This window comes from Gordonia otitidis (assembly GCF_020735545.1).
GTDB lineage: Bacteria > Actinomycetota > Actinomycetes > Mycobacteriales > Mycobacteriaceae > Gordonia > Gordonia otitidis.
In genome coordinates this window covers 4,492,166-4,549,836 of record NZ_CP085974.1, presented here as the reverse complement: position 1 = coordinate 4,549,836, position 57,671 = coordinate 4,492,166, and the positions used below count along the sequence as shown (strand labels likewise).

Annotated in this window: 50 protein-coding genes (2 of these 50 running past the window's edge); 24 read left to right on the top strand and 26 right to left on the bottom strand. The window is 65.8% G+C overall.

Translation table 11 applies throughout. From position 1 onward, the window contains the following. A protein-coding gene (locus tag LK459_RS20770) for a cupin domain-containing protein (RefSeq protein ID WP_227924028.1) crosses the window boundary here: on the top strand, positions 1 to 36 show its end. Its footprint begins 450 nt before the window's first position; only the last 36 of its 486 coding nucleotides appear in the window; its start codon lies beyond the left edge, outside the window; its stop codon occupies positions 34 to 36. On the opposite strand, the gene LK459_RS20765 is transcribed toward LK459_RS20770, so the two are convergent. The 6 genes from LK459_RS20765 to LK459_RS20745 all read right to left on the bottom strand — a co-directional run. Next, positions 1 to 258, bottom strand: the 5' portion of a protein-coding gene (locus LK459_RS20765; RefSeq protein ID WP_227920477.1) for a type II toxin-antitoxin system PemK/MazF family toxin. It extends 75 nt beyond the left edge of the window; only the first 258 of its 333 coding nucleotides appear in the window; it begins with the start codon at positions 256 to 258; its stop codon lies beyond the left edge, outside the window. The genes LK459_RS20770 and LK459_RS20765 overlap by 111 nt on opposite strands. Beyond that, positions 255 to 461 (bottom strand): antitoxin MazE-like protein, encoded by a 207-nt coding sequence (locus tag LK459_RS20760; RefSeq protein ID WP_039994032.1) that lies wholly within the window; start codon positions 459 to 461, stop codon positions 255 to 257. Before LK459_RS20760 ends, LK459_RS20765 begins: the two co-directional genes overlap by 4 nt. Positions 462 to 538: 77 nt before the next feature. Continuing rightward, complete coding sequence (locus LK459_RS23370) at positions 539 to 718, bottom strand: RCC1-like domain-containing protein (protein ID WP_407648657.1); 180 nt, start codon at positions 716 to 718, stop codon at positions 539 to 541. 31 nt (positions 719 to 749) lie between these two features. After that, on the bottom strand, positions 750 to 1,823 hold the full coding sequence (gene arsB / locus LK459_RS20755) for an ACR3 family arsenite efflux transporter (protein ID WP_227920474.1): 1,074 nt from the start codon (positions 1,821 to 1,823) through the stop codon (positions 750 to 752). Then, on the bottom strand, positions 1,820 to 2,182 hold the full coding sequence (locus tag LK459_RS20750) for an ArsR/SmtB family transcription factor (RefSeq protein WP_227920472.1): 363 nt from the start codon (positions 2,180 to 2,182) through the stop codon (positions 1,820 to 1,822). The genes arsB and LK459_RS20750 overlap by 4 nt, the downstream gene beginning before the upstream one ends. A 129-nt stretch (positions 2,183 to 2,311) precedes the next feature. After that, positions 2,312 to 3,574: a DUF2235 domain-containing protein gene (locus tag LK459_RS20745; protein WP_227920471.1), complete on the bottom strand. Its 1,263-nt coding sequence runs from the start codon at positions 3,572 to 3,574 to the stop codon at positions 2,312 to 2,314. Positions 3,575 to 3,791: 217 nt separating this feature from the next. Between LK459_RS20745 and LK459_RS20740 the strand changes: the two genes are divergently transcribed. The 4 genes from LK459_RS20740 to LK459_RS20725 all read left to right on the top strand — a co-directional run bounded on the left by LK459_RS20740 (position 3,792) and on the right by LK459_RS20725 (position 7,714). Next, a complete protein-coding gene (locus LK459_RS20740; protein WP_227920468.1) occupies positions 3,792 to 5,297 on the top strand; it encodes an MFS transporter in 1,506 nt (501 codons plus the stop codon). Between the two features lie 143 nt (positions 5,298 to 5,440). Continuing rightward, positions 5,441 to 5,971, top strand: a complete 531-nt coding sequence (locus tag LK459_RS20735) for an alpha/beta hydrolase (RefSeq protein ID WP_227920467.1) — start codon at positions 5,441 to 5,443, stop codon at positions 5,969 to 5,971. A gap of 121 nt (positions 5,972 to 6,092) precedes the next feature. Then, on the top strand, positions 6,093 to 6,512 hold the full coding sequence (locus LK459_RS20730; protein ID WP_007238907.1) for a YciI family protein: 420 nt from the start codon (positions 6,093 to 6,095) through the stop codon (positions 6,510 to 6,512). Further along, the gene (locus tag LK459_RS20725) at positions 6,509 to 7,714 is read left to right on the top strand and encodes an RNA polymerase sigma factor (protein ID WP_227920465.1); all 1,206 of its coding nucleotides are present in this window, start codon (positions 6,509 to 6,511) and stop codon (positions 7,712 to 7,714) included. Before LK459_RS20730 ends, LK459_RS20725 begins: the two co-directional genes overlap by 4 nt. 23 nt (positions 7,715 to 7,737) lie before the next feature. Here LK459_RS20725 and LK459_RS20720 read toward each other — a convergent pair whose 3' ends face one another. Next, positions 7,738 to 8,169 (bottom strand): PPOX class F420-dependent oxidoreductase, encoded by a 432-nt coding sequence (locus LK459_RS20720; protein ID WP_227920464.1) that lies wholly within the window; start codon positions 8,167 to 8,169, stop codon positions 7,738 to 7,740. A gap of 179 nt (positions 8,170 to 8,348) precedes the next feature. Here LK459_RS20720 and LK459_RS20715 point away from each other — a divergent pair, with 179 nt between their 5' ends. From LK459_RS20715 to LK459_RS20705, 3 genes are all read left to right on the top strand, one after another. Continuing rightward, the gene (locus LK459_RS20715) at positions 8,349 to 9,257 is read left to right on the top strand and encodes an MBL fold metallo-hydrolase (protein ID WP_007238904.1); all 909 of its coding nucleotides are present in this window, start codon (positions 8,349 to 8,351) and stop codon (positions 9,255 to 9,257) included. Further along, the gene (locus LK459_RS20710; protein WP_227920463.1) at positions 9,254 to 9,946 is read left to right on the top strand and encodes a M24 family metallopeptidase; all 693 of its coding nucleotides are present in this window, start codon (positions 9,254 to 9,256) and stop codon (positions 9,944 to 9,946) included. Before LK459_RS20715 ends, LK459_RS20710 begins: the two co-directional genes overlap by 4 nt. Before the next feature lie 1,064 nt (positions 9,947 to 11,010). Then, complete coding sequence (locus tag LK459_RS20705; protein WP_227920462.1) at positions 11,011 to 12,363, top strand: HNH endonuclease; 1,353 nt, start codon at positions 11,011 to 11,013, stop codon at positions 12,361 to 12,363. A gap of 87 nt (positions 12,364 to 12,450) precedes the next feature. Here the strand turns inward: LK459_RS20705 and LK459_RS20700 are convergent, their stop codons facing one another. Beyond that, entirely contained in the window at positions 12,451 to 13,359 is a 909-nt protein-coding gene (locus tag LK459_RS20700) for a hypothetical protein (protein ID WP_227920461.1), read from the bottom strand. A gap of 9 nt (positions 13,360 to 13,368) precedes the next feature. Then, positions 13,369 to 14,139, bottom strand: coding sequence for a GNAT family N-acetyltransferase (locus tag LK459_RS20695; protein ID WP_227920460.1), 771 nt, complete (start codon positions 14,137 to 14,139; stop codon positions 13,369 to 13,371). Positions 14,140 to 14,234: 95 nt separating this feature from the next. Between LK459_RS20695 and LK459_RS20690 the strand changes: the two genes are divergently transcribed. The 3 genes from LK459_RS20690 to LK459_RS20680 all read left to right on the top strand — a co-directional run bounded on the left by LK459_RS20690 (position 14,235) and on the right by LK459_RS20680 (position 22,851). Next, entirely contained in the window at positions 14,235 to 14,678 is a 444-nt protein-coding gene (locus LK459_RS20690; RefSeq protein ID WP_085949825.1) for a Fur family transcriptional regulator, read from the top strand. A gap of 37 nt (positions 14,679 to 14,715) precedes the next feature. Beyond that, positions 14,716 to 16,947: a catalase/peroxidase HPI gene (gene katG, locus LK459_RS20685; protein ID WP_007241245.1), complete on the top strand. Its 2,232-nt coding sequence runs from the start codon at positions 14,716 to 14,718 to the stop codon at positions 16,945 to 16,947. 372 nt (positions 16,948 to 17,319) lie between these two features. Continuing rightward, entirely contained in the window at positions 17,320 to 22,851 is a 5,532-nt protein-coding gene (locus tag LK459_RS20680; protein ID WP_227920458.1) for an ATP-binding protein, read from the top strand. 129 nt (positions 22,852 to 22,980) lie between these two features. On the opposite strand, the gene LK459_RS20675 is transcribed toward LK459_RS20680, so the two are convergent. Next, complete coding sequence (locus tag LK459_RS20675) at positions 22,981 to 23,547, bottom strand: FBP domain-containing protein (RefSeq protein WP_227920455.1); 567 nt, start codon at positions 23,545 to 23,547, stop codon at positions 22,981 to 22,983. A gap of 422 nt (positions 23,548 to 23,969) precedes the next feature. Between LK459_RS20675 and LK459_RS20670 the strand changes: the two genes are divergently transcribed. Genes LK459_RS20670 through LK459_RS20655 form a run of 4 tightly spaced genes read left to right on the top strand, consistent with a single transcriptional unit; the run spans position 23,970 to position 28,155 of the window. After that, the gene (locus LK459_RS20670) at positions 23,970 to 25,253 is read left to right on the top strand and encodes a GTP cyclohydrolase II (protein WP_007241248.1); all 1,284 of its coding nucleotides are present in this window, start codon (positions 23,970 to 23,972) and stop codon (positions 25,251 to 25,253) included. After that, positions 25,250 to 26,506, top strand: a complete 1,257-nt coding sequence (locus tag LK459_RS20665; RefSeq protein WP_227920446.1) for a URC4/urg3 family protein — start codon at positions 25,250 to 25,252, stop codon at positions 26,504 to 26,506. Before LK459_RS20670 ends, LK459_RS20665 begins: the two co-directional genes overlap by 4 nt. Before the next feature lie 26 nt (positions 26,507 to 26,532). Beyond that, positions 26,533 to 27,165 carry a uracil phosphoribosyltransferase gene (gene upp / locus LK459_RS20660; protein WP_007241250.1) on the top strand — a complete coding sequence of 211 codons (633 nt, stop codon included), beginning with the start codon at positions 26,533 to 26,535 and terminating at the stop codon, positions 27,163 to 27,165. A 36-nt stretch (positions 27,166 to 27,201) separates the two neighbouring features. Continuing rightward, a complete protein-coding gene (locus LK459_RS20655; protein ID WP_227920444.1) occupies positions 27,202 to 28,155 on the top strand; it encodes an arsenic resistance protein in 954 nt (317 codons plus the stop codon). 48 nt (positions 28,156 to 28,203) lie between these two features. Here the strand turns inward: LK459_RS20655 and LK459_RS20650 are convergent, their stop codons facing one another. Continuing rightward, positions 28,204 to 28,938 carry a glucose 1-dehydrogenase gene (locus LK459_RS20650; protein ID WP_007241253.1) on the bottom strand — a complete coding sequence of 245 codons (735 nt, stop codon included), beginning with the start codon at positions 28,936 to 28,938 and terminating at the stop codon, positions 28,204 to 28,206. 128 nt (positions 28,939 to 29,066) lie between these two features. Here LK459_RS20650 and LK459_RS20645 point away from each other — a divergent pair, with 128 nt between their 5' ends. Then, the gene (locus LK459_RS20645; protein ID WP_227920443.1) at positions 29,067 to 30,173 is read left to right on the top strand and encodes an NAD(P)H-dependent amine dehydrogenase family protein; all 1,107 of its coding nucleotides are present in this window, start codon (positions 29,067 to 29,069) and stop codon (positions 30,171 to 30,173) included. A 10-nt stretch (positions 30,174 to 30,183) separates the two neighbouring features. Then, positions 30,184 to 31,026: a crotonase/enoyl-CoA hydratase family protein gene (locus tag LK459_RS20640; RefSeq protein WP_227920441.1), complete on the top strand. Its 843-nt coding sequence runs from the start codon at positions 30,184 to 30,186 to the stop codon at positions 31,024 to 31,026. Positions 31,027 to 31,057: 31 nt separating this feature from the next. Here LK459_RS20640 and LK459_RS20635 read toward each other — a convergent pair whose 3' ends face one another. After that, positions 31,058 to 31,558: a nitroreductase family deazaflavin-dependent oxidoreductase gene (locus tag LK459_RS20635; protein WP_227920439.1), complete on the bottom strand. Its 501-nt coding sequence runs from the start codon at positions 31,556 to 31,558 to the stop codon at positions 31,058 to 31,060. Between the two features lie 155 nt (positions 31,559 to 31,713). Between LK459_RS20635 and LK459_RS20630 the strand changes: the two genes are divergently transcribed. Both LK459_RS20630 and LK459_RS20625 read left to right on the top strand, forming a co-directional pair. Further along, positions 31,714 to 32,214: a hypothetical protein gene (locus LK459_RS20630; RefSeq protein ID WP_227920437.1), complete on the top strand. Its 501-nt coding sequence runs from the start codon at positions 31,714 to 31,716 to the stop codon at positions 32,212 to 32,214. Between the two features lie 29 nt (positions 32,215 to 32,243). Beyond that, positions 32,244 to 33,179, top strand: a complete 936-nt coding sequence (locus tag LK459_RS20625) for a BadF/BadG/BcrA/BcrD ATPase family protein (protein WP_227920435.1) — start codon at positions 32,244 to 32,246, stop codon at positions 33,177 to 33,179. A 68-nt stretch (positions 33,180 to 33,247) separates the two neighbouring features. Here the strand turns inward: LK459_RS20625 and LK459_RS20620 are convergent, their stop codons facing one another. Both LK459_RS20620 and htpG read right to left on the bottom strand, forming a co-directional pair. After that, on the bottom strand, positions 33,248 to 34,615 hold the full coding sequence (locus LK459_RS20620; protein ID WP_039993846.1) for a hypothetical protein: 1,368 nt from the start codon (positions 34,613 to 34,615) through the stop codon (positions 33,248 to 33,250). A 136-nt stretch (positions 34,616 to 34,751) separates the two neighbouring features. Beyond that, entirely contained in the window at positions 34,752 to 36,734 is a 1,983-nt protein-coding gene (gene htpG / locus LK459_RS20615) for a molecular chaperone HtpG (RefSeq protein WP_138985241.1), read from the bottom strand. Positions 36,735 to 36,932: 198 nt separating this feature from the next. Here htpG and LK459_RS20610 point away from each other — a divergent pair, with 198 nt between their 5' ends. Beyond that, complete coding sequence (locus LK459_RS20610; protein WP_007238356.1) at positions 36,933 to 37,685, top strand: PIG-L family deacetylase; 753 nt, start codon at positions 36,933 to 36,935, stop codon at positions 37,683 to 37,685. 64 nt (positions 37,686 to 37,749) lie between these two features. Here LK459_RS20610 and recD read toward each other — a convergent pair whose 3' ends face one another. Genes recD through LK459_RS20590 form a run of 4 tightly spaced genes read right to left on the bottom strand, consistent with a single transcriptional unit; the run spans position 37,750 to position 47,057 of the window. Beyond that, the gene (gene recD, locus LK459_RS20605) at positions 37,750 to 39,609 is read right to left on the bottom strand and encodes an exodeoxyribonuclease V subunit alpha (RefSeq protein WP_227920432.1); all 1,860 of its coding nucleotides are present in this window, start codon (positions 39,607 to 39,609) and stop codon (positions 37,750 to 37,752) included. Then, positions 39,606 to 43,094, bottom strand: coding sequence for a UvrD-helicase domain-containing protein (locus LK459_RS20600; protein WP_227920429.1), 3,489 nt, complete (start codon positions 43,092 to 43,094; stop codon positions 39,606 to 39,608). The genes recD and LK459_RS20600 overlap by 4 nt, the downstream gene beginning before the upstream one ends. A gap of 17 nt (positions 43,095 to 43,111) precedes the next feature. Continuing rightward, positions 43,112 to 46,546 (bottom strand): exodeoxyribonuclease V subunit gamma, encoded by a 3,435-nt coding sequence (gene recC / locus LK459_RS20595; protein ID WP_227920428.1) that lies wholly within the window; start codon positions 46,544 to 46,546, stop codon positions 43,112 to 43,114. Positions 46,547 to 46,568: 22 nt separating this feature from the next. Continuing rightward, positions 46,569 to 47,057 (bottom strand): acyl-CoA thioesterase, encoded by a 489-nt coding sequence (locus LK459_RS20590; RefSeq protein ID WP_227920427.1) that lies wholly within the window; start codon positions 47,055 to 47,057, stop codon positions 46,569 to 46,571. Between the two features lie 187 nt (positions 47,058 to 47,244). On the opposite strand from LK459_RS20590, the gene LK459_RS20585 reads away from it, so the two are divergent. Together LK459_RS20585 and LK459_RS20580 are read left to right on the top strand one after the other, a co-directional pair. Next, positions 47,245 to 47,847, top strand: coding sequence for a GNAT family N-acetyltransferase (locus LK459_RS20585; protein WP_007239563.1), 603 nt, complete (start codon positions 47,245 to 47,247; stop codon positions 47,845 to 47,847). 150 nt (positions 47,848 to 47,997) lie between these two features. Continuing rightward, on the top strand, positions 47,998 to 49,461 hold the full coding sequence (locus LK459_RS20580; protein ID WP_227920425.1) for an NAD(P)/FAD-dependent oxidoreductase: 1,464 nt from the start codon (positions 47,998 to 48,000) through the stop codon (positions 49,459 to 49,461). Positions 49,462 to 49,486: 25 nt separating this feature from the next. On the opposite strand, the gene LK459_RS20575 is transcribed toward LK459_RS20580, so the two are convergent. The 8 genes from LK459_RS20575 to LK459_RS20540 all read right to left on the bottom strand — a co-directional run bounded on the left by LK459_RS20575 (position 49,487) and on the right by LK459_RS20540 (position 55,885). Beyond that, positions 49,487 to 50,194, bottom strand: coding sequence for an urease accessory protein UreD (locus tag LK459_RS20575; protein ID WP_227920423.1), 708 nt, complete (start codon positions 50,192 to 50,194; stop codon positions 49,487 to 49,489). Continuing rightward, positions 50,194 to 50,880 carry an urease accessory protein UreG gene (gene ureG, locus LK459_RS20570; RefSeq protein WP_007239566.1) on the bottom strand — a complete coding sequence of 229 codons (687 nt, stop codon included), beginning with the start codon at positions 50,878 to 50,880 and terminating at the stop codon, positions 50,194 to 50,196. The genes LK459_RS20575 and ureG overlap by 1 nt, the downstream gene beginning before the upstream one ends. Before the next feature lie 63 nt (positions 50,881 to 50,943). After that, positions 50,944 to 51,615 carry an urease accessory protein UreF gene (locus LK459_RS20565; protein ID WP_007239567.1) on the bottom strand — a complete coding sequence of 224 codons (672 nt, stop codon included), beginning with the start codon at positions 51,613 to 51,615 and terminating at the stop codon, positions 50,944 to 50,946. Between the two features lie 11 nt (positions 51,616 to 51,626). Beyond that, positions 51,627 to 53,345 (bottom strand): urease subunit alpha, encoded by a 1,719-nt coding sequence (locus LK459_RS20560; protein WP_227920421.1) that lies wholly within the window; start codon positions 53,343 to 53,345, stop codon positions 51,627 to 51,629. Position 53,346: 1 nt separating this feature from the next. Then, a complete protein-coding gene (locus LK459_RS20555) occupies positions 53,347 to 53,676 on the bottom strand; it encodes an urease subunit beta (RefSeq protein ID WP_007239569.1) in 330 nt (109 codons plus the stop codon). Between the two features lie 109 nt (positions 53,677 to 53,785). After that, positions 53,786 to 54,088: an urease subunit gamma gene (locus LK459_RS20550; protein WP_007239570.1), complete on the bottom strand. Its 303-nt coding sequence runs from the start codon at positions 54,086 to 54,088 to the stop codon at positions 53,786 to 53,788. A gap of 94 nt (positions 54,089 to 54,182) precedes the next feature. Beyond that, the gene (locus LK459_RS20545) at positions 54,183 to 55,430 is read right to left on the bottom strand and encodes a DUF6986 family protein (protein WP_227920419.1); all 1,248 of its coding nucleotides are present in this window, start codon (positions 55,428 to 55,430) and stop codon (positions 54,183 to 54,185) included. Next, complete coding sequence (locus LK459_RS20540; protein ID WP_227920417.1) at positions 55,427 to 55,885, bottom strand: PaaI family thioesterase; 459 nt, start codon at positions 55,883 to 55,885, stop codon at positions 55,427 to 55,429. Before LK459_RS20540 ends, LK459_RS20545 begins: the two co-directional genes overlap by 4 nt. Before the next feature lie 298 nt (positions 55,886 to 56,183). Here LK459_RS20540 and LK459_RS20535 point away from each other — a divergent pair, with 298 nt between their 5' ends. Both LK459_RS20535 and LK459_RS20530 read left to right on the top strand, forming a co-directional pair. Continuing rightward, positions 56,184 to 56,582, top strand: coding sequence for a BlaI/MecI/CopY family transcriptional regulator (locus LK459_RS20535; protein ID WP_005206837.1), 399 nt, complete (start codon positions 56,184 to 56,186; stop codon positions 56,580 to 56,582). A 59-nt stretch (positions 56,583 to 56,641) separates the two neighbouring features. After that, positions 56,642 to 57,592, top strand: a complete 951-nt coding sequence (locus tag LK459_RS20530) for a M56 family metallopeptidase (RefSeq protein ID WP_227920415.1) — start codon at positions 56,642 to 56,644, stop codon at positions 57,590 to 57,592. The last annotated feature ends 79 nt before the right edge of the window (positions 57,593 to 57,671 follow it).

Genomic DNA, 57,671 nt, shown 5'->3' with positions numbered 1-57,671 from the left:
ACGCGTCTGAACATTCGACCGCCGTACCGCGGTTAGTTTGTCAACCATTACGTCACTGTCTCGGTCGAGGCCCGACATCGCACCGCGATCACCCGGTATACGAATCCGCAACAAGGGCGCATCGACGAGGTGGCTCGTCATCGGCGCAACTACCACTGACAGAGTTGAATCGAAAAGATCATCCTGCACGATGACGGCCGGCCGCGGGTTGGATGCATACACACCACCCGCAACGGTCCAGATTTCGCCGCGGATCACGCATCGTCCCAAGGCGCGGCGACAGCCTCGACGAACTCCTGCTCATCCCCATCGGCGTCGGCTTCCGCCAGAAGAACCGACTGCTTGTGCGCTTGCACGGCGAACTCTGGCGTCCGTACGTCAGGAACCCAGACCTGCAACGGTCGCAAACCACGCTCACGCATCCGGCGCCTATGCTCGCGAACCCTGTCCCTTACCGCCATGCCCACATGTTACATGTAACGGTTCGAGCTGCCCAGGGTGTTCAACCTGACCCCGTCGATTCGTTCCCCGCAGCGAACTACGCGGCCGTCGGAGCGAAGTCCGACCGAGTGCCGATCCAGCGGCCGACGCGAGTCTCCGGGTCCTGCGGGATACCCGCTGCAACGCATCGTCCATCCTCGGTGACGCCGACGGAGTGCCGTCGTCCAGCAGCAATGAGGCTGCTCGCATTGCGTTGTCGTGCTGCAGAATTTCGCACTACCTGCCTCTTCCTCGGCACGTCATCGCTCTCACGCGGCCAGGCTCTGATCCGTGGTCGTGAATCGACGACGCAGGGCCAGCGATACGTACACAAGGCCGACGAGTACTGGCACTTCGATCAGTGGGCCGATAACGCCGGCGAGTGCCTGCCCCGACGCCACCCCATAGGTGGCGATCGCCACTGCGATCGCGAGCTCGAAGTTGTTGCCGGCCGCAGTGAATGCCAGCGTCGTGGTACGTGCGTACCCGAGTCCCAGACCAGCGCCGAGAGCAAACCCGCCGCCCCACATGACGGCGAAGTAGATGAGCAACGGGATCGCAATGCGCACGACGTCCCAGGGCCGAGAAGTGATCTGTTCACCCTGCAACGCGAACAGCATCACGATGGTGAACAGCAACCCGTACAGCGCCCACGGACCCAGCCGCGGGAGCAGCACGCTCTCGTACCAGGCGCGGCCCTTGGCACGCTCACCCAGTCGCCGCGTCGCATACCCCGCAAGGAGCGGGATGCCGAGAAAGACCAGCACCGACTTCGCGATCTGCCACGCCGAGGTATCGATGGTGGTCTTCTCCAGCCCGAGCCACCCCGGTAGCACAGACAGATAAAACCAACCGAGCACGCCGAACATGACGACCTGGAAGATCGAGTTGAGCGCCACCAACACTGCAGCGGCCTCGCGGTCACCGCACGCTAGGTCATTCCAGATGACCACCATCGCGATGCACCTCGCCAGTCCGACGATGATCAACCCGGTCCGATACTCCGGCAGGTCCGGCAGCAATAACCACGCCAAGGCAAACATCAATGCCGGTCCCACAACCCAATTCAGGATGAGCGAGCCAACCAACATCCTGCGATCGCCGGTCACCGAGTCGAGGCGGTCATACCGGACCTTAGCGAGAACCGGATACATCATGATGAGGAGCCCGAGGGCAATCGGCAGCGAAATCCCGTCAACCTCAACTGTCGCCAGCGCGTCCCCGAGGCCGGGCACGCCACGCCCTAGGAGCAGGCCAACGACCATCGCGATGCCTATCCACACGGGAAGGAAACGATCCAGAGTCGACATCCGACCTGCAACGCGCGCCTGCGCACCACTCATTCGACGACCCCGCAGTCGCGCGGCTCCCCCGTCGTCTCGGACAAAGCGCTCAGCACCTCTGAAAGTCGCTCTAATACTTCAGAGTTGACCCGGTAGTAGACCCACGTCGCCCTTCGCTCGCTGGACACCAGACCGGCCTCCCGCAGCACTTTCAGATGATGCGAGATGGTCGGCTGCGCCAGTTCGAATGGGCCCGAGATGTCGCACACGCATGCCTCGCCGCCCGGCGAGCGAGATACTTCGCTGAGCAGTCGCAACCGAACCGGATCGCCAAGAGCCCTCAAAGCGCCTGCCCACCGCGCCGCGTCTTCAGCGTCCACAGCTCGGTCTGTGCCCGCCGACGTCTCCTGAATAGACATACATCAATATTGACGAACATCGAATCAAGAAGTCAATTACGCCCACAGCCGGAGTCGCCGACTCTCAATGCCCCGGCATCTGCACGCTGACACGAGCAACCGGGTACCGGTCCGCGCACGCTCTCGACGCTACATCGGTGCAGTTCTTCTCCGACGTGGGCCGACACCGCTCGAGCACGTCGTCAGAGAACCCGTCGGCTTCGGAGGCGCCCACTGCGCCGAGGGCAGACCCGGTATCGCGACGACGAACCTCTCCCGCTCGGCCTTTGATCCTCCAAGGCCACTGAACCACGGTTCCATGTTCGGGTTCTCGGCCCGCTTCAGCGCCGATCTCTCCAGTCGCACATCGCAGGCCGGCGCGTACCCGACGCCCGGGACGGCGACGGTCGGTGCGAAATTGCGCCATCCGCCGGCGAACAGCGGAACATACGGCTTGACCGTTCGACGCACCGAGTCGCGTAAGGCACTGAACACATTGGTGATTCGGTACAGCGGAGTGAGCGAGTTGTGCTCGGCGACGCTTTCGTCGTCGCGGCACAGCGTGGCGGCCAGTCGCTGCCAGTCGATGGCCATACCGATCCGCCCGCCATCCGCGCGCGACGTCGCTTCGGCAGCCATCCACAGGAGCGACTTGTCGGAGTAGTAGCAGTTCTCATAACCTCCCCCGACATCACTGTGCACGCCGTCGAACCACACCTGCCGGATGTCGTCATGCGTGCCTCCCCACAAGCACGGCGCAAAGACCCGTCGACGCTCCGAAATGGCAAGGGCCTGTCTCGCACACCTCACCATCGACGACAGCGTGACGTCGTGGAACTTGTACTTGGAGCGCGCGATTCCGGGAATGCCGAGTGCGCCGACGGTGTCGAACACTCCGAGAAACTCAACTGCGACCTCGCTACGTCCGTGGCTGTGCTCGTCAAGTCGTCTCAACGCCTCCTCGTGCGCTGGGTCCTCAGGCGGCAACTGAGTGGGATTCTTCGCCTGTGGGCGATTGCGGTAGAGATCCATTGCCGCGGGCAACTGACCCATCGCAACACCCATCGGGGTGAGCAGCCCGACATGGGCGATCATCCCGCACAGACTTCTCGCCGTGTACGCGCCGCGACTGAATCCGAAGACGAATACATGGTCACCGGGCTCGTAGTTCAACGCGAGAAACCTGTAGCAGTCGATGATCGCGTCGTCGAGTCCGAACCCGAAGGCGCCCGCGAGGATTCGCTCGATCCGACTGCCCGTTGATCCCACACCGCGGGTGTAGTGGACGATCTGGGTCTCGCCGTCGAATCCCACCGGCGCCACCGATCGCGCGAGCTTCTCGACGTTGGACACGTACTTGTCGTCGGCGTTCTTCCACGTCCCGTCACAACACACCACGAGGTTTTTGGTCATGTCGTCGACGGTATGAATCCGCGTCGCGTCGCACACGCGTAGTCAAGTACGTGTTCGTGATGACTTCATGATCGACGCCCCGCGTAGTCGTGTGCGGCGCTGCTTCCGGGACCGAATCACACGGGTTGCATCCGACCCGTCAACGAGGACGGGGGTTGTCCCCTATCCCCCATAGCGTCGTCGATGTCAGACAACCCCACATCCTCTGGAGCACCTGATGACCACAGCATCCCTCGGCTCGTCCGACGATGGCGCCCTCGGCACCTCGAACGCGGTCCGACTCGAAACCGATTCATCGACCACTGGCGGACCTTCCATCGGCGGAAGGGCTCGCACGATCGCGCTGATCTGCCTGCTGGCGGCGTCGTTCATGGAGTTGATGGACGCCACCGTCGTGAATGTCGCGCTCCGCACCATGCAGGTCGACCTGGGCGCGTCATCGGTCAGCATTCAGTGGATCGTTGCCGGTTATCCGTTGACCTACGCCGTCGGACTGATCCTGGGTGCCCGTCTCGGAGACAACGTCGGCCGACGCAAGGTATTTGTCCTCGGTCTCGCAGCATTCGGGCTCGCCTCGTTGGCCTGCGGAGTGGCATCAGGTCCCGGCGCGCTCGTCGCCTTCCGTCTGGTTCAGGGCGTCGCGGCTGCGCTCATGGTCCCGCAGGTCCTCAGCAACATCCAGGTGCTCTATCCGCCCGCCGAGCGAGGGAAGGCGATGGGGATGTTCACGTCGGTCATCGGTCTGGCCGCGGTGACGGGGCCGATTCTCGGTGCCGTGATCACCACCGGCGACTGGTTCGGTCTGGCGTGGAGGCCCGTGTTCCTGATCAATGTGCCCCTTGCGGTGATCGCGATCTGTGCCGCGATCGCGTTCATCCCCGAATCGCGGGCGGCGTCGAAGACTCCCATCACGCTCGGGTCAGCAGCACTTCTCGGCGGCTCCCTCGGGGCGATCATGCTCCCGATCACGCTCGGTCCCGAGAATGACTGGCCCGCGTGGGGTTTCGTGCTGATCGCCGCCGGCGTCGCCGGGCTGTGGGTGTTCGGATTCAACCAGCGTCGCACTCTCCGACGAGGAATCGAGCCGATGGTGCCGCCCACCCTCTTCGCCACGCGGTCCTTCACGATCGGCTTAGCGGCATTCACGGCGCTGATGATTCCCACCGGCGGCTACTTCCTGGTGCAATCGCTGCATGTTCAGCTCGCGTTGGGCTGGTCGGTGCTGCACGCGGGCCTGATGTGGATTCCGTTCTCGGTGGCCGTTCCGGTGTCAGCGGGGCTGGCGGCCACGGTATTCGCGGAACGCTTCGGCAAGCGGGTGTTGCAGGCCGGCGGCGCAGTCTTCATCCTCGGCATGCTGCTCATGGACGTCGCCGAAAAGTCGGCGCATCCCGCACTCTGGTTCGCGGTGGCGCTGGTCGTCGCGGGACTCGGCTTCGGCGCCATCGTCGGTTCCGCGGGGCTGCTGGTGCTCAACGATGTGCCCGTTCGGCTCGCCGGTGCGGCGTCGGGAGTGTTCAACACAGCTCAAGCTCTCGCTGTCGCGTTCGGCGCCGCGGTTGTCGGCACGGTGTACAGCTCGGTCGGCGAAAACAGCGGGCTCGAGGTTGGTTACCGCACTTCGCTGTTCGTGATGATGGGATTCATTGCGGCGGGATGCGTCATCGCGCAGACGATGAGGCCCGTGGGGGCGCGTACTCCCGCCGCCGTGCCAGCGCACTGATCTGACCGAGGATTCGACGATGAGTTTCGCGGGTACAGCGTGTCTGTACCTGCGAAACTCTGAGGTCGATGACAGGCACGCCGAGAACACGGGATGCCGAGAACGGGGACACGGTGACAACCGGTGCAACGCGAGATGACCCGATGACGAACACGGTGCTGTTCATCCACGGCGCGGCTGGGTACCTCGACGACCGACCGCTTGCCGCGGCGATCTCCGAGGCGCTCGGCGCCGAGTTGATCATGCCGAGACTGCCCGATGACGACATGTCGGCGTCCTCGTGGACGTCGTCGATCAGGATGCACGTCGACGAGCTGTCGCCAGCCGACATGATCGTCGCCCACTCATTCGGGGCATCGATGCTGGTGACGTTGTTGCGGGCGATGTCGACACCACCGCGTCACGCGACACTCCTCGCGATGCCCAATTGGGGCCCGGACGGTTGGAACATCGCGGAGTACGATTTCGGCGGCGCCGAGCCGGCCACGTCGCTGACGATGCATCACTGCCGCGACGACGACGTCGTCCCCTACTCCCACCTAATGCTCAACTCCAAGGCTCTCCCACGTGCACGTGTCCATCTGCACGACTCCGGTGGTCACCAGTGCATCGGTCTGGCCGGGGTGATCGCGGCAGGTGTTCGTGGGCAGCACAGGGCCGGCGAATCCGAGTGAGAACGTTCCCGCAACGATGTCGAGAACCGGTACCCCGCTCCGCTCAGCAGGTGAGGACGACGAAAAGCGTGGTCCCCCGAGCCGGCACACACGAACCGGCGCGATACACGAGGAGTCGATGATGCCGAAGTACCTGATTCTCAAGCACTACCGCGGCGGCCCAGAACCGCACCATCCGTTCCCGACGATGGACAAGTGGGCACCAGAAGACGTGGAAGCGCACATCGCTTTTCAACATCACGTGAACGACATGCTGAGCGAGAGCGGCGAGTTCGTCGATGCTCAGGGACTCGCCCCCACCCGGACATGGGTGCGATACGGCGGACCGGACGCTGCACCGGTGACAACCGACGGACCGCATCCCGAGACGAGCGACCTGATCGCAGGCTATTTCATGGTCGACGTCGATTCGTACGAGCGCGTGCTCGAGATCGCGGCCTACATATCGTCGGAGCCCGGTCCGGGCGGTGCACCCCTGTACGAATGGCTCGACATCCGTGAGGTGATGTCGGCGGCACCATCCGACCTCGAGAACACATGAGCCATGCCGCCCGGGATGAGGAGGTCTTGCGGTCCCTCGTCCCGGTGGCACTGGCAAAGCTGATCAGGCGCGGCGAGGACTTCGACGCCGCCGAGGACGCGATTCAGGACGCTGTGATCGACGCTCTTCGGGTCTGGCCCGACAGTCCGCCGCGAGACCCGACGGCCTGGCTGGTCAGTGTTGCGACGCGTCGCCTGATCGACGCGCGACGTGCCGACGCCGCACGACGTCGACGACAACTGGCCACCGTCGACGGCGCCGAGTCCGAGCCACCCATCACCGAGCAGGGCGACGACACCCTTCTGCTGCTGTTCCGCTGCTGCCACCCCGACCTCGCGCCCGCATCGCAGATCGCACTGACCCTCCGCGCAGTCGGCGGATTGACGACGCGGGAGATCGCCGCCGCGTTCTATGTCCCCGAATCGACGATGGCTCAGCGGATCAGTCGTGCCAAACGCCAACTGCGCGGGCGCACCTTCGATCGCCTTGGCGATGTAGCGGTCGTCCTGCGTGTCCTCTACCTGATCTACACCACCGGTCACGGCGGCCGCGTCGATCTCGCGGTCGAGGCCATCAGGCTCACCAGGCAACTCACGCTGCACACGGACGAACCGGAGGTACGTGGACTGCTTGCACTGATGCTGCTCAACCATGCCCGCCTGCCCGCACGGCACGCCGCCGACGGCTCGATCATCACCCTCGACCGTCAGGACCGGACGCTCTGGGACCGCGGACAGATAGCCCGTGGAGTACACATTTTGCAGTCCGCGCTCGCCGATCAGACCGAGGATCGCCCACCGGGGCGGTATCAGATCGAAGCCGCGATCGCGGCACTGCACGACGACGCTGCCAGTGCCGCGGAAACCGACTGGGAGCAGATTCTCTCCTGGTACGACGACCTCGTCGCGTTGAGCGACAACCCTGTTCGTAACGACCCAGCGGCGGTACTCGGCAGAATCGTCGCCGTCGGACATGCTCGCGGGCCCTCTGTCGGGCTAACTGAAATAGACGAGCTTGCAACGGTTCTCGACGATCACTATCGCTGGCATGCGGTCCGTGGCCACCTGTACGAGCTCGCCGACGACCGAGGTGCAGCAGCAGATGCGTACACCGAGGCGGCACGGCGCGCCACCAGCGTCGCCGAGCACGACCACCTGATCCGCACCGCGGCGTCGCTGCGATACAGCGACCCCACCCGCTGACGGGTCCGGGGCTTGTTCGTCAGCTAGCGCAGTTTCGCGCCGTACACATGCGTGACGTGGAGTCGCAGAAGTACCCGACGGTCGGTGACCATGACTTCTCGATACTCTGCCCAGTCAGGATGCTCCCCTGCTCCGAGCCGGTAGTAGTCGACAAGTGCATCCACTTCCGGTGAATCGACGTCGGTTGACGGCCCGATGAGTTCGACATCGCCCTCAGCGGTCGCCCAGGTGTATCCGTCCGGGCTGGTGAACTCGATCGCAGCGCGCGGGTCCCGGCGCAGATTGGCTGTCTTGGCACGGCCGTCGGTCATCGACACGAGGATGGTGTCGGACTCACGGTCGTACACGGACGTGACAGGTGACAGCTGAGGAACTCCATTGGCCTTGATCGTGGCGAGGATGCCGATACTGGTGTCCGCTATGAGATCCCGTGGGTCATACGACGCGTCAGTCATGTCAGTGGCAACCCGAATGGCCAGGACGGCATTCCCGCGCGAGCACCTTCAGCGCGCCCGACAGGTCTGTGGATCGCTCGACGACCCGGTGGGTAGGCACTCGGATACGAGCACGCCCAGGTGACTAAGCTGACCGACATGCGCGCAGCACGATCCTGGCTCCTGACAGGTCACGCGCGATGACGACACTCGACGCCGCGTCACCGTATGGGCCCGTCACCGTGCTGGAGTCAGCGCACGGCGGCGCCTACCCCTACGGCAACACCGTGGTAGTGAACGGCTCCGAGGCCACCCTGGTGATCGATCCATCGCTCGAAGTCACGCACGATCCAGTCGGCGCCGATGCGGTGATGATCAGTCACGCGCACGAAGACCACATCGCCGGACTCAAGCATTTCGGGTGTCCGGTCCACGTGCACACCGAAGATGTCGGGGGCGTCCGCTCACTGGCGGCGATGATCGACGGATTCGGCCAACCCGCGCAGCATCGCGAGGCCGTCGAACAGCACATCCTCGACCAGTTCGACCTGCCGCCGGGGCGGCCGGATGCCATCGCGGTGGAAGGCGATCACAGTTTCGATCTCGGCGACCTCAGCGCGACACTCATCCACCTGCCCGGACACACCGCCGGACACTGCGGAGTCCTGATCGAACCCATCGGATTCTGCTATGTCGCCGACATCGATCTGACCTCCTTCGGTCCGATGTACGGCGACGTCGGCAGCAGCCTCGACGACTACCTTGCGTCCATCGAGACGGTGCGCGGAATCGATGCACGTTGGTACGGCACCTTCCACCAAAAGGGTGTGATCGACGGTGCTGTCGAGTTCCGCCGACGCCTCGACGACTTCGCGGCGGTCATTCACCGCCGGGACGCCCGGCTCCTCGAATTCCTCGCCGAACCACGCACTCTCGACGATATTGCGAGGCACCGGCTCGTCTATCGACCACACGTGTCGATGCCCTTCGTCGACGCGGTCGAGCGGCGCACTGCAACACTTCACATCGAGCGGCAGCTGCGACGACATGATGTGATCGAGATCGAACCCGGACGTTTCGTCCGCGCCGAAGGGAGACACGTCCGATGACATCAACAGAACAGCAGCGCGTCGACAGTTTGCTCGACGCCCAAGCGCATGCGGAAGAACTGTTCGACGCCGTCACGACGCGGGGGCTGATCAGATCCGGAGTGAGCGAACGGGCGCTGTCCGACGAGATTCGCGATCTGGCGAACGAGATGTTCGGGGTGACCAAGCACTGGCACAAACGCATCGTCCGGGCCGGGGAGAACACCCTGGAGACCTTTCGCGCCAATCCGCCCGACCGCATCATCGCCGACGACGACATCCTCTTCCTCGACTTCGGTCCGATCTTCGAGGATTGGGAGGCCGATTTCGGACGGACCTATGTTCTCGGCGAGGATCCGCTCAAACACCGTCTGGCTGCGGCACTTCCCCGCATCTGGGATGCGGGCCGGGAGTACTTCCGCGCGCATCCCGACGTCACGGGAGCCGAACTCTTCGACCACGTCGTCGAAATCAGTGAGAAGGACGGCTGGCACTTCGGGGGCGAGATCGCCGGGCATCTCGTGGGTGAGTTCCCCCATGAGAACATCTCGGGTGACGACATCGAAAGCTACGTTGCGCCCGGTTCCTCTGGTCCGATGCGTCGACGCGACGCCTCCGGACGCGAGTGTCATTGGATTCTCGAGGTGCACCTCGTCGAACCCGATCGTCGATTCGGGGGCTTCTACGAGGAGCTTCTCGACCTGCCGTGACAGGCAGGTGTTGTGTGCGGGGAATGAGACTACTTCCCCACTCTCGGTGACCTTGTGCGTGCTGTATTCCCCGCCGGGGTTTGCAGCGTGTCCACCGCCTCTCGACGGTAGTCACCATGTCCAGTGCCGTTCGTGGCACCACGCGTTACGACGACCGCTTCTCCACCGCTGTCACGTCGAAGAGAGACTGGCCGGTCTCTCCGCTACCGCTACTGGCGCGTGAACACCACTCGGCCTTGCGGGCTCGAGCGATGCCCTGATTCACCTTGCGGCGTCAGGGATTAGGACACTGTCACGATGTCATCGGGAAGAGGCTTTCGCTTTTTGGATGGGAATCCACGCTGGAATCGAACCAGCAACCGGTCATTCGAGAAAATGACTGCTCTACCAATTGAGCTAGTGTGTTCAGTCGACTGAGGATGTGCTCTTCCGTGCGGTTCCGAGCCTTTTGGGATCGGAATGCCGCACACCCTCGACCTTTCGGATGTCGGTCCTGCTTGATCTCTCGCGTCTCGACGAAGCCGCCACGCCCCGCCTCCACGTCCGTGGAACACGCCCTTGACTGAACCATCTCGGACTGACGTTCCTTCCCTCGCCGCAACATTCGTCGCTACTGACGACACCTGGCTGGTGTCGGGTCACCGATCGGCTCTCCCGGCTCACACCGTCAGATCGCTTCGACGTTGCCTCCACCCTGAGGTGAAGGTTCCGGCTCGGAGTGCATGGGGTACCGGGACTGCTCCCGGCGACGGATGTCACCCGCCTTTCACCGAATCACTCCGGCTTATGCGCCATACCGCACAAGTGTTTTCAATTCAGATGTCAAACGTCTTGCGCCAGAGCGGGTATCGGTCGACCCTGAATGGCGCGAGACAAGACTCTAAGGACCGCGGTCGCGCCGCACAACAGGTTTTCGTCGACCATGCGCCGGTAGCGTCGACGCCAACCCAGCCCTCATAGCACCGCCCACCGACAATTTCCGAACCTCAAGGCAGGTTATTCACAGGGCTCTTACCAGCGAAAACAGGCCTTGAATCGAACACACATTCGTGTACTTTGGAGTCATGACCGATTCGGTGATCAGCCCCGCGGCCGCCCCCACGGATGCCGCCCTCGACGCGCCTATTCTCGTTGCTGCGCTGCGTACTGCAACGGCCTTGGTGCGCGAGTTACTCACCGCGCACAGCGAAGACACAACCGTCGTACACGACACGGTGCGCCAGTTGATCGAGCTGCGCAACGTGACCGATCACCAACTCGCCGCTCATACCCACGCACTGGCTCGGCTCGGCGTCGATAAACGTCACGGCCGCACCATGACCGAGGAGTTGGCCGAACTCGGCCTAGCGCCGTCTGAGGCTCACCGTCTGGTTCGCATCGGCCGCGCCATCGGCAGCTTGGGGACTGTCGACGGATACGCTGCCGATGGCGCATTCTCCGCCGCACATGTCGACGCCATCGTGCGGGGGCTGACCCACATCGAACAACGCAGTGCCACTTCCATCGACGTCGACGACCGTCGCGAGTACGCCTCAGCACTTGCCTCCCAAGCATTCTCGGGAGCAAAACCCGCTGACATCATCGACTACGCCCGCACGCTCGGCAATGTGCGCGCCGATTCCACGGGCGGCTTACCGCCTGCCGAAGACCGCTCCATCAACACGCTCACCGCCACCAAGGTCGACGGCCGCCTACGGGTGAAAGCCGATCTCGACACCGTCGCCGGCGAGAAATTGTTGACCGCCATCGACCGGCTCTCCGCACCCACACCCCAACCCGACGGCTCCCGCGATCCGCGTGGGGCCGAACAACGATATGCCGACGCCCTCGAGATCCTCCTCGACCTCGCCACCGGCAACGCGATCCGCGATACATCGCCGAAAACCAGCTGCGACAACGTGATCAGCCCTCAGTTCACCGGTCTGGCCAGCCCCGCCCAAGTCGGTTTGACCATCCCGGCGGCCACCCCCGAACTCTCGACGCTGCCGTTCATGGGCGCGGTTACCCAAGCCACCGCACGACGCCTCGCATGCGACGCCGACGTCACGGTGATGATCACCGACGGCGAAGAAGTCCCACTCGCGGTCAGCCGCACCAAACGCCTGTTCACCCGTCCGCAACGGCGTGCCCTCACCAAGCGCGACCGATGCTGCATCAAATGCGGCGCACCCGCGTCCTGGTGTCGGGCCCACCACATCGTGCACTGGGCCGACGGCGGTGAGACAGATCTCGACAACGGGTGTCTGCTGTGTACCTCCTGCCACGACGACGTCCACCACCGCGGTTGGGATGTGGTCGTCGCTCACGACCGCCATCCCTGGCTCATCCCGCCTGCCGCCGTCGACCCGAACCGAGAGCCGATCATGTCCTACCACCGACGCACCATGAGCCTCGACAGCCTCCCGGCCGCAGCGTGATTCACGCGTAGCGCTGCTGACCACAGCCCAGCACACCCGTCGACGACAACGGGACCGTGCACGATCCTTGAGAACTCCATACAGCACTCAGTGGTCGGTGTCGCTCACCACAGCGTCGAAACGCGCCCGCGCCCGCACCTGCGCGTCGGACGCGGATTCGAGAACGGCGACGGCGTGCTCCCGCTGGGCCACCGCTGAGTCGGAAGCACGCTGCGCGAAGCGTAGTTCCTGTTCGGCACGTGCGAGTTCAGTGCGCAGCCGCGTGACGCGATCCGCGAGGTCGGCGGCGGCGTGTTCGGTGTCGTCTACGCTGCGCTGTGCAGCGTCGAGTTCGACAGTGGCCGACTGCACGTCGGCGGTGCACCGGTCAAGGGCAGACCGAGCTGCGGCGATCTCCTGTTCGCTTGCGACCGGTGCGTTCTCGCTACCCTCGGGTCCGGACGAAAACTCAGGAGAAGTTGGTGAGCCCTCGGTAGTCGGACCGCCGACCGACTCGGCCGAGTCTGCGAGCGCCACCAATCCCGCGGGTCCGAATCCGCTGTATTCCATCGCGGTGACCAGCCTTCCGCGGCGCAGCAGTCCGGCCACCTCTTGGTCGGCGATCGCCGCTCGCAGTGTCTGGACTGTTTCCCGCTCGCTCGTCGAACTCATGGCAACGCCGGTACCAGAAGCGAAGGCACGCACACGCGCTGTGGCGGTGTGCACAACCTCTTGTCGTCGGACGCCCAGTTCGCGCAGGAGGTCGGCCGACGAACGGCGCTGCGCCTCACGGAGTTCGTCGGCGACTGCCAGCACCGGGTCGAGGTCTGACGGTGATCGACGAATCCACTGGTTGAGCAACCAGGCGACCTGGGTCGGCTTTCGCACCCGGGAGATCTCGCGGGCAAGATCGGGATTGCCCGCGCTGCGCGCCGAGCGTGTCAGGTCACGCCGTCTGTCGACGAATTCCGCTCGAGCGCATCCGTACAACTCGTCGAGCGCGTCGTCGAGATCCATGCGGTGTCCTCAGATGCCGAACTCAATGATCGCCCGCTCACCGAATTTCCGGAATCCCATGCGTTGCAGGAGGGGCGAGGAGGTTGCGGTCTCGGCATGGACCAGTCCGAGAGAGGCTCCCCGGTGTCGGGCATCATGCAATCGGGCGACGATCAGCGCTCGGTACACACCGCGACCCCGATGTGCGGGGAGTACAGCGCCACCCCACATCCGAGCGACCTCGCCGTCGAGAGTGTAGCCGCCCGCACCAGCCGGTTCGCTGTGGTCGCTGCGAGCGGCACAGGCGACGAACAATCCGGGCGGCGAGTCACCGCGAGTGGACGGATCGTCGAGGATCGGCGGCGGAAAGCCCCAGGCGTCCAGCGATACCCGCGCGAACTCGGCAACTCCGGCATCCGTGTCGACTCGTCGGGCCACCACACCCGGCGACAACGGGATCTGTGCCACGATCTCCGGCGCCGTTTTCATCGCCACGATGTCGCGGACCGCGATCGTCGTGGCCCCGCGTCGGGCGAGTTCATCGTCGTCGATGCCGCCCAAGAGCCCGGGAGCGCGCGTGAAGCGCAGTCGGCGAGCGTCAAGACTTCTGCCATGGGCAGCGGCTTCGTCAAGCACCACGCTCGGATTGCGTTGTGTGCCGCGGTAGTTGAGTAGGGTTGCGATCCCGTCGATGACGTAGAACTCGTATCCGTCGATCTCCAGATGACGTGAGCCCACCGGATGCCACGACGAGGTCCACCGGATCGACTCCGCGCGCACTCGCTCGGGTGTCCACGTCACCCGAACCAGCGTGCCACATCCGGAACGCACCGAACACATCGTCTCAGTTTGAGAGAAATCCTGAACGATTCCAGAATGCGTTGCATACTGACGAGGTGTCCTCCGCACCGGAGTACGCAGACCAACTGCGTGCAGCCGAACTTCGCGTGACCCGCCCACGGGTCGCGGTGCTGCAGGCTGTCAACACCCACGCGCATGCCGATACGGAGACAATCTTCCTCGCCACGCGCACGATGTTGCCCGACGTCTCGCGTCAGGCGGTCTACGACGTCCTCGGTGCGTTGACCGACGCCGGACTCGTCCGGCGGATTCAGCCCTCCGGCCTCGTCGCACGATACGAGGCTCGCGTCGGCGACAACCATCACCACACCGTGTGCCGTTCGTGCGGCGCGATCGCCGATGTCGATTGCGCCGCGGGAACGACCCCCTGCCTGACGGCGTCCGACGACAACGGTTTCGTGCTCGACGAAGCCGAGGTCATCTATTGGGGTCTGTGCCCAGAGTGCACACCGACGTCCACCGAGGGGTCACATTCGTGATCACAGCCCGAATCACCAATCATCGGAAGGAATAAGAGTGTCTGACGAGAATCCTGGCCAGGAACACCCACCCATCGGCGAGGCCCAGACCGAACCGGCCGAATCGGCGTGTCCGATGCACATCCGCCCACCGGTCGAGGGCGGTGGCAATCAGCAGTGGTGGCCCGAGAAGCTCAATCTTCGAGTCCTCGCCCATAACCCGGAGGTCATCCGTCCCCGCGAACCCGACTTCGACTACGACGCCGCACTGGCAGAACTCGACGTCGACTCTCTTGTCAGCGACCTCAAGGACGTGATGAAGGACTCGAAGTCGTGGTGGCCCGCCGACTTCGGTCACTACGGCCCCTTCTTCATCCGCATGTCGTGGCACGCCGCGGGCACCTACCGCGTCGAGGACGGACGCGGCGGTGCCGGAACGGGTATGCAGCGCTTCGCGCCTCTCAACAGCTGGCCGGACAACGTGAGCCTCGACAAGGCACGACGTCTGTTGTGGCCGGTGAAGAAGAAGTACGGCAAGGCATTGTCGTGGGCCGATCTCCTTGTGCTCGCGGGCAACGTCGCGCTCGAGGACATGGGGCTGCCGACGAAGGGATTCGCGTTCGGCCGACCCGATGAGTGGGAAGCGGACGAGGTCTACTGGGGTGCCGAATCGGTGTGGCTGGGCACCAACCTGCGCTATCAGGGCGGCAAGCGTGAGCTCGAGGAGCCGCTGGGTGCGACCACCATGGGTCTCATCTACGTCAATCCCGAAGGGCCGGAGGGTGTTCCGGACTACATGGCGGCCGCGGCGGACATCCGCGAGACGTTCGGCCGGATGGCCATGAACGACGTCGAGACCGCTGCGCTGATCGTCGGTGGCCACACCTTCGGTAAAACGCACGGAAACGGCGATGCCGAACTCCTCGGACCCGAGCCCGAAGCCTCGCCACTCGAGCAGATGGGTCTCGGTTGGAAGAATCCGCAGGGCACCGGCGTCGGCAACGACGCGATCACCAGCGGCCTCGAGGTGACCTGGACACACACACCGACCAAGTGGGACAACAGCTTCCTCGAGATCCTCTACGGCAACGAGTGGGAGCTCTTCAAGAGTCCCGCCGGCGCGAACCAGTGGCGGCCGAAGGACGGCGGCTGGGCCAACTCGGTGCCCGTGGCGCAGGGCGACGGCAAGACCCATCCGTCGATGCTCACCACCGACCTGACGATGCGTTTCGACCCGGTCTACGGGGAGATCACGCGGCGCTGGCTCGACCATCCTGATGAACTCGCCGAGGAGTTCGCGAAGGCGTGGTTCAAGCTCCTCCACCGCGACATGGGCCCGGCCATCCGCTATCGTGGCCCGCTCGTGCCGTCGGAAACCTACATCTGGCAGGACAACGTTCCCGCCGCCGAGGGACCGCTCATCTCCGACTCCGACGCCGACAGCCTCAAATCGGCAATTCTCGAGACCGGTCTGACCGTGCCGCAACTGGTGTCGACGGCGTGGAAGGCTGCGTCGACGTTCCGAGGCAGCGACTACCGGGGCGGCGTCAACGGCGGACGCCTCCGGCTGCAGCCACAGCTCGGCTGGGAGTCGAGTGAACCGGACGAACTCGCGCAGGTCATCACCAAGCTGGAACTGGTCGCCGAGCAGTTCAACGCGGAGCCGGGCACCAAGGTGTCCTTCTCCGACCTTGTCGTCCTCGGTGCTGCCGCCGCGATCGAGAAGGCCGCGAAGGATGCCGGCTTCACGGTGACCGTCCCGTTCACCCCGGGTCGTACCGACGCAACCCAGGAACAGACCGACCAGGAGTCGTTCGCCTACCTCGAACCGAAGTACGACGGGTTCCGCAACTACGAGGGCAAGGGCAACGAGCTTCCCGCGGAGTACAACCTGGTCGACAAGGCCAACCTGTTGACGCTGTCGGCGCCGGAGATGACCGTGCTGGTCGGTGGTCTGCGCGTACTCGGCGCGAACTACAAGGGCTCGTCGCTCGGCGTGCTGACGACCAAGCCGGGCACGCTGACGAATGACTTCTTCGTCAACATCACCGACATGGACGTCGAATGGTCGCCGTCCCCCGCCGACGACGGCACCTATGTCGCCGTCGACCGGGAGTCGGGCGAGCAGAAGTGGACCGGTTCGCGGGTCGACCTGGCGTTCGGGGCGAACTCCGATCTGCGTGCTCTCGCCGAGGTGTACGCAGAGGACGGTGCACAGCAGAAGTTCGTCGACGACTTCGTCGCGGCGTGGGCCAAGGTCATGGAGCTCGACCGCTACGACCTGCACTGATACAACAGATCACCGGAGATGCACCCCGCGGATGTGATCCGCGGGGTGCATCTCCATCTGCGGTGGAGACGTAGGCTTGTCCCGCGCCTTACGCCACCTCGCGACACGTCGGAGCACTCCCCCGTACTCGCGCGTAGCGCAACGATTCGACACAATCGTCCGGGGCCGCTGTTTTCGACCTCACCGATGCGGAGCGCATCGCCGTGACAACAGAACCGACCCACCCGCGGAGCCACACGCTCCGCACACCGCGTAGCCACGCACTGCGTACACCGCGGAGCCACGGGTTCCGCAGTGTGCGTAGCTGCCGGCTTCGCTCGGCGAGCGGGGGCGCTGCCGACGAGCAGTTTGAAAAAGAGAAGGGAGTCGGTGATGTTCACGCGCATTGCCATCGTGAACCGAGGTGAGGCCGCGATGCGGCTCATCCACGCCGTCCGCGGATTATCTGCCGAGACCGGTCAGCCCATCGAGGTCGTCGCTCTGCACACCGACGTCGACCGCAACGCCACATTCGTGCGTGAAGCCGACATCGCGTACAACCTCGGTGCCGCGGCCGACCGCCCCTACCTGAACCTGAAAGTCCTCGAGCATGCGCTCCTCGAAACCGGCGCCGACGCCGCGTGGGTCGGGTGGGGCTTCGTCGCCGAGGATCCGCTGTTCGCCGAACTGTGTGATCGCATCGGCGTCACGTTCGTCGGACCGTCGGCCGACGCGATGCGCAAACTCGGCGACAAGATCGGCGCGAAACTCATCGCGGAAGAAGTGGGCGTACCGGTCGCCCCGTGGAGCCGCGGGGCCGTCGACACCATCGACGACGCGCTCGACGCCGCCGCGTCGATCGGGTATCCCCTCATGCTCAAGGCGACCGCGGGTGGCGGCGGCCGCGGTATTCGCGTCATCACCAGCGATGACGAACTCCGCGACGCCTTCGACCGCACCCGCGACGAAGCTGCCCGCGCATTCGGCAGCGGCGTGGTCTTCCTCGAGCGTCTCGTGACCGGTGCCCGCCACGTCGAGGTCCAGGTGATCGCAGACGGACAGGGCACGGCGTGGGCGCTCGGCGTCCGCGACTGCTCGGTACAGAGGCGAAATCAGAAGATCATCGAAGAGTCTGCGTCTCCGGTCCTCGCCCCCGAGCAGGTCGCCGACCTCAAGGCATCGGCAGAGCGCCTCGCCGTCGCCGTCGGCTACCGCGGGGCCGCGACGGTGGAGTTCCTCTACCACCCGGGTGAAAAGCTCTTCGCGTTTCTCGAGGTGAACACCCGCCTTCAGGTCGAACACCCGATCACAGAATGCACCACCGGAATCGACCTGGTGCGCGCACAACTCCACGTCGCGTCGGGTGGTCGTCTCGAGGGTGATGCCCCGGCTGAGCGTGGCCACGCGATCGAGGCCCGGCTCAACGCCGAGGATCCCGACCGCGATTTCGCCCCGGCGCCCGGACGGATCTCTCGACTCGAGCTGCCCGCCGGGCCCGGCATCCGCGTCGACACCGGCGTCAGCGAGGGCGACACCATTCCCGCCGACTTCGACTCGATGATCGCCAAGATCATCGCCTACGGAGCCAACCGCAACGAGGCGCTGGGACGACTTCGCCGTGCCATGAGTGAGACCCGTGTGGTCATCGAGGGCGGCGCAACCAACAAGAGCTTCGTCCTCGAACTCCTCGGTCAGCCCGCAGTCATCGACGGCACCGCCGACACCGGATGGATCGACCGTGTACGCGCCGAGAACGGTCTGGTGGTCAATCGTCATTCGGCCATCGCACTCATCGCCGCGGCGATCGACAGCTACGAGGAGGAAGAAGCCGTCGAGCGGCAACGCCTGCTCGCCACCGCGTCGGGCGGCCGTCCGCAGGTGCAGCACGAGAGCGGCCGACCCCTCGATCTCAAACTGCGCGGCGTCGGATACCGAGTTCGAGTCGCGCGAATCGGTGCCAGCCGCTTCCGCGTCGCGATCGAGTCGGGTACCGATACCTACACCGCCGACGTCGACATCGAACGCTTCGACGAGCACGCCGCGCAGATGGTGCTCAACGGGGTGCGCTACCGACTCGTCACCGACACCCACGGACCCATCCACCTCATCGACGTCGACGGCGTTGCCCACCGCGTCAGCCGCGACGAAGGCGGCGTGGTGCGCTCCCCCGCGCCCGCGCTCGTCGTCGCCACCCCGCTGTCGGTCGGTGACGAGGTAGAGGCGGGCGCACCCGTGCTGGTCCTCGAGAGCATGAAGATGGAGACCGTTCTGCGTGCACCGGTCCGGTCGCGCCTCAAGGAGTGCTCGGTCTCCGTCGGATCGCAGGTCGAGACGGGTGCGACGTTGATGCGGCTCGAACCGCTCGTCGACGACGAGGACGGCGAGGACACGGCCGAGGCGACCGCCGAGAGCGTCGAACTCGAATTGCCCTCCGCACCGGAGAACGTCGACTCCGACGTTCGTACCACCCGCACCCAGGAAGATCTGCGCAGTCAGCTCCTCGGCTACGACGTCGATCCCCACGACCGGTCGCGTCTGCTCGACGACTATCTCGCCGTCCGTCGGGAGGTCCGCGCATCCGGGCGACGTCCCATCGGCGATGAACTCGAATTACTCACCGTGTTCGCCGATCTCGCCGAGCTGAGCCAGAAACGTCCGCCCACGGGTCAGAACCCGGGCTTCGAGCACGTACACAGCTCGCGCGAGAATTTCCACACGTATCTGCAAAGCCTCGACGTCGAACGTGACGGGTTGCCGGAGGCCTTCCACGACCAGCTGCGCCAAGCCCTACGGCATTACGGGGTCACCGATCTCGATCGCACCCCGGAACTCGAAGCCGCGGTCTTCCGCATCTTCTTGACCCTGCAGAACCCCGCCGCATCGGTCACCGTCATCACGACGTTGCTGCGCGAGTGGCTGAGCGAACCGACGCCCCGCGACGAGTTGCGGGAGGACATCGGTTTCGCGCTCGACCGCATCGTCGCTGCTACGCAGGTCCGCTTCCCCGCCATCGCCGACCTCGCTCGCGGAGTCATCTACGCTTGGTACGGGCAGGCCATGCTGCTGCGTGACCGCGCCCGCGTCTACACGAATGTGCGCAAGCACCTGAAGTACCTGGACGACAACCCCGACGCCGCCGATCGCGACGAGCGCATCGCTGACATGGTCCGCAGTACCGAACCGCTGGTGCGTCTTCTGGGACAACGCATCCAGCGCAGCGGTACCGACAACACCGTGATGCTCGAAGTCCTCACGCGCCGTTACTACGGAAACAAGGGCGTCGACATCATCTCCACGCAGACCGCGCGCGGCACCACATTCGTCGTGGCGCAGCGCAACGGGGCCAGCGTGGTGTCGGCAGCCGTTCCCTTCGACGAATTGGCCTCTGCCGCAAGCGGACTCATCGAACTGGCCAGCAACAGCGCATCGATCGCCGCCGACATCTATGTCAGCTGGGAAGACCAGCCCGACGACTTCGACGCGATGGCGGCCGCGCTACACGAGATCGTCGCGGCGTCACCTATGCCCGGCCAGGTGCAGCGCGTGACGTTCACCGTCGCCGGCCGCGGCACCGCGGTCATGCACCACCACTTCACCTTCCGGCCGTCGGCAACCGGCATGGTCGAGGAGCGGCTGATCCGTGGGCTCCATCCCTACATCGCCCAGCGGATGCGCATGGAACGGCTTCGCAAGTTCGACCTCACCAGGCTTCCCTCGGCCGACGACGAGGAGATCTACCTGTTCCGCGCGGTCGCGAAGGAGAACCCCGCAGACGACAGGCTGATCGCCTTCGCCCAGGTGCGCGACCTCAGTTCCCTGCGTGAGAACGACGGTCGACTCCTGTCCCTGCCGACTGCGGAAACCGTGCTCGCCTCCTGCGCGGACTCGATCCGTCGAGCCAAGCGCGGACAGAAGCGTGCGGCCAACACGAACCGCATCGTCATGTACGTGTGGCCGCCGATCGATGCCTCGGACGACGACCTGAGCACGATCGCCGACCACATCCGCGGTACCACGGCCGACGTCGGCCTCGAAGAGGTCCAGCTCATCGCCCGCCGACGCGACCGCGAGACAGGCGAACTGCGCAAGGTGTCGATTTGCTTCTCCGTCAACGCAACCGGCGGTTTCGACGTCGCGATCGGCGAGCCGTCGAGCGATCCCATCGAACCGGTCGACGAGTACCGACAGAAGGTGCTCAGCGCGGCCCGGCGAAACACGGTCTACCCCTACGAGCTGACCGGACTGCTCGGCGACTTCCGCGAGTACGACCTCGATGCCGAACAGCGTCTGGTGCCGGTCACTCGTCCCAAGGGTCGTAACACCGCGGCCATCGTCGCGGGTGTGGTGACGACGCCGACGGAGAAGTACCCACAGGGCATCACCCGCGTGGTGTTGCTCGGCGACCCGACGAAGTCGCTGGGCGCACTGTCTGAACCCGAATGCGCACGGGTCATCGCGGCGCTCGACCTCGCCGAGGAGATGAAGGTTCCCCTCGAGTGGTACGCACTGTCGTCCGGTGCTCGTATCTCCATGGACTCGGGTACCGAGAACATGGACTGGGTCGCGCGCGCACTCAAACGAGTCGTCGAGTTCACCCAGGACGGCGGTGAGATCAACATCGTGGTCGCCGGCATCAACGTCGGTGCCCAGCCGTACTGGAACGCCGAAGCCACCATGCTCATGCACACGAAGGGCATCCTCGTGATGACTCCCGAGTCGGCCATGGTGCTCACCGGAAAGCAGTCGCTGGACTTCTCCGGCGGTGTGTCGGCGGAGGACAACTTCGGGATCGGCGGCTACGACCGGGTGATGGGGCCCAACGGACAGGCCCAGTACTGGGCACCGAACCTCGGGGCCGCCCGCGATGTGCTGATGGCGCACTACGACCACACGTATGTCATGCCGGGCGAGCAGACACCGCGTCGACTGATCACCGCCGATCCGGTCGACCGCGACATCTCCGACTACCCGCACGTACTCGCCGGCAGCGATTTCACCACGGTCGGGCAGATCTTCTCGAAGGAGATGAATCCCGACCGCAAGAAGCCGTTCGACATCCGGACCGTGATCCGCGCGGTTGCCGACCAAGACCACCAGGTGCTCGAGCGGTGGGCAGGGATGGCCGACGCCGAGACCGCGGTCGTCGCCGACGTCCACCTCGGCGGAATACCGGTGTGCCTGCTCGGTATCGAGTCTCGTGAGGTGTCGCGCCGTGGTTACACCCCCACCGACGGCCCCGACACGTACACCGCGGGAACGTTGTTCCCGCAGTCGTCGAAAAAGGCGGCACGCGCCATCAATTCGGCAAGCGGTAATCGTCCACTCGTCGTCTTGGCCAACCTGTCCGGATTCGACGGCTCACCGGAGTCGATGCGCAAGCTGCAACTCGAGTACGGCGCCGAGATCGGTCGGGCCATCGTCAATTTCCGTGGCCCCATCGTCTTCTGCGTCATCTCGCGCTACCACGGTGGAGCGTTCGTGGTCTTCTCCAAGGCGCTGAACCCGGACATGACTGTCCTGGCCATCGACGGATCGTTCGCGTCGGTGCTCGGCGGCGCTCCCGCCGCCGCGGTCGTGTTCGCCGGTGATGTCAACAAGCGGGTGGAGGCAGACTCCCGCGTCCGTGACATCGAGGCGCGCCTGGCACAGGCGTCCGGCTCCGACCGTTCGGCGTTGAGCGCCGAACTCGCCGACGTCCGCCAGTCGGTTCGGGCCGAGACGATCAATGCGGTCGCCGCGGAGTTCGACGCGGTACACAGCATCCGTCGCGCCGTCGAGGTCGGTTCCGTCGACGCCGTCATCGACGCCGCGGAACTGCGCCCCAGGATCATCGCAGCCATCGAGGGCAACTCCACCTGGTCGCATCGCCGTCATGAGGCTGCCGACTCGGAGCAGGTCTCCACCAGTTGGGGATCGGAACTGTAGGACGCGGCACCCATACCGCTCGGCACGGGGCCGGGAACCGTCACGGTTCCCGGCCCCGTGCTCGTCTGACCGCCCGTGCTCGTCTGATCAGCGGTCAGATCGGCGTTGACGGCGCGAGTGGCCGGCGACCTAGGCGATCTCGTCGGCTCCGGCTCGCATGGCGAATCGACGGACGCGCATCCGAAGATTGTCGATCCTCATGCGGCGCACCAGCTCCCGATCCTGCCCCGCCATCGCCGAGGACGGCAGGCGGTGAACGTTCCGCGAGCACTCGAAGTGCGAGCAGATGAGTGTGCCGATGGTGTCGCCCCGGCGGCCTGCGCTGCCCACTCGACGTGCGGTGAACAATAGGACGTCGTTGGGAAGCGATACGTCCTCGCAGAGTGCGCACAGGACTCGTGTGCGGGGCGGCACTGCGCCCACGCGCAGTCGCAGTCCGACGAGCCCTCCCGAGTCGGTGTGGGGCGCGTCGTCTGAGAGTTCGAGTCCGCCTGTGCCGTCGGAGGCGTCGGGATGCCGAGTGGCATCGACGACGAGGTAGGCGATCGACGGCGTCTTGGGGTCGCGCCAGCCCAGATACTCGAGTCGGTCCCAGTCGAGTGTGTCGATGTCGTCGGGCAGTCGGAGTTCTTTACGCTCGCGCACCGATGCGTTGACGAGCGAATCGCGCAGTTCTTTTTCGGAGAGTTGTCGCATGACGAGGAAACACCTGTTCGTGAGAGGTCGCACCGCATGGGCACGAATCGGGAAGGACAGCCGAGTCGGCTCAGCATCGACCGCGCGCTCGCCGGTTGGGCGAGTGCGCAGTCATGGCGGACGGCTATCTGTTGTCGGCGTTCACGCCGACAACCTCCTCACGTCGCACAGTGCGAACAGATGGTGCGGACACGCACCCGAGTCTGCCGTCGACGTTAAACACCGTCAATCCGATTAGTCATGAGACACCGCCGAGGGACGGTCCTCGTGGATCGCCCTCGACGTCCTCGACCTTCCGGCACTGTCGCTCGTCGGGCGCAGGCCATCTCTTGTGACTATGCTGGCGTTTTCCCTGACGGCCGACGCGGACCTCCAGCTGCTTCGCCCCGATACGTCAGAACCATCCGCGGAAGGAGCGCACCGTGTCGACCGACTCCGGAGCACATGCCAGACCCACTGCTGGGCCACGTCCGCCCGGTCACATCCGGTTGACCTCCCACAGCGGCGGCGTCGACGCGCCTTCCCTCACCTGGGGTGCGCCCACCGCGGCGGCGCGGGGCCCTGTCATCGCAACGACCACGACGCGCGGTCACCGCAATGTGGTGGGTACCCACTCGGGGTCCTACAGCGTGTACCGCGCGCTGGCGGTGGCGTCCGGGGCGCTCTCGCGCGAACATCGCGCCGACCTGACGAACACGTCCCCCACCGACGTGGTCGGCCCCTATCCGCAGTGGAGCGATCCCGAGGCGATCGTGAGTATCGACCCGTGGGGTGCGACGGTCGCAGACTCCTTTCCCGAACTCCTCGCGGCGGGCTACGACATCCGGCCGACGATCGCCATCACGAAAGCCCATGTCATTCTCCCCGAGATCGCCGAGGCGATCGCGAAGGGGCGACTGGTCCCCGACAACGAGACCCTGCTCCCCAACGGTGCGGCACTGGTGACGAAAGCCGCTGTGGAGCCGGTGTGGTACCTGCCCGGAGTGGCCAAGCGATTCGGTTGCAGTGAAACGGAATTGCGTCGCGTCCTGTTCGAAGAGACCGGGGGCATGTACCCCGAACTGGTGACCCGTTCCGACCTGGACGTGTTCCTGCCCCCCATCGGCGGACAGACTGTGTACATCTTCGGCGCGCCACGCGATCTCGCCGATCCGACCGTCGAACTCACCGCGCGGGTGCACGACGAGTGCAACGGGTCGGATGTGTTCGGCTCCGACATCTGTACCTGCCGCCCCTATCTCACCCACGCCATCGAGGAGTGCATCCTCGGCGCGCAACGCGGCGGCGTCGGCCTTGTCGCGTACTCACGCAAGGAAGGGCGCGCGCTCGGCGAGGTGACGAAGTTCCTCGTGTACAACGCACGCAAGCGGCAGGTCGGCGGCGACACCGCCGACCAGTACTTCGCGCGCACCGAATGCGTTGCGGGAGTGCAGGACATGCGCTTCCAGGAGTTGATGCCCGACGTTCTCCACTGGTTCGGCATCACGAAGATCGACCGACTGGTGTCCATGAGCAACATGAAGTACGACGCCATCACCGGTTCGGGTATCGAGGTGGGTGAACGCGTCGACATCCCCGACTATCTGATCCCCGATGACGCCCGCGTCGAAATCGACGCGAAGACGGCTGCAGGCTATTTCACCAGTGGTGCGGTGCCCGACGCAGACGAATTGCGTAAGGCGAAGGGTCGGGGTCTGACCCGATGACGTCGACCAATTCGACCCTCGATCCGCTTGCGACGCTGCACAGCACCGCCACGATCCGCGACCGTGCCAACGTCCTGCTGGCCCGGGCACGGTCAGGCGACTCGCGTTGGTTCGGCATCGACGGCGACGCCATCGACACAGCCGCTCACGTCGTCGCCGACGTCACCCGCGGGCGCTACCCGACTCTCGACGTCCCGTTCCACAGCCGCTGGCGCCACTTCGAGGCCGGGGGTGTCGACAGAATCGCCGCACTCGCACAGCGCATGGACACGAGCGTGGACGAGAGGATTCGCACACGCATCGACCTCGCCGTCGTGAGCGTGCTGCTCGACGCGGGCGCCGGCCCGCGGTGGCACTACGACGAGCCCGACACCGGCCTACGGCTCGCCCGCTCGGAGGGACTCGGGGTCGCGAGTCTCCACGCGTTCACCAAAGGCGTGTTCTCCGGCTCGGACGACGATCCGCTGCGTGTCGACGCCGCAGGACTACGTGCACTGACCGCGGACCGGCTCGCCGATGCGTTCGCCGTGACCGTGGACAATCCACTCGTGGGCGTGCAGGGCCGACTCGCACTGTTGCACAACCTCGCCGACGTTCTGGAATCGGCACCCGAGACCTTTGGTCCGGACGGACGCCCCGGTGGTCTTGGCGACGTACTCGTCGATAGATCACGAGCAGTCGACCCGCGAGAAGCCGGATCACGCGAGGTCGGGGCAGGCGACATGCTGGAGTTGCTGCTCACCTGCTTTGCGCCGATCTGGCCGTCGACGAATCGGCTGGGCGATCAACCGCTCGGGGATTGTTGGCGTCACCGAGATGTAGGGGGCGACGGCGAGACCGCCGGGTGGATGCCGTTCCACAAACTGTCCCAGTGGCTCGCATACTCGTTACTCGAACCCTTCAGCGACGAGGGGATCTCCGTAACAGGGGTGAATCAGCTGACCGCCTTACCGGAGTACCGCAACGGAGGCCTGCTCCTCGACGCCGGTGTCCTCGTCCCCACGCCGCTCGACTGGGCAACACGTGAGTGGCGCGTCGACGACGAGTTCATCGTCGAATGGCGGGCACTGACCGTCGCATTACTCGACGAGTTGGCGCCGCGCATCTGCACGCAACTCGGGCTCGACCCGGACAGCACTCCCCTCGCGTGCATCCTCGAGGGTGGCACCTGGGCGGCGGGCCGCGAACTCGCCGCGCAACGGCGGCAGGGACTTCCACCCCTGAACATCATCAGCGACGGCACGGTCTTCTGACCGACACGGACGAGAAGAGCAGACACATGAGCGGCACACTGCACCTCATCGATCACCCGCTGGTCGAACACAAACTGACGTTGATGCGCCAGAAAGAGACGTCGACCAATGACTTTCGACGGCTCCTCGACGAGATCTCCACGCTGATGGCCTACGACGTCCTCGCTGACATCCCGATGCACGAGATCAAGGTCGAGACGCCGATGGAGGTGACGACGGGCCGGGTAATCGACGGCAAGAAGCTGGTGTTCGCGTCGATCCTGCGCGCCGGGACGTCGATCGCGGACGGCATGCTCGCCGTCGTGCCGGGCGCACGGATCGGCCACATCGGTCTGTATCGGGATCCGAAGACCCACATCGCCGTCGAGTACTACTTCAAGATGCCCAAGGAACTCTCCGAACGCGACGTCGTGGTGGTCGACCCGCTGCTCGCCACCGGGCACTCCGCCGTGGCAGCCGTCGATCGGCTCAAGGAGTACCAACCGCGATCGATCCGTTTCGTCTGTCTCCTCACGTGTCCCGAAGGCCTCGCCACCCTTCACGACGCACATCCCGACGTCCCCGTCTACGCGGCCGCCATGGACCGTGAGCTCAACGACGACGGCTACATCCTTCCCGGACTCGGCGACGCAGGCGATCGGATATTCGGTACCCAGTGAGAACTCACCGATCCTGACCGTGGGTACGCTTCCGCGGTGAGGAGAACGCTGGAGCGTCACCAGGTTGCGATCTACCTCTCCGCGTTCGTCGTGGGCGGCCTCGCCGGTCTGCCGAGCTCACGCGTCAGCGAGGCGGCCGGACATCTCGTGACCCCGGCGCTCGGTGCGCTGCTGTTCCTGACCTTTCTGCAGGTTCCTGTGGCGGGGTTGGTGACCGCGTGGCGTGACTGGCGCTTCCTGCTCGCACTCCTCGCGGTCAACTTCGTGGCCGTGCCCGCAGTCGTCGCGATGTTGACCATCGTGATGCCCGACTCCGACCCTGTTCGGCTGGGCATGCTGATCGTTCTGCTCTGCCCGTGCGTGGACTATGTGATCGTCTTCAGCGGGCTCGCCGGTGCCCGAAGCGATCGACTCCTCGCGGCGACGCCACTGCTGTTGATCGCGCAGTTCCTCCTCCTGCCCGGTTATCTCGCCGTGCTCGGCGGCCGAACACCGCTCGGCACCATAGACCCGACGCCCTTCGCGGTGGCATTCATCTCGCTGATCGTCGTTCCGCTGCTGTGCGCGTGGGCAGTCCAGTTGTGGTCGCGTAGCAGTCCGGCGCGGGAGGCGCGGGTGCGTCGACTCGACGTCGCCATGGTGCCCCTGATGGCACTCGTGCTCGCACTGGTCGCCGCGTCACAGGTGGCCCGCCTCGGCACCGACCTCTCGGCAGTCGCCGGTGCGCTGTGGATCTACGTGCTGTTCCTCGTGCTCATGCCGGTGATCGGGTGGATGGTCGGGCGGGTCCTCGGGCTGGATACGGGGTCGACGCGCGCCGTCGCATTCTCCGGAGCGACACGAAACTCGTTGGTGGTGTTGCCACTTGCCCTGTCGCTCGACGAAGGCGCCGACCTGGCAGCAACCGCGGTGGTGGCGCAGACGGCCGTCGAGCTCGTCGGGATGGTGATCTTCGTCCGACTCATACCGCGACTCATCCGCGACAGGTGACCGCTGCACCGTCGAGTCTCGAGACGGTCGGGTCGTGCGCCAGGGTGGCTACTTGTGCGGTACGTCGGCCGAGAGTCCACCGTCCATGACGAATTCGGCTCCGGTTGCGTACGACGATTCGTCACTGGCGAGGAAGACCACGAAGGTCGACACCTCACTCGAGTCCGCCGCGCGCCCGAGCGGAACCTTGACCATGTCCTCGGGCAAACCCTCCGTCATCGGCGTCCGGACCAGGCCGGGATGGATGGAGTTGACCCGCACGTTGTGCGGCGCGAGTTCGAGTGCCGCCGACTTGGCCAGTCCACGCACACCCCACTTCGACGCGACATAGCCGTGCGCCCACGGACTACCCCTCAGCCCCTCCACCGACGACACGTTGATGATCGACCCACCGCCTGCGGCGATCATCGGATCAGCCACCGACTGGATTCCAAGAAAAGTACCCGTCAGGTTGACGTCGATGATCTGCTTCCACTTGTCGAGGCGGAACTTCTGCACTGTCGAGCCGTTCACGATGCCCGCATTGTTGACCAGAACGTTGACCTTGCCGAAATCGTCGACAGCTGTGGCCACCGCGGCCTGCCAGTCGTCGGGCGAGGTGACATCGAGGCGCACATACCGCGCGGATTCCCCGATCTGAGCCGCCAATGCCTTGCCCTCGTCGTCGAGGATGTCGCCGATGACGACCTTGCCCCCCTCTGCGACGAGGGCTCGCGCGTGTTCGGCGCCCATGCCGCGCGCACCACCGGTAATGATCGCCACCTTGCCGTCAACACGTCCCATGGCGACACACAGTACCTGCTGAGAGCACAAATGAGAACACGTTCTACCAACATCGGTCGATACATGTTCTACTGATATGGACATCAGTCCGGACAGATGTTCACCCCACCTGCAGGAGGCATCGGCACATGACGATCAGCGTCGCTCTCGTCGGCACCGGCAACGCGGGAAAGCTCGCGCTGACCCAACTCATCGACGACGGGCGCTTCGACCTCGTTGGCGTCTGTGTCCACAGCCCGGACAAGGTCGGCCTCGATGCCGGAGAGCTGGCCGGACTCGATGACACGACAAGTGTCACCGCGATCGACGACCTGGACTCGATCATCGCCCTCTCGCCCGATGTGGTCGTCTATTGCGCCATGGGCGACACACGCCCGGTCGAGGCCTTCAACGACGTCGTCGCGCTCGTGTCCGCGGGTATCGACGTCGTGGGGTGCGCACCCGGCGGGTTGCAGTATCCGTGGGGTGTCATGCCAGAGAAGGCGATCACCAAGCTCGAGAACGCCGCCCGTGAGAACGATGCGAGCGTGTTCGTGACCGGGGTCGACCCCGGCTTCGCCAACGATCTCATCCCCTTCGTGTTCGCGGGCACGTGTCAGCGGATCGAGCAGATCCGCTGTATGGAGATCGCCGATTACGCGACCTATGACGGCGCCGAGGTGATGTTCGACGTGATGGGCTTCGGTAAGCCACTCGACGAGACACCCCTGCTCTTCCTACCCGGGGTCCTCGGACTCGCATGGGGAACGACGATGCAGATCCTGGCCGCGGGCCTCGGGATCACCATCGACGAGATCCTCGAGAAGCACGAAAGTGAGCCTGCACCAGAAGAATTCGAGATCGCGGCCGGGGTCGTCGAGAAGGGGACCAGAGCGGCAGTGCGCTTCGAGATCATCGGCATGTCCGCGGGGCGGCAGGCCGTGGTGATCGAACACGTCACCCGGCTGCGCGACGACCTCCGACCCGACTGGGCACAGCCGTCGCAACCGGGCGGGTGCTACCGCGTCGAGATCGTCGGCGAACCCTCGTATCGCGTCGACATCATGCCGACGAGCGCCAAGGGCGACCACAACCACGCGGCGATCGTGGCCGCCATGGGACGCATTGTGAACGCGATACCCGCAGTCCACGACTCCCCCGCCGGCATCCGTACGACCCTCGATCTGCCGCTGGTGACGGGCAATGGCGTGTTCGTGGGCGCGGGCGCCACGAGTGGCGGGGTCGCTCTCCGGTAAGTTGAGGCCCATGAGCGAGCAGAGCGCCAGTGACCGTGAGTGGAAGGCTTTCGAGGTCGAGGTGGCCGACAAGGTCGCCGAGGTGCGCCTCATCGGCCCGGGCAAGGGCAATGCGATGGGCCCCGACTTCTGGCGAGAGCTTCCCGAGGTCATCGAGGGTCTCGACGCCGACGAGGAGATCCGCGCGATCATCATCACCGGTTCGGGCAAGAACTTCTCCTACGGACTCGACCTTCCCGCCATGTCCGGCCTGCTCGCGCCTGCGCTGGCTGACAACGCAAAAGCCAAGCCCCGCACCCAGTTTCACGACACCATCCTCGACATGCAACGGGCCATCAACGCGGTCGCCGATTCCCGGACACCGGTTGTCGCCTCGATCAGCGGGTGGTGCATCGGTGGTGGCGTTGACCTGATCACCGCCGCCGACATCCGGTATGCGAGCGACGATGCCAAATTCAGCGTCCGCGAGGTGCGGGTTGGCATGGTGGCCGACATGGGCAGCCTCGCTCGTCTCCCCGCGATCATCGGTGACGGCCACATGCGCGAGTTGGCACTGACCGGCAAGGACATCGACGCCGGGCGCGCCGCGGCGATCGGCCTCGTCAACGAGGTCGCTCCGACCCCGGAGGCGTCGCTCGCGCTGGCACGGGAGACGGCCGCTCAGATCGCCGCCAATCCACCGCTCGTCGTCCAGGGCGTCAAGGCCGTCCTCGATCACACCCGTTCCGCCGCGGTGGCCGACAACCTCAGATACGTCGCGGTGTGGAATGCCGCATTCCTGCCCAGTGACGATCTGACCGAGGCGATCAGTGCGGTCTTCGAGAAACGCGACCCGAAGTTCACCGGCTCCTGACATCGCTCCCGCTCGCAGCGGGACGCCACAACTACCAGTCGCTGCGCCCTGCCTCAAGCGCCGACGAGTCGGTCACAAGGGAGAACACCGGAATCCGCCGGTCGGTTCGTTTCTCGTAGAGATCGAAGTTCGGCCACGTCGATCGCAGCACCTGCCAGGCGGTGGCGCGCTCCTCGCCGTCGAGTTCTCGTACCGACGCCGTGCGCGTGACACCCTCGTGACGCACCGCGGCAGTATCGGTGGCGCGCAGGTTGTGAACCCACTGCGGGGTGTCCGGCCCACCGAAGTAGGAGCCCGCGATCAGCCAGCCCGTCGGGGTCGGCGCGGCGAGCAATTCCGTGCTGCGCTCGACCCCGCTACGCCTGCCACGCACGATCAGGGTGATGTTCGGCAGACCCGCGATGTCGAGCAGGCCGTATCGCTGACCGGTAATCGCTGCAATCGCCTTGTCGCACTTGACAATCTGAGGCAAGTACTTCGGCATCCACGGGATGGAACCGATCTTGATCGCCAGCGGAGTCAATAGGCCCATGCAGCCAGTGTTTCACGTCGGACCACGCAGATTCACCGCGCCACCGATGTGCAATCGGCTGTGCTAGTCGTCGATACCGGCTGCGTCAACGTGGTTGTACACACCTGTGCATGCCGTCAGCACCGGTGAGCGGGAACGGGTCGACGATGATTGGCATGACCCACGACATGTTCACTCCCCGCCCCGCAGACGATCCGACCGATCCGTCACCCACCAACTCGTCTCCCGCCGAACCGATTCCCGCCATCGAGACCTTCGAGCTGCCGTTCGGCAGCACCGAAGAGTTGCGTCAACGCTGGCGTGCGCTCATGGGCCCGCTCGGATTCAGCGAGTCCCGGCTCTGGGTGGGCATCGTCGACGGTGACCGCATGGTCCCCGGGATGCTGCCCTATCTGGTTCTGCCGACCGTTCCGAACGCCCGTCTCATCGAGATGTTCATGTCCCAGCTCGTCGAGGTGACCGGCACAGTGGCCCGCGTCTCGATCGCTTTGCTGCTGACCCGTCCCGGCTCGGACGGCATCACCCCTCGCGATCTCGGGTGGGCCGGCCTGCTCGTCGACACGGCAGGACGACTCGCCGTTCCCCTCCATCCGATTCATCGAGCAAACGACGTCGCCCTCGAGACGATGCCGACTCCCACCGAGAGCGCCGCATGAACAGGTAGCTTCGGGAGTCGGGAGGTGTGATGACAACCGGACCACACACTCGGCGCGTCAGCGTCGACGGAGGACAGAGCGGTGCACGCATCCGCATCGACGCCGACGGCACGACGACCGATCTCGAGGCCGGTCCGATCGACACTTCTCGGCCCGTCGTCGAACAGGTCGCGGAGATCGTGCGTCGAGCGCTCGCCGACGCTCCGGTCCGCCCGACGACGGTGGCCGCCGGGGTGTCCGGATTGACACCCGAGCAGACTCGACCGGCCGACCTGCTCGAGCTGACAGCCGACCTCGGTGTCGGCACGGTGTTCCTGGTGCATGATTCGGTGTCGGCGTATCTGGGCGCCAACGGATTCGGTTACGGCGTCACCACTGCCGTCGGCACGGGCGTGGTGACCCTGGGGGTGGGTGAGTCGGGCACTGCGAGAGTCGACGGCTGGGGCCATCTCGTCGGTGACGCCGGCAGCGCCTATTGGATAGGTCGCGCCGGACTCGATGCCGCGCTGCGTGCGTTCGACGGCCGCGGACCCGACACGTCACTGCAATCGGCTGCAGTCGACCACTACGGATCCCTCCCCGAGATGTACATGCGGTTGCAGGGTGCGCCAGACCATGTGGCGTCGATCGCTGCGTTCGCACGGATTGTCGGCGGCAGGGCCGACTCGGGCGACGACGCCGCGGTCGCGATTCTGCGACACGCGGGCGACGAACTGGCCACCTCGGTCCTGGCCGCACTGCGTCGGACGGGCTGGAGGCCCGGCGAAGCTGCGCGCGTGAGCTGGATGGGTGCTGTGCTGACCCGCAACGAGTTACTGCGCGTGCACCTCACCAAGGAGATCGCGGCCCGAGCACCAGGCGCGCGCGCCGAGCCGCCGCTGGGTTCCTCGCTCGACGGTGTCGGACGCGTGGCCGATGTCCCGAAGAGCCACCCCCTCCAGACGGGGATCCACCGAGCAGGATGACCGACCGGTCACAACGGCGCCGGGTCCGATCGGCCATCCGTGGTCGTCACGCGTGAGTCGTCATCCGCTCACCGCGACGGCGTGAACGTCGGTTCGGCGCTCGAGAGGTCGACCGTTCCACTCAGGAAGTCGGTATCCGTGTCCTTGCCCGGCCCCGAGGACGTCGACGTGAAGGTCGCCGTCCACTCCACGCTTCCGTAGAGCTTCACACTGGTCGGCTTGTCGTAGTCCTGACTGATCCGCAACTGGCTGATGTCGGTCGGTTTGGTCCACCGGACGCTGCCAGGGACCACCGACTGGTAGAGGGACTGTGAACAACCCGGCTTGTCCTGCGACGCGTCGGCTTGCGTCGACGCGGCACAGTTCGTGAGATAGCCGTCGACGGCGGTGGCCACCGTCTTGTTGCCCTGATCGCTCAATTCGGTGTCGAGGTTGACGTACGACGAATACGTCGGTCCGAGGGGAAAGTCTCGCGAATTGTCAGCTTTGACAGTGAAGTTGGCATTCGCCGAACCCCATTCGACAGGGCCTGGGAAGACGTAGACCTTCGACTCGTTGCTGACGTCGACGCCGAACGCGGTCAGCTGCGGAACGCGCGCGTTCTCGACGTCGATGGGGATGGTGCCGTTGTCGATCGTCCAGGTGTCGTCGGACTTCTTGAGTGTGAAGTCGACGTCAGCGTTGCGATCGCCGAACTTGTACGTGGCCTTGACGGTCGCCATGCTCCCGAAGGACGACGACGGTTCACGCACGTTGATGTCCGAGATCTTTGCCGACGCCTGCTGCTTCTTCAGGACGGCATCGGTGAGCAGTTTCTCCGAGGGCGGTGTCCTGACGACGCTGAGCGCCTTCTTGGCGTCGCCTGCCGCGAGCCCGTCCAGGTAGGTCTGGACTGCTGCTTTCGGCGAACCTCCGGGACCGGAGTCACCGGTGAAAACCACGATCAGCGTGACGACAAGGGCGATGATCACGAGGAGGGCACCACCAGCGATCCCGAACAGCAGCAGTCGCTTGTTCTTCCGCTGCCCTTGCTGCGGCCCGCCCGTCGCGGGTTGTCCGCCCCACGGCCCCGGCGGCTGCTGTCCGTACGGCGCACCAGCGACCTGCTGCGTCCCGAATGGCTGCTGCTGACCGTGGTCGTAGCCCTGCTGGGTCCCGAACGACTGCGGTTGCTGGCCGAAGTTCACCGTCGGAGCGGCGGGGCCGGCCGCAGCCGACTCCCACTGCGCGTTGCCGTACTGCTGGGCGTTGTCATACTGCTGCCCGCTGCCGTACTGCTGTGAAGGTGCGGCTTGTCCGTAACCCTGCTGCCCGTAGGCGGCGAATCCGTCCTGCGGCTGACCGTAGGCCGGCTGAGAGCTCGGTTGACCCGACGCGCTCGACATGCCTTGCGGCGCCGGCTCCCCGGGCTGAAACGGATCGTGCGGGTAACTCACGGCGGTCGTCTCCCTTGTCTCGCCCGAAGGCGGAATGTCGGTGGTCTCCGAATCCACGGTCAGGCCGCGGGAATCGGACCAACCTTAAACGACCGTGAGAATCACAGCGTGATCGAGTCGGCTCTCCGAACGATGGTCAGTCGGTGCTGCCGTTCGCCGCCACGGATTCGGTGAGTGTTCCGGCGAGGAGCCGCGCGAAGTCTGCCGGGTCGTCGAGTTCGCCGCCCTCGGCGATCAGCGCCATGCCGTAGATCAGTTTGGCGGTCGGGACCAGCCTCGAGTGATCGTCGCCAGCCGCGAATGCCGCGTTCAGACCGGTGATGAGCGGGTGGTCGGCGTTGACTTCCAGTGCTCGCTTGGTCTTCGGCAGTTCCTGACCCGATGCGCGGTAGAGGCGTTCGAGTTGCGGCGACATCGAGTACGTGTCACCGACGAGGCAGGCGGCCGACTCGGTAAGGCGATGCGAGAGACGCGCCTCACTGACATCGGCGTCGAGTGTTTCCCCGAGCCATCCCAGCAGCCCTTCGAACTCGGCGTCTCGCGCATCGGTGGTCTTGTCGGATGTGCTTTCGTCGTCGTCGAGCTCGTCGAGATCGACCTCACCCTTGGCGATCGAGCGGAATGGCTTTCCGTCGTATTCGACGCCGCTGCTCACCCACATCTCGTCGACCGGGTCGTGCAGGAACAGAACCTCGACACCCTTGGCGCGGAACGCCTCCATGTGCGGCGAGTTCTCAATCTGCTGACGTGATTCCCCGGTGAGGTAGAAGATCGACTTCTGGGCCTCGGGCATCCGCCCGACGTAGTCGGCGAGTGACGTCAGCTCGTCCGCGGCTCGACTGCTCTCGAACGCCGACGCCTTCAGCAACGCATCGCGGTTGTCGATGTCGTTGACGAGACCTTCCTTGAAAACCCGTCCGAAGTTGTCCCAGAACGCGCGGTAGTCGTCGGGTCGGGCGGCACGCATCTCGTCGATCGTCGAGATCACCTTCTTGGTAAGGCGACGTCGGATCGCCCGGATCTGCCGATCCTGCTGCAGGATTTCGCGTGACACGTTGAGCGACAGATCCGCTGCGTCGACCACACCCTTGACGAAGCGGAGGTACTCGGGCATGAGCTCGTCACAGTCGTCCATGATGAACACACGCTTGACGTAAAGTGCGACGCCGCCGGAGCGTTCGCGCATGAAGAGATCGAACGGCGCCTGGGACGGGATGAAGAGCAGCGCCTGGTATTCGAACGTGCCCTCGGCCTTGAGGGTGATGATCTCGAGCGGGTCATCCCATGCGTGGGCGACGTGACGGTAGAACTCCTTGTACTCGTCGTCGGACACCTCGTCGCGCGACCGCGCCCACAGTGCCTTCATCGAGTTGACGGTCTCGGTCTCGGTGGTCGTCGTGGTGACCGGCTCGTCGCCCTCGTTCTCGGCAGGGGTCGTCGTCGTCTTCTCCACGTCCATCCGGATGGGCCAAGCGATGAAGTCGGAGTAACGCTTCACGAGAGCTCGCAGCTTGGTCGGGTCGGTGTAGTCGTAGAGATGGTTCTCGGCGTCGGCGGGCTTCAGGGTGAGCGTCACCGACGTCCCCTGCGGGGCGTCGTCCACATCGGAAACCGTGTAGGTCCCGTCACCTGTTGACTCCCAACGGGTTCCGGTCTGCTCGCCTGCCTTGCGGGTGACGAGCGTGACCTTGTCGGCGACCATGAAAGTCGAATAGAACCCGATACCGAACTGACCTATCAGCTCTTCTGTCGACGCTGAGTCGGACGCCTGCGCGAGCTTCGCGCGCAGTTCGGCGGTACCGGAGCGGGCGAGTGTGCCGATGAGATCGACGACGTCGTCCCGCGACATACCGATGCCGTTGTCACGCACGGTGAGCGTCCGGACCGGCTCGTCGCCCTCGCCGGCGTCCGGGTCGAGAGTGATGTGGAGATCTGTGGTGTCGACGTCGAGATCCTTGTCGACCAACGACTCGAGTCTGATCTTGTCGAGGGCATCGGACGCGTTGGAGATCAGTTCCCGCAGGAAGCTGTCCTTGTCCGAGTACACCGAATGGACCATCAGATCCAACAACTGCCGGGTCTCTGCCTGGAATTCGCGGGTTTCCGACTGGGTGCTCATCGTTAGCCTCCGGATCAGTGCGACTGTGAGCGCGTTGTCTGCCGATTCGATGCCATCACGACCCCACACGAGGTGCGCTGCGACGACGTGAGAATTTTACCGACGACGCGCGCAGTACCCTGAGGAGGGTCAGACCAGCACGGTCATGTGCCGAGGCCGTGACCAACGACTGCAGTACCGACCTACGGGAAGCGAAGGATGTCGACGCCGCGGATCATGCTCGTTCACGCCCACCCCGATGACGAATCGCTGTGGACCGGTGGTTTGATCGCGCGTCAGATCGCGCTGGGTGGCGACATCTCGGTGGTGATGTGCACGTGGGCGTCTGGCACACCCCGACACCGTGAACTGCTCGACGCCCTCGCAGAACTCGGTGTCCACGACGAGCCGATCCTGCTCGGCTACGCGGATCTGAAGGTTCCCGAATCGGCGCCCGGAAGGCAACGGCTCACCGCCGCGTCGTTCGACCAGGAGGTCGCCGAGTTGTCCGGTCACATCCGTCGGCTCCGACCCGACGTGCTCGTCACCTACGACGCGTACGGCATCTACGGTCATCCCGATCACATCAGAGCCCACCGACTCGCGTGTGCGGCCGCCGACGCCGCTGCGACACCTACCTTGTATCGCGAGTCGGCACCCGCATGGCAGGTGCGCTCGCTGTACTTCGCGACCATCTCCGACTGGATGGTCGCAGAACTGGCCGACGAACTCTTCCCACGGCTGCAGCCGGGCGACTTCCCCGGCACTCCGGCGCATACGCTCGGGCTCCAACTCGACGTGTCGCAATGGATCACACGCAAGGTGCACGCCATCGAATCGCACAAGACCGAACTGGCCCGACCGTCGACGGTGGCGTCGCTGATGAATCTGCCACGTACGCAACGCGACCTGGCCCTGGGCACCGAATGCTTCCTGCGCCGCGACCTCGTCCCCGGCGGCTGCGACATCTGAGCCGGGCGGCGGACATCTGAGCCCGACTGCACGGGCGCCCGAAGTCGGCTGGCCTCGATCGCGCTCACACCAGTTCCCTGACCTCCGAGCGCAATCCGCTGGCGCGATGGAATCGTCGGTCCACGGCCTCGGCCAGCACGTCGCGCGTTCCGACGATCCGCACGCGCGTACGTGCCCGGGTGATCGCGGTGTAGAGGAGTTCGCGGGTCAGCAACTCCGACCCCGCCGGCGGTAGCACGATGGTGACGCCCCCGAACTGGCTTCCCTGACTGCGGTGAATGGTCATCGCGTACGCGGGCGCCACGTCGGGCAGTTGCACCGGTGCAACCAATCGTTCCTCGGATCCCCGTCGGAAGGCGACAGCCGAGCGCAGGTCGTGGGGCCCGCCGGTATGCACGACCACACCGCAATCGCCGTTGAACGTCCCGGTCTGCCGGTCGTTCGCGGTCACGAGAAGTGGCTGGCCGACCGACCAGGACACGGTGTCGAGGTCGACGCGCGGATGATCGGGCTGCTCCGAGAGCCAGTCGGCGACCCGCGTCTGCCAGCCGCGGACGCCCCAGCTGCCCTCGCGATGTGCGCACAACACCCGGTGCGAGTCGAGCGCCGACAACGCCGCATCGACATCGCCCGCCTCTGCGGCCGCGTGCAGTGCGCGACCCCACGCGACGATGTCGTCGTGGACGTCGCGGAGGTCGTCCGGAGCGACGAGCGCGACGTCGCCGACCTCGGGCGACGTGACGAGGTCGAGGACCGCGTCGGCGTCTCCGCGGTTGACCGCGTCGGCGACGCGCGAGATCTGCCCGCCGAATCGGAATCCCCGCCGTAGCGTGACGACTCCCTCTCGCAGACGTGACAATTCACGCTCACCCATGTCGATCGACGGATCGATCCGAGGGATGGGCGCTGGTGATGCGGATGTGGGGGTCGGTGCACGATCGACGAGATCGGCGAGAACCGCTCCGGCCTCCACCGACGCCAGCTGGTTCGGGTCGCCGACGAGGATGAGGCGTGCATCGGAGCGCACTGCGTCGAGCAGACGACTCATGGCCGTCATCGACAGCATCGACGTCTCGTCGACGACGATCACGTCATGGGGCAACTTGTTGCCCTTCCCGTACCTGGGCGTCGAACCCGGTCGCCATCCGAGAAGGCTGTGCACTGTCACCGCACGGACCGAGGTGGGCAGTGCCCCGTCGACATCGACCGACGCCTGGAGCTGGGCTGCCGCGCGGCCGGTGGGAGCGCACATACCTATCCGGAGATCGCCTCCCGAGAGAGCGTCGAGAACTGCGAGGATTCGAGCGACGGTATAGGTCTTGCCGGTGCCCGGCCCGCCCGCGAGGATCGTCGTCCACCGCGACGCGGCGACCTCGGCGGCGAGGCATTGCCGCGGTTCTGCTCCATCGCTTCCGTTGCCGGCGAACGCTCGTGCGACCTCGGCGTGGACGGCGTCCTCGTCGACGTCGGGTGCGGTGGCTGTGCGGTCGGCGAGTATCTCGCGGATCGCTTGTTCCTGACGGAAGTACTTCTGGAGGTAGACGAGCACACCGTCGTCGGACTCCCGCAACACCACGGGACGCAACGTGGATCCGCGTGCTCCGGCCACCAGTGGTGAGGTACGTAGGTCGAGCAGCATCTCGGCCGCCGAGGGAAGGCGTAGCGAGGTCGCACCGGGCAGGTCGGCGACCGTCGACAACGCGAAACACGTCGATCCGAGTCGGACCGACCGGACGGCGAGGGCGGTTGCGACCTGCGCTGCGGCTCCGACCGGTTCGCCGCACATGCGGATCATCCGCGAGGTGACATGCAGGTCGGAGGCGGCGAGCAGACCTGCGGCGTTCGCGTCTGCGAGCACGCCGTCGGCGTCGCGCACCCGCCGGGCATCGTCGACGGGCCACACGACCGGGATCTCGTCACTCATCTGTGGTCGCCTCCTTCGACACCTGCGAGGAGATCGGACAACTCGGTGACCAGCTCCGGCGGGATGTACCACTCGTAGACCCCACACCCCGCCGGGGTGTCGGCCCCGACCATTCCGCGAACGAAGTGGTACTGCACCGGGCCCAGATGTACCTCTGGTCGATAACCGGGCAGTCGCCACCGCAGATACCGGTGCAGCGCAACGGAATAGAGCAACGCCTGGAGCGGATAGTGTGCGCTGATCATCTCGGTGGCCATGGCATCGGCGGTGAAATCCTCGGCAGTCAGTGCGCCCGGACGCAATCGGTTGGTCTTGTAGTCCACGATCACGTAGCGGTCGTCCGGTGTGCGCAGGACGGAATCGATGCTTCCGGTGAGGTAGCCGCGCAGGGCACGCGGAGGTATCTCGGCGAGCGCTTCGGCGTACCCGCGTAACCGATCGTCGGCGGGTAGGTGGCGCTCCATGAGCGTCGCGATGTCGGCGAGTACGGGCGCCGCGCCGTTGGTGACGCCCGGTGATGCCCGGTGCTCACCTGCCGTCCGCTCCTCACCTCGGGCAGGGGTCTGGCCTGCGAGTGGGAACTCGAAGTCGAGTTCGGCCAATCGATCTCGCGGGCCGAACGACCACAGGTCGCTCTCGAGTGATGCCAGCGGTGTGGTGAGGACCGCGCGGACCGCTGTGGCGAGTTCGTCGACGTCGACTTCGAGAGCGTGTCGGTTGGCCGAGGTTGCGCAGAGTTCTCTGATGTGTGCGTCGATGTCGGGGGCGGCGGTGTCGACGTATTCGAGGACCTCGTGCACGAGGGTGCCGAACGCTGCACCGAACGGCATTCCGTTCATCAGCGACGGAGTTCCACTGATCGTGTCCTGTTCGGCGTCGACCGCCGAATCGGTTGCCGCATAGGGGTCGTCGGTGTCGGGGCTGCCGAGCAGAGGTTCGTCCGTGATGAGTCCGCGCTCGGCGCCGGACGCCACATCGGGCTCGCTGCCGGTGGTCAGTGTCGGGTGTCCGTGCGCGGCGCCGGCGGTGAGTGCCGAGTAGGAGGTGCGTCGCCACTGCTGGTCGATCGTGCGCGTGAAGCGTGCGACGTCGAGTGCCGCGCCCGGCTCAGAATGGCTCGGCGGCGACCATACGGGCGCGGGCGACACCGTCACGTGTTCGACGCTGACGGAGGCCGGGGGTCCGGCCGTCAGTGCACGCAGGGTTGCGACACATGTGTGGTCGTCGGGAACGTTCACCGCAGTGGGTACGGCCGATGAGTCGGCGCCGTCGAACGCGTTCGAACCACTGTGCCGTCGGCGTCCGAACAGCAAGCGGTGCAGCGGCCCCTTGGACGTGTTGTACGACGGCGCCCAGTGCACGACGACCTGGGAGGCCGCGCGGGTCAACGCCACGTAGAGAAGACGCAGATCCTCCCCCGCCTCCTCGTCGTTACGACGGGCGATGCGCTCGCCCCATCCGGGAGTCCCCTCGCCACCGACATCGAGGTGACGGTCGCCCGCATCGTCGTGATAGCGAAAGGTTTTCGGTTTGGCGACGCGAGCGGCGTCCCACCCGAACGGTACGTAGACGATGGGGAACTGCAATCCCTTGCTGGCGTGCACTGTCATGATCTGCACGACGTGCGTGTCGCGGTCGAGTCGTCGGGTCTGGTCTTCGTGACGGCGCCAGTGCGATTCGTCCGCGATGCGATCGGCCAACCACTCCACGACACCGGCGAGCCCGCTTTCGGTGTCGACGACGTGCGTGTTCACCAGTGACGAGACCTGGAGGAGATCGGTCAGGGCGCGTTCACCGTCGTCGAGCGCAAGAACCCGCTCGGCGACGCCCTGCTGTGCGAGAAGGCGACCGGAGAGCGCGGCGAACCCACCTTCGGCGAAGACACGTCCGAGTTCGGCGAACATCGACGACAGTTCGGCGAGACGAGTGTCCGAAGCGTCCGCGAGTTCGGCTGCCGACCATCCGATCAACGGCGTCAATGCGGCGAGCCGGACGCGGTCGGCGCGTGCCGGCTGCTCGATGGCGCGGATCACCCACAACCAATGCAGCGCGCTGATCGTGCGGAACACGCTGGTACCGGTGCCCACGACCGAGGCGATCCCGAGCTCTGCCAGCGCACGCTGAAGTGGTTCGATCGTGCCGTTGGTTCGGACCAGGACGGCGATGTCGCCGGGGGTGACCGGGCGTGGACCGTCTCCCGTGTCGAGCCGGGTCTCCGATGAGAGAAGATGTGCGATGTCGTGTGCGACATCGGTGGTGATCGCCGCGCGGACGTCGCCCACGGATGGGAAGCCAGACCTCCCGCGCACAGTGAAGTCGGTTCGTGAGAAGGCCCGCACCCTCAGCGCGGGCGCTCCCGTGATCCGGCTTGCGGCGCGCGCAGCCTTGACCGGGTGCACCGTGATCGCGGGGTCGCCGAGGCTCGCACCCCCGTAGATGCGATCCAGCGCGTTCACCAGGTCGGCGTCGGAACGGTGGTTGGTGTCGAGCGCACGCAGTGAATCCGCCACGTCGACGGCCCTGAGATAGCTACGGACCTCTGCACCTCGGAACGCATAGATCGACTGTTTCGGGTCGCCGACGAGGACGAGTTGCTTGTGCCCGTGGAAACAGCGACGCAGGATCTCCCACTGGAACGGGTCGGTGTCCTGGAACTCGTCGACGAGGATCAGGTCGAACGACGCACGGATACGACTGCACGCGGCTTCGCCGATCTTGTCGTCCGTGACCACGCGGTACAGGATCATCTGCAGATCGTCGTAGGTCCGCAACCGCGCGAGGCGCTTTCGGCGTTCGACCCGCCTGCGCACCTGCTCGCAGAACTGCACTCGCAGCGTCGCAGTCGACGGACGTGCGGGCGGGCCGTCCGACGTGTCGGCTGGTTGCGGCGCGAGCGGGATGCCGGCGCTGCGCACGGCGTCGCGCGCGATCGTCATCGCGTCGCCGATGGAAAACGGCGGCGGATCCGCATCTCCGGCGAAATGGGACAGATACAGGTCGAGCGCAGTCTGTTCGACGATCTCATCGGTGTCTTCGACGACGTCGTAGATCAGCTCGCGCTCACCGAGGAACCCGAGGGCCTCGAGCATTCGGTTGCAGAACGTGTGAGTCGTCGCAATCGTGGAGGCGTCGAAATCCGCGAGCGCCTGCATGAGACGTCCACGGCGAGTGGCGATCTCGGCAGGACTTCCGGCCAGCACGGCGCGTAAGACCGGGTCGTCGTCACCGGCCGGGTCGGTGTGTACCCGCGCGGGGTCGAGTGCGACGACCAGGTCGGCAAGGCGCGATCGCATCCGGTCACGCAGTTCGGCACTCGCCGATCGACTGAACGTGACCAGCAGCAGTTTGTCGATCGGCAGGCCGTCGGCGATCCGACGGGCAGCAACGCCGACGATCGCGTAGGTCTTGCCGGTACCCGCACTGGCCTCGAGGACTGTCGTGTTGTCGGGCAACGGCGCCGCGACATCGAAGGACGTCGGGGCCATGCGGGTGACACCCCCGGTCATGACGCGGTCTCGTGGTCGAGGAGTGGCTCCCAGAGCATGCGAGCGAGGCCCGTGAACAAGGGCTCACCTGGTTCACCGGGCAGGGCGAGTTCTCCCACGCGGCGGTCGGCGGGCAATGGCGTGGCCAGTATCTCGTCGAAGGCGATCGACGTCGTGACGTCGGATCCGAACACGAAGCGCAGGTAGGTATCGGTGCTCGCGCCGAACATGCCGTCGAAACTCGTGCGCGCGCTCTCCAGCGCTGCCTCCGGGCGCACTCCCGCGCGCAGCTTTACCGCATACTCCTGCGCGGGCTCGAGCGGCAGCGGGAGCGGCGCGCGCATCCCGAGATCGCGTAGGCGGACGAGATCGTGGAGCACCGCACGCGCATCGTCGGGGGCGGTGAGCATCGACTGGGCAACCGACCCGGCACCGCCGCGGCCGACGACCAGCGCGGTCGGCGGTTCGGCCTCACCGGAATCGCCCGCCGCGGCGAGGAGCAGTAAACCGAGCCACGCCGTCATGCGCTGTTTTGCGCGCACCCGTGAGTAGGTCGCGGTGACGATGGTGGTGCCCAGCGGCGACTCTTCGACGATGTCGGAAATACTTCCGTGCACTCGACGACCGTCACCCAGGGTGACGACGACATCGCGCGTGACAGGCGGCTGTGTGCGCACTGCCGCGACCGCGTCGTACACCCTGGAGACGGTGTCGGAGATGTCGGTCAGTTCGCGCCGCCCGAATTCGTAGGGTGGCAGATTGCCTCGGCGCAGTTCGGCCGCCTGACAGGAGACGAGGTCGTCGCCTGCGAGCATGCGTGTGAGGAACCGGTCTCCGACGCCCCACTTGTCCAGCGCATCGAGTTCGATGTCGAGCTCGTCTGCGTGCGGACGGTCGTCGTCGGGCATGCGTGCCCCGAGTCGTTGGCGCACGAACCCCTCGATCGGATTGGTCACGAATGCGACGAGGTCGCGCAGCTCGATGTCGGCGGGTTCGGCTGCCGGGATAGCCGCGTCCGACAGTCGCGGCGACGGCATCTGCTCTGCGTCGAGCGCCTTGGCGCCGGCCAACAGTTCGGCATCGAAGCTGAACGGTGTCGTGATCGACCCGATCGCCCCCGGGATGAAGTTCAGCCGATCGAAGCCGTGAAGCGTGTGGTTGATGACGACCTCGGAAGGGTCGTCGACTCCACGCAGGGTGGCGACACTCTCGGCGAGTTCGCTGACGACCACCGCGGGCGGGATGCGGCTTCCGCTCACCGGGTCGGCCCCGTTGTAGAACACGAGCAGGGCATCGCGCGCGGCCCCGATGGCATCGAGGAACAGCTGACGGTCCTCGTCGCGGGGGTTGCGCTCGCCGACCAGCGGGTCGCGCCCGAGGACGTCATCGCCGTCGGTGCGCTGTGCCCGCGGGAATGTGTCGGCGTCCACCCCGAGGAGGACGACCACCCTGTGTGGCACCGACCGCATGGGCACCATGGTGCACACGGTGAGTTCGCCGGTACGGAAGTTGGCGCGCGTGGGCCTTCCCGCGACGACCCCGGCCATGAGGTCGCGGATGTCGGCCAGCAACAGATCCCCGGTGTCGGAGGTATCCGCGTCGAGAGCGTCGGTGATCAGTCGGACCGCCTGTGCCCGTTGCCACTCCTCCCCCGGACCGGCGAGAGTGAGCTGGTCGACGACATCGATGAGGGTGCGCTGCCATGCGGCACGTGACGCGCGCTGCGACATCCGATCGACCAGCGTCTCGAGCCGATCCACGAACTCGGTGAATCTGCCGACCAGGTCGATCTCGGTGCTCTCGACGCCCGCCAGCGGAAGAGCGGTGCCCAGCCACTCACCGTCGGCTTCCTCTGCCACGGCTCCGAGAGCTATCCGGTCGACGCCACTGGCGAACGTGCCCTGACGAAAGCCGGACAATCCGAATCGTGCCCGCTCCCCCGGATCGAGACCCCAGCGGATATTGCTGTGCGACAACCATTCTCGAACCATGTCGAGGTCGTCGTCACTCATCGCGAATCGCGATCGGACCGCCGGACGACCGAGCAGGTCGATGACGTCACCCGCCGCTGCCCTACCTGCCGCGAGTTCGACCGTCGAGGCGACCACGTCGAGGACCGGATTAATCTGGCGTGGTCCACGGTCGGCGAGTCGGACCCTGAGGTCGAACGCGGGATGGCCGAGGCCCGGTTGGCCGAATGCGCCACGAATCAACGGCGCGAACGATTCGACGTCGGGACACATGATCACCACGTCGCGCGGTTCGAGGGTTTTGTCGTCGGCGAACAGGTGCAGAAGCCTGTCCCGCATGACCTCGACCTGACGTTCAGCGCCGTGACAGGCGTGGATTTCCAGCGACCGGTCCGACGCAGCGCTCGCCGCGTGCACGGTGTCGTCGCGCAGATCGAGTTGGAGACGACGCAGCAGGCTCGGCGATGTGTCATCCCGCCCGAAGTGAGCCTCGTGATGGATGTCCTCGTCGACGACCGGAGCGATCCGTTGCTGTAGTTCCTGCACGTCGCGGGACAGTCCCGCGAGCAGCGGGTGGGTGATCGCCGGGATCGGGCGATCGGCCCGGCGGGGTACCTGCCCGGCATTCCGTGAGTCCAGCGGTGTCACCGCGGCGACGCCCGAGTGCTCCACCGACGCCCACAGAGCCGGCGAGGGATGGGGTAGGAAGATGTGCACGTCACGATGGGTCGCGAGCGCCGCCACGATCTGCCGAAACGCTTCGGGTATGCGGGTCGCACCGAAAACGCTGAGTCGTTGTGGCAGGTCGACGGCATCGGGGTCGGAGCGCACGCGAGTGCACACGTCCTCGAGGAGTAGTGCGGGATGGTCGTCGTCGATACGGTCGTTCACCGATCTCCAGAAGCGCGGCTGCCACGCCATGTCGTCGGCGAGAGGGACACCCGTGCCGTCGGTGTCGTGGGCGCGCGCCCACTCCACGAGCATGGCGGGCCGCTGACGGCCGTAACGGTCGAAGAGATCGGCGAGGTGGCGTGCCGTGGCGAAGCGTCGACCGGCACGGAGGTCGTTGTCGGCGGTCACATTCTCTGCGGCGCCGATATGTCGGGCGAGGACTTCGAGTGCCGGGTCGTCGACCGTCTCGTCGAGTACCGCGAGCACTTGCCAGACCATCCGCCCCGGTTCCCACGGGTCAGGTCGTCCGTATGCGCCACCGTTGGCACGCGGCCTACCGCGTACGGCGTCGACGACAGCCCCGCTCACAGCAGACGGCGACAAGAAGTCGATGTTCGCGGCGATGCCGTCGGCACGACCGGATTGAGCGCCCAACGTAGTCGCGAGGTGCTGAGTCAGCCATCGTTCGACACCCCGCGCCGGTACCGCGATGACCTCGGTCGCCATCGGGTCGGCGAGCGGAACCCGCAGTACGTCGGCGAGCGCGTCTGCCAGGGTGTCGCTACGTTCTGCGCGATGGACTGTGAGCACGAGTCGTTCCTGCAGCCAGGTGTCAGCTCGTCCGACGCGTCGGCGTCGGGTCGACGCGGTGCGACTCGAGGACTGCCCGCGCATCGTCGGAGATCGCGCGCGGACTGTTGGTCGCCGGGTCGATCGCCACCAGAGTGGTCTCCGCGACGGCACACAGCAGACCGGTGGGGTCGGTCAGAGTGCAGCTGAGCGTGTACGACGACCGTCCGATCCGTGAGACGCCGGTCTCAACGGTCACCGGATCGAACGAGTATGCGAGTACTGCACGGAATTCGATGACCTGTTGCGCGACCACAATGGGTAGCACCGCCGCGGCGCCCTCGAACCACGCGGCGAACGTGCGAACACGCGCCTCTTCGAAGAGGCGCGCGAACTGCACGTTGTTGACGTGCTGGTTGAGGTCCATGTCGCCCCAGCGCAGGTGCAGGGACACGGCAGTCGCGCCGGTCTGCGGCGAGTGGTCGGGCGAGTCGGAGCGGAGCCCGTCGAGCGGAACAGTCGAATCTGGCACGCTTCGCAGCCTATCGGGCCGTTCGGACACCATTCGGACGCACTGTCCGGCGATACCGAGCGCGTCAGTCGGAGACACACCGTGCGCATCTGGCCCGATGACGGCGTCGACTACGTAGACTCTGCTTCCGGGGAGAGACATCCAGGGGGTCATGACCGCCTGGCACGCTCAGTTTCTTGGGGGATGTGTGAACGTTGAGACTCGCCGTCTACGACTACGGCCGGTGGAGACCAGCGACGTCGACGCACTGGTGTTGCTCGACTCCGATCCGGAGGTGATGAGGTTCGTCTCGGGTGGACGGCCGACGCCGCGCGCGGAGATCTCGGACTGGGTGGTTCCTCGCGCACGCGCCGAACTACGCACCGGGCGGGGCGGAATGTGGATCGCCATCGACCAGCGGTACCAGGCCTTCCTCGGGTGGGTGCTGCTGCGTGCCCCGCGGCACAGCCACCGGTCGGAGATGGAACTGAGCTACCGGTTGCGTCGCGACACCTGGGGTCGCGGTCTCGCGACGGAGGCAGCGCGCGCCGTCGTCGGCGTCGCGTTCGACGAACTACACACCGAACGTGTCTTCGCGAGCACCACCCTGCGCAACTCCTCGTCGCGACGCGTCATGGAGAAACTCGCGATGCGGGTGTCGAGCGTCCGCGCCTGCAGCGTCGACGAGATCGGACCCGGCGCACGCGAACATTCCGGCGAACTCGAGTACGAACTGCTCAGGCATCACTGGGAGGCGTTGGTGATGCAGGAGGACGCGCGTCGATATCAGGCCGTGAACCTCCCCGCATGACTCCCGGGCCGCCGCCCGCGGGACCACAGGGTGATGCGCTGGGTGTCAAGCGCAGGCTCACCGCGACCTACGACTGATCATTGACTACCGTTGAGATGTGCGCGCGCCTGCGCGTCGCCCCTGCAATGCGCGAAGGAGATGTTCTCGATCATGAGCAGCCCCGCTCCGACAGCCCCCGCCCGTCCTCGTGTTGTCATCATCGGCTCGGGATTCGGCGGCTTGTTCGCCGCGCAGCGACTCGGCAAAGCCGACGTCGACGTCACATTGGTCGCCAAGACCACTCACCACCTGTTCCAGCCGATGCTCTACCAGGTCGCGACCGGCATCGTCGCCGAGGGCGAGATCGCCCCCGCCACGCGCGTCGTGCTTCGCAAGCAGAACAACACCGCCGTCCTCATGGGTGACGTGTTCGAGATCGACCTCAAGAACAAGGTCGTCAAGTCACGCCTCCTCGAGCGGGTCACCGAGACTCCGTTCGACAAGCTGATCATCGCCGCGGGCGCAGACCAGTCGTACTTCGGCAACGACCACTTCGCCGAGTTCGCTCCCGGCATGAAGACGATCGACGACGCACTCGAACTGCGCGGCCGAATTCTCGGCGCGTTCGAGCAGGCAGAACTCTCCGACGATCCGGCCGAGCGAGACAAGTTGCTCACGTTCGTCGTGGTCGGCGCCGGACCGACCGGTGTCGAACTCGCCGGGCAGATCGCCGAGATGAGCGACAAGACGCTCAAGGGCACCTTCCGCAACATCGATCCGACTCAGGCTCGGGTGATCCTGCTCGACGCCGCGCCCGCCGTGCTCCCTCCGATGGGACCCAAACTGGGCAAGAAGGCTGCGCAACGACTCGAGAAGCTCGGCGTTGAGATCCAGCTGAACGCGATGGTGGTCGACGTCGACTACGACGGGCTCGTCGTCAAGGAGAAGGACGGCACGACCCGCCGCATCGAGTCGCAGTGCAAGGTGTGGTCGGCCGGCGTTCAGGCCAGCCCCCTCGGCAAGCAACTGGCAGAACAGTCCGGCGTCGAGCTCGACCGTGCGGGACGCGTCAAGGTCCTCAAGGATCTCTCCATCCCGGGTTACCCCGACGTCTTCGTCGTCGGCGACATGATGTCTGTCGAAGGTGTTCCGGGCATGGCGCAGGGCGCCATCCAGGGAGGCCGCTATGCCGCGGACTGCATCAAGAACGAGTTGAAGGGTCAGACCCCGGATCAGCGCAAACCCTTCTCCTACCACGACAAGGGTTCGATGGCGACGGTGTCGCGTTTCAGTGCTGTCATGTCGGTCCCGATCCCCGGGACCAAGAAGCGATTCGAGACCGAGGGCTACTTCGCCTGGGTGGGTTGGCTGGCGCTTCACCTGGTCTATCTCGTCGGGTTCCGCAATCGCCTCAACACTCTGATCAACTGGTTCTTCGCTTTCAGCACGCGCGGCCGCACTCAGCTCGCCGTCACCGAGCAGCAGGTGTACGCGCGCACCGCCATCGGTCATCTGTCCGAGCTGGAGAAGAAGCCGGAGTACGAGGTCGAAGCGGAATCGGTGGGCGCCGAGGACAAGAAGAGCGACGAGTCGGTACCTGCCGTCCAGAAGGAGACCGACACCAAGGCGAGCTGACAGCAGCGCTGGTGCCTGTCACCGCTCACGGCGCCAGCGCGGTCAGTTCCATCTGATCGGCCATCCGGCGAGTCGCGGCAACGGTCTCGCCCAGCACGGTGACGAGCGAACCACCGCCCGCCAACGCCAACCGGGCGGCGAATGCGGTGTCGTCGACGTGGTCGGGGCGGGTGTCGGGAAAGCGGAATACGCTGCTCGACGCCCGCAGTCCTGCCGAGATCGCCGTCGATCCCCGGCCGAGACCCAGCCGATGCCGTAGGAGTGGCATGCCGCCGAGATCGACGTGTAGCGCCCCCTCCCAGCGCCCGTCGGCGTCTTTCTCCGTCATGGCGTCGCTTCGACCGATCTGCACGTCTTCGGCGAGCGTGAGCATAGCGGTGGCTGCCATCTCGACTGACACGTCGGAGATGTGGTCGGCACCCGCGGCGACGACCGTCGGCTCCGGATGCAGGTGGAGTCGCGCGTTCTCCCCCAGTTCGATGCGCCACGACATCGTCGAGTCTGCTCTGCGTGTCGACGGCAGCGCGATGGTGGCCGCGACGCTGCCGAGGTCGAGGTGCGCGCCGGCTTCGACGACGACGCGGATCTCGATGTCGTCTCCGCCGAGCGGGGTGGCCGCAGTCCCGATGAGATGCGCTGCCTGCGAACCGGTTTGGCGGACCGCCAGCCCGCCGGCAGCCTGATGTCGGAACCGGCGTCCCCGCTCGGCGACGATCTCGACTCGAGTACGCACTACCCCGTGGCCACAGGCGCGGCGAGTTGGGTGCGGACCCAGGTGAGTACATCGGTCGCCGCCGGATCGTCGGTCAGCGAGATCATCGCCGTCGGCCGACCGTCGCGGACCCTCTCCGCGTCTCGTCGCATCACGTCGAGGTCGGCATTGACGCGCTCGGCGAGATCGGTCTTGTTGATCACCAGCAGATCCGAATAGGTGACACCCGGACCACCCTTGCGCGGTACCTTGTCGCCGCCTGCGACGTCGATGACGAAGATCTGGACATCGATCAGGCCCGTCGAGAATGTCGCGGTGAGGTTGTCGCCACCTGATTCGACGAGGATGAGGTCGAGCGGCGGATTGGCCGCGACAAGATCGTCGATAGCGTCGAGGTTGGCCGTGATGTCGTCGCGGATCGCGGTGTGCGGGCATCCGCCGGTCTGCACGGCGGTGATGCGCTCGTCGGGCAGCACCGCGTTTCGCCTGAGGAAGTCGGCGTCCTCGGTCGTGTAGATGTCGTTGGTGAGCACGGCGACAGAGAGTTCCTCGCGGAGTTGGCGGCAGAGGGCCGCGACGAGAGCGGTCTTGCCCGAGCCGACCGGCCCGCCGACACCGATGCGCAGCGCCTCACCCGGCTCGCGATGGCGGCGCGGACGATCGTGGTCGTGACTGTGGGGCTGCCCGTCGATGAGATGCGGTGGCATGGTGATCCTTTCGGTTGAAGCGTTCGGTCGTGGTCTGCTGCGTCCGATCAGGGTACGAACTGCTCAGGACATGAACAGGGGCATCGGTTGGCGTTCATGACGTTCAGCGAACACATCGAGCACCGGGTCCGACAGGTCGGCCAATCCGACTGCTGCCGACGCCGCCACGCGCTCGCACTCCGGTCCGAGGTCGGCGATCATGAGTGCGACGTCGGCGGGATCGAGGGCCAGCAGCCGTTGTCCGGCGGTCGCCGAGCCGCTCATCGTCGTGTACACGAGTACCAAAGCGGTGTGGAATCCGGAGAGTCCGCTCGCCGCGCCCACCGCCCCGCTGATCACCGGCAGGTGGGTTGCAGGAGCGTGGGACGACCAATCGCGTTCCGGCCACATGCGTTTGGCCAGACGGAGCATACCGCGACCCTGCGCCAACGACGCCTTGCGGGCCGCGGCCGACGGCGTGCGGGCGTCGGTTTCGAGCAACGCCCGCCCGACGTCGAGTGTGCCGTCGGCGACGGCGGCCGCGATGGACGCCGCGACGAGCCCGCTCGTCGTGACGCGGCGGTGCAGAAAAGAGGCCAGATCGCTGACCCCACGGACGAAGCCGTCGGCGATCGCCTGTTCGACGCCACCGGAATGGACGTGCCCACCGACCGGCAGCCGCGAGTCGGCCAACGACAGCATCATCGCCAGTGGCGCATTCGCATAGCGCTGTGGGTCGTCGGAGTGATGAGGCATGTCGGTGGTGTTCAGAAGAGGAAATAGCGCTGAGCCATGGGAAGTTCGGTGACCGGGGGCGCATCCCACACCTCACCGTCGACGGTGACGGTGAACGTGTCCGCGTCGACGGTGATCTCCGGCCGGGCGTCGTTGTTGGGCATGTCGGCCTTCCCGACCCCTCGGGTGTCGGTGACCGAGACGAGCGAGCGTCGGACACCGATGCGCTCGGCGAGGTCGGGATCGCATCCCGGCGCGACGAAGCTGATCGACGTCGAGGCGGCCAGCGGGGCCGACGCCCCGAACATCGGTCGCGGCAACACCGGTTGCGGAGTCGGGATGGATGCGTTGGCGTCGCCCATCTGCGCCCATGCGATCGCGCCGCCCTTGATCACGAGATCTGGACGGACACCGAAGAATGCGGGATCCCACAGGACGAGGTCGGCTAGTTTGCCCGTTTCCACGGAGCCGATCTCGGAGTCGAATCCATGCGCGACGGCCGGGCAGATCGTGTACTTCGCCACGTAGCGTTGTGCACGATTGTTGTCGGCGGCGCCGTCACCGGGCAGCGAACCTCGTTTGCGCTTCATCACGTGCGCGGTCTGCCAGGTGCGGAGCACAACCTCGCCGATACGACCCATCGCCTGGGAATCAGAACCGATCATGGAGATGGCACCGAGATCGTGCAGCAGGTCCTCGGCGGCGATCGTCGAGGGTCGGATGCGACTCTCGGCGAAGGCGAGATCCTCGGGGACGGTCGGATTCAGGTGGTGGCACACCATCAACATGTCGAGGTGCTCGTCGAGCGTGTTGACGGTGTGCGGGCGAGTCGGATTGGTCGAGCTCGGAAGGACGTTGGGCACCGATGCCACGGTGATGATGTCCGGCGCGTGGCCGCCTCCAGCACCTTCGGTGTGATAGGCGTGGATGCTGCGACCGGCGATCGCGCCGAGTGTCGACTCGACGAAGCCCGCTTCGTTGAGCGTGTCCGAGTGCAGGGCGACCTGGACTCCGGTCTCGTCGGCGACCCGCAGGCACGCGTCGATCGCCGCAGGGGTGCTCCCCCAGTCCTCGTGCAGCTTGAATCCTGATGCGCCTGCACGGATCTGCTCGTGCATGGCTTCCGCACTGACGGTGTTGCCCTTGCCCAGCAGCGCAATGTTCATGGGCCAGCCGTCCGTGGCGGCGAGCATCGAGGCGAGATGCCACGCGCCCGGTGACACGGTGGTGGCCTTGCTGCCCTCTGCCGGACCGGTGCCGCCACCGATGAGTGTGGTGATGCCGTTGCCGAGTGCTTCGTCCATGATCTGCGGGCAGATGAAGTGGACGTGGCAGTCGATCGCGCCTGCGGTGAGGATCTTGCCGTTGCCCGCGATGATCTCGGTCGATGCCCCGATGACCAGATCGGGATGGACGCCGTCCATGGTGTCGGGGTTGCCCGCCTTGCCCAACGCGGCGATCCGCCCGTCACGAATCCCGACGTCGGCCTTGATGATTCCCCAGTGGTCGAGAATCACCACACCGGTGATGACCGTGTCGGGCGCACCGTCGGCGCGGGTCGCACGGCTCTGCCCCATGGATTCGCGGATCACCTTTCCGCCTCCGAAGACGGCCTCGTCCCCCGCGAGACCCGGTCCGCCCGAACGGTCTTCGGTCACCTCGATGAGCAGGTCGGTGTCGGCGAGACGAATACGGTCGCCGGTCGTCGGGCCGAAGAGTTGCGCGTATCGGTCGCGTCCCAGAATCGCCATGTCAGTCGACCTTTCCCGGTGCGTCCAGCGAAATCCCGTACACCTCACGGGTTCCGCCGAGTGGAACGAGCGTCACGGTCATCTCGATACCGGGTTCGAAACGCACCGCAGTGCCCGCGGCGATGTCGAGGCGACGACCTCTCGCCGCAGCTCTGTCGAAGTCGAGGGCCGTATTCGCCTGCGGGAAGTGCACGTGACTTCCCACCTGCACGGGCCGATCACCGGAGTTGACCACGGTCAGCGTCACCGCGTCGGCGCCTTCGTTGAGTTCGATGGACCCCTCCGCGGCGATCACCTCGCCGGGTATCACCGATGGGCTGTTGTCTGACATGGCACCTCTTGTTCTCGAAGCCGCGTGTGCGTCACCGACCCACCGGGCACGGGACACGCGATGACGATCCTGAATCGGGTTGGGAGAAAAGCGTTCTGCGGCATCGCGATCAACCGATCGGATGATGCACGGTGACCAGTTTCGTCCCGTCGGGGAAAGTCGCCTCGACCTGGACGTCGTGCAACATCTCCGGCACACCGTCCATGACGTCCTCACGAGCGAGTACCTCGCGGCCCGAGGCCATCAGTTCGGCGACGCTGCGCCCGTCACGCGCCCCCTCGAGGACGTGATCGGTGATGACCGCCACGGCTTCGGGATGATTCAGTTTCAGACCCCTGCCCTGCCTTCGCCTGGCCAGTTCTGCGGCGTAGGAGATGAGCAACCGTTCTTGTTCATGTGGCGACAGGCGCACCTGAACCCCTCTTCACGACGATGTGGGGCGTACACCCCACTGTTGGTGTGGTCATCCTGCCACGCGCACTCGGCGACGGCGCGTCGAAGCGGCGTCACCCGTCGACGAGTGCGCCACCAGTGGCACGCAACTGCGCGAGACGGGGAGCAGTACACTGCGGCGCGAGCTCGGTGACCTCGGCCTCGGTGAAGGCACCGGCGGCCAGACCACGCCCGACGACGAGGGCCAAGGACATGGCCGTTGCCGGCTCGTCGACCACGTCGCCGCCTCGGCGCTCGAAGTAGCTCTGCAGACGCGTCACGGCTGTCGGCATGGCCGATCGGAAGAAGCCGGTGACGGCCGACCACCGGGTGACCAGATGTCCCGGGTGCATGTCCCAGCCCTGGTAGTAGCCGCGCTCGAGTGAACGGAGGACGAGCGAGTGATGCCGTCGCAACGCAGCTGCCACCTGGGCGTCGTCACCGGTCGGCATGACCTGGGTCGATCCGTCACTGAGCCACACACCCGTCTGCGCGGCCGCCGCCTGCATCACGTTCTTGGCGTGGTCGGCGACCGGATGTGCCAAGGACTGCTGCGCCGACACGACGCCGCATGCGGCGCTGTAGTCGTAGGTGCCGTAATGCAACCCACTGAGCCGCGGTGCACCGCGATGAACGGCCTGCGCCACCGTTGCGCGTCCGTCCGGACCGAGGATCGCCTGCGGGATCTCTATCTGCAGTTCGTACCGCAGCGCTCCGGCGGCAACGCCGTGCACGCGCTCGAATTCAGCGCACAACAGATTCACGGCGTCGACCTGCCGAACGTCACGCAGTTTCGGCACGGTGAAGACGAAACCGTCGGGGATCCCGCCGGCGGCGTCGAGGACGAGTTCGAGCGTCCGCAGACCGCGACTGCGTTCGACGGCGCCGAGCCCCTTGGCCCGCACTCCTGCCGACCGCGGGGCGTAGGGCCGTTGCCGCGTCCACGCCGCGAGTACAGAACCCGCGCGCCGGGCATCCGCGTCCTCGGTGGCGTCCGAACGCCATCCGTAACCGTCTTCGAGGTCGATGCGCAGGTCCTCGATCGGATTCGACCCCAATCGGGCGAGCGCGATCGCACGCACCTCCTGGTCGGCGATCTCGTCCAGCACATCGGACGCGGTCTCGGCGATTCGGAGAGCCTCGTCACCCCACGTGCGCGGCGTCTGTTCATCGACGTCGGCGGCGTTGATGTACACAGTGTGGACGGGCTGCGGATCGGTGCGGTCACCCGGATAGCGTGCGGCGAGTTCGGCATCGACGGGTTCGAGCAATTCCTCGACCGACCTGCGCACGTCCTCACCCACGGTGTGCCCGGCGTTCACGCCCCGTCTGCTCCCTGCGCACCCTCGGACCCGGCGCCCGCGGGCATGTCGATGTTCTGGAGCCGTACCTGCGACGTGGCCAACAACCTGCCGTTCTGGTCGGTCATCTCGACCTGCCACAACTGCTGTCGACGTCCCCGGTGGACAGGAGTCGAGCGGGCCGTGATCGTGCCGCTGGTCACCGAGCGGAGGAAGTCGGTGTTGTTGTTGACCCCGACGGCCGTCTGACCCGGCCCCTGCGCGGCCAGCCACACGAATGCACTGGTACTCGCGACGCTCTCCGCGATCGCGCAGTAGACGCCGCCGTGCACGATCCCGAACGGCTGGTGATGACGTGGCCCGATCTCCAGGGTCGCGACGACGCGGTCCTCACCCATCTCCGCGAACTCCAGACCCAGCATGGCGTCGAGTCCCTGCCCGAGGAACTGTTCGAGATTCTCCGTGTCAACTGTCATGCGAACAAGACTGTCACGACGATCACGGCTCGGCATCGCAGACCCTCGTCGCTTCGGTCCGGTTCGCCGCATCCCGGCGGAGTGGCCCCGGGAAGCGGAGGGGCCCAGGAACCAGTAAGCCCCACATCCCGTTGGGGATGTGGGGCTTACCGCGACGTGGACCGGGGGTCTCTGCAGCCCTCAGGACTCTCACGCGGTCCGACGTTGTCACGAATGTAGGCTAGCCTTACCAACGTTGTCAAGGCCATCGAGGGCAACTTGGCCCCGACGTCGAGCGATCAGAGGAAACGGCAGTAAAATGCGAAAGATGAACGGATTGGGTGACTTGGAGCGCGCGGTGATGGACTCCCTCTGGGAAAGCCCCACGCCGCAGACCGTCCGCCAGGTCCACGCGGACCTGTCCCGCGATCGGTCCCTCGCCTACACGACGGTGATGACCGTGCTCCAACGCCTGGCGAAGAAGAACCTCGTCACCCAGATTCGTGAGGACCGCGCACACAAGTACGTCCCGACGCATCCCCGCGAGGATCTCGTCGCCTCACTCATGGTGGACGCTCTGAGCGAGGCTCATGCGCCCGGATCACGTCACGCGGCGCTGGTCAGCTTTGTCGGTCGCGTCGGTGCAGACGAAGCCGCCGCACTTCGCCGCGCTCTCGATGAACTCGAAGCCGCCCGTGGAACACAGGAGACCAGCTAGATTCGCTCTTGCACGGTTGATTCACTCTCCTACACAGCCCACCGCTAGGACAGCACTCGATGACCGCACTCCTCTTCGGGATCATGACGCTGGTCTTCGTCGGTCCCGCACCGGAAGCACTGGCGCGAGCCCAGTGGCCGATCCGGGCACCGCGCGCTGCCATGACGCTGTGGCAGGCCATAGCGCTGGCGGCGGTGCTCTCCGCATTCAGCTGTGGCCTGGCGATCGCAGCCAACCTCCTCTCCCCCGGACCCGACGGCACGCCCACGACACATCCGCTTCGTGAGATGGAACGCGTCGGGGTTCCCCTGTGGATCGCCTACGTCGCGGTCTTCGCCCTCACTCTCATCATCGGCGCACGACTGATCTTCACGGTGATACGCGTCGGGGTGCGCACCCGAGCGCGGCGGGCAACACATCGTCAGCTCATCGACATCCTCGATCGGTGCGACCGTTCGGATCAGTCGAACCCGCTGTTCGGCCGCGACATCCGCATGATCGACGTCGAACAGCCCCTCGCCTACTGTCTGCCGGGCATCCGGCAACGCGTCGTGCTGAGTGGGGGAGTCGTCGCCCGGCTCTCCCGCGAAGAACTCGTCGCCGTCATCGCCCACGAGCGCGCGCACCTGCGTGCCCGCCACGACCTCGTCCTCGAAGCCTTCATCGCGCTGCACGAGGCGTTCCCCCGGTTCGTGCGCAGCTCTTCGGCTCTCGGGTCGGTCGAATTGCTCGTCGAGGCGCTCGCCGACGACCAAGCCGTTCGTGCGACAGCGCCGACGACCCTCGGACGGGCACTCGTGGCATGCGCCGACGCGGTCGCACCGCACGGAGCGATGGCTGTCGGTGGACCGACGACGCTGACCCGCGTTCACCGGCTACGCCACGACCGCGCCCCGATCTGGCTGGTCGCGGTGGCCTATTCGGGCGCTGTCGCCATCCTGGTCGTGCCGACCCTCGCCGTCGCCATCCCCTGGCTGACCGAGCTCGGTCGTCTCGTCTCCGCGCACTGACCAGCATCAGTCGTCGACCGGCGCACTGGGGCATGAGACCGCGGAAGGGCGACACGCGGGTGCGACACATCGGACACCA

Coding starts and splice junctions, on each gene's coding strand:
- LK459_RS20680 (WP_227920458.1), top strand. CDS start 17,320: ATGTTCACGCGCATTGCCATCGTGAACCGAGGTGAGGCCGCGATGCGG.
- LK459_RS20740 (WP_227920468.1), top strand. CDS start 3,792: ATGACCACAGCATCCCTCGGCTCGTCCGACGATGGCGCCCTCGGCACC.
- LK459_RS20725 (WP_227920465.1), top strand. CDS start 6,509: ATGAGCCATGCCGCCCGGGATGAGGAGGTCTTGCGGTCCCTCGTCCCG.
- LK459_RS20530 (WP_227920415.1), top strand. CDS start 56,642: ATGACCGCACTCCTCTTCGGGATCATGACGCTGGTCTTCGTCGGTCCC.
- LK459_RS20745 (WP_227920471.1), bottom strand. CDS start 3,574: ATGACCAAAAACCTCGTGGTGTGTTGTGACGGGACGTGGAAGAACGCC.
- recD (WP_227920432.1), bottom strand. CDS start 39,609: ATGAGTGACGAGATCCCGGTCGTGTGGCCCGTCGACGATGCCCGGCGG.
- LK459_RS20645 (WP_227920443.1), top strand. CDS start 29,067: ATGACGATCAGCGTCGCTCTCGTCGGCACCGGCAACGCGGGAAAGCTC.
- LK459_RS20535 (WP_005206837.1), top strand. CDS start 56,184: ATGCGAAAGATGAACGGATTGGGTGACTTGGAGCGCGCGGTGATGGAC.
- LK459_RS20760 (WP_039994032.1), bottom strand. CDS start 461: ATGGCGGTAAGGGACAGGGTTCGCGAGCATAGGCGCCGGATGCGTGAG.
- LK459_RS20700 (WP_227920461.1), bottom strand. CDS start 13,359: ATGGATCTCGACGACGCGCTCGACGAGTTGTACGGATGCGCTCGAGCG.
- LK459_RS20610 (WP_007238356.1), top strand. CDS start 36,933: ATGTCGACGCCGCGGATCATGCTCGTTCACGCCCACCCCGATGACGAA.
- LK459_RS20750 (WP_227920472.1), bottom strand. CDS start 2,182: ATGTCTATTCAGGAGACGTCGGCGGGCACAGACCGAGCTGTGGACGCT.
- arsB (WP_227920474.1), bottom strand. CDS start 1,823: ATGAGTGGTGCGCAGGCGCGCGTTGCAGGTCGGATGTCGACTCTGGAT.
- LK459_RS20705 (WP_227920462.1), top strand. CDS start 11,011: ATGACCGATTCGGTGATCAGCCCCGCGGCCGCCCCCACGGATGCCGCC.
- LK459_RS20565 (WP_007239567.1), bottom strand. CDS start 51,615: ATGCCTCATCACTCCGACGACCCACAGCGCTATGCGAATGCGCCACTG.
- LK459_RS20540 (WP_227920417.1), bottom strand. CDS start 55,885: ATGACAGTTGACACGGAGAATCTCGAACAGTTCCTCGGGCAGGGACTC.
- LK459_RS20650 (WP_007241253.1), bottom strand. CDS start 28,938: ATGGGACGTGTTGACGGCAAGGTGGCGATCATTACCGGTGGTGCGCGC.
- LK459_RS20665 (WP_227920446.1), top strand. CDS start 25,250: ATGACGTCGACCAATTCGACCCTCGATCCGCTTGCGACGCTGCACAGC.
- ureG (WP_007239566.1), bottom strand. CDS start 50,880: ATGCCACCGCATCTCATCGACGGGCAGCCCCACAGTCACGACCACGAT.
- LK459_RS20560 (WP_227920421.1), bottom strand. CDS start 53,345: ATGGCGATTCTGGGACGCGACCGATACGCGCAACTCTTCGGCCCGACG.
- LK459_RS20630 (WP_227920437.1), top strand. CDS start 31,714: ATGACCCACGACATGTTCACTCCCCGCCCCGCAGACGATCCGACCGAT.
- htpG (WP_138985241.1), bottom strand. CDS start 36,734: ATGAGCACCCAGTCGGAAACCCGCGAATTCCAGGCAGAGACCCGGCAG.
- LK459_RS20720 (WP_227920464.1), bottom strand. CDS start 8,169: ATGACTGACGCGTCGTATGACCCACGGGATCTCATAGCGGACACCAGT.
- LK459_RS20625 (WP_227920435.1), top strand. CDS start 32,244: ATGACAACCGGACCACACACTCGGCGCGTCAGCGTCGACGGAGGACAG.
- LK459_RS20555 (WP_007239569.1), bottom strand. CDS start 53,676: ATGTCAGACAACAGCCCATCGGTGATACCCGGCGAGGTGATCGCCGCG.
- LK459_RS20675 (WP_227920455.1), bottom strand. CDS start 23,547: ATGCGACAACTCTCCGAAAAAGAACTGCGCGATTCGCTCGTCAACGCA.
- LK459_RS20710 (WP_227920463.1), top strand. CDS start 9,254: ATGACATCAACAGAACAGCAGCGCGTCGACAGTTTGCTCGACGCCCAA.
- LK459_RS20600 (WP_227920429.1), bottom strand. CDS start 43,094: ATGGCCCCGACGTCCTTCGATGTCGCGGCGCCGTTGCCCGACAACACG.
- LK459_RS20735 (WP_227920467.1), top strand. CDS start 5,441: ATGACGAACACGGTGCTGTTCATCCACGGCGCGGCTGGGTACCTCGAC.
- LK459_RS20640 (WP_227920441.1), top strand. CDS start 30,184: ATGAGCGAGCAGAGCGCCAGTGACCGTGAGTGGAAGGCTTTCGAGGTC.
- LK459_RS20635 (WP_227920439.1), bottom strand. CDS start 31,558: ATGGGCCTATTGACTCCGCTGGCGATCAAGATCGGTTCCATCCCGTGG.
- LK459_RS20715 (WP_007238904.1), top strand. CDS start 8,349: ATGACGACACTCGACGCCGCGTCACCGTATGGGCCCGTCACCGTGCTG.
- upp (WP_007241250.1), top strand. CDS start 26,533: ATGAGCGGCACACTGCACCTCATCGATCACCCGCTGGTCGAACACAAA.
- LK459_RS20580 (WP_227920425.1), top strand. CDS start 47,998: ATGAGCAGCCCCGCTCCGACAGCCCCCGCCCGTCCTCGTGTTGTCATC.
- LK459_RS20730 (WP_007238907.1), top strand. CDS start 6,093: ATGCCGAAGTACCTGATTCTCAAGCACTACCGCGGCGGCCCAGAACCG.